This window comes from Dolichospermum sp. UHCC 0352 (assembly GCF_009711925.1).
GTDB classification, from domain to species: Bacteria; Cyanobacteriota; Cyanobacteriia; order Cyanobacteriales; family Nostocaceae; genus Dolichospermum; species Dolichospermum lemmermannii.
Genome location: NZ_VIKY01000153.1, coordinates 1 through 49,752, shown reverse-complemented (window position 1 = coordinate 49,752; position 49,752 = coordinate 1). Strand labels below are relative to the sequence as shown.

46 protein-coding genes, 1 tRNA gene, 1 pseudogene and 1 riboswitch are annotated in these 49,752 nt (G+C 38.5%); of the genes and pseudogenes, 27 read left to right on the top strand and 21 right to left on the bottom strand.

From position 1 onward, the window contains the following. Positions 1–277 precede the first annotated feature (277 nt). On the bottom strand, positions 278–1,858 hold the full coding sequence (locus FJR06_RS10730; RefSeq protein WP_168651406.1) for an iron uptake porin: 1,581 nt from the start codon (positions 1,856–1,858) through the stop codon (positions 278–280). Positions 1,859–2,138: 280 nt separating this feature from the next. Here FJR06_RS10730 and FJR06_RS10725 point away from each other — a divergent pair, with 280 nt between their 5' ends. Both FJR06_RS10725 and FJR06_RS10720 read left to right on the top strand, forming a co-directional pair. After that, positions 2,139–3,128 (top strand): metal ABC transporter solute-binding protein, Zn/Mn family, encoded by a 990-nt coding sequence (locus tag FJR06_RS10725; protein ID WP_041458219.1) that lies wholly within the window; start codon positions 2,139–2,141, stop codon positions 3,126–3,128. A 71-nt stretch (positions 3,129–3,199) separates the two neighbouring features. Then, a complete protein-coding gene (locus FJR06_RS10720; protein ID WP_041458220.1) occupies positions 3,200–3,982 on the top strand; it encodes a metal ABC transporter ATP-binding protein in 783 nt (260 codons plus the stop codon). On the opposite strand, the gene FJR06_RS10715 is transcribed toward FJR06_RS10720, so the two are convergent. After that, positions 3,935–4,270 carry a hypothetical protein gene (locus FJR06_RS10715; protein ID WP_168651405.1) on the bottom strand — a complete coding sequence of 112 codons (336 nt, stop codon included), beginning with the start codon at positions 4,268–4,270 and terminating at the stop codon, positions 3,935–3,937. The genes FJR06_RS10720 and FJR06_RS10715 overlap by 48 nt on opposite strands. Here FJR06_RS10715 and FJR06_RS10710 point away from each other — a divergent pair. The 3 genes from FJR06_RS10710 to FJR06_RS10700 all read left to right on the top strand — a co-directional run bounded on the left by FJR06_RS10710 (position 4,253) and on the right by FJR06_RS10700 (position 6,021). Next, complete coding sequence (locus tag FJR06_RS10710; protein WP_015078684.1) at positions 4,253–5,086, top strand: metal ABC transporter permease; 834 nt, start codon at positions 4,253–4,255, stop codon at positions 5,084–5,086. The two genes, FJR06_RS10715 and FJR06_RS10710, sit on opposite strands and share 18 nt — an antisense overlap. A 77-nt stretch (positions 5,087–5,163) precedes the next feature. Next, a tRNA-Phe gene (locus FJR06_RS10705) sits at positions 5,164–5,236 on the top strand. Between the two features lie 464 nt (positions 5,237–5,700). Beyond that, positions 5,701–6,021 (top strand): hypothetical protein, encoded by a 321-nt coding sequence (locus tag FJR06_RS10700; protein ID WP_015078685.1) that lies wholly within the window; start codon positions 5,701–5,703, stop codon positions 6,019–6,021. Between the two features lie 58 nt (positions 6,022–6,079). Here FJR06_RS10700 and FJR06_RS10695 read toward each other — a convergent pair whose 3' ends face one another. Next, the gene (locus tag FJR06_RS10695) at positions 6,080–6,397 is read right to left on the bottom strand and encodes a DUF2103 domain-containing protein (protein WP_015078686.1); all 318 of its coding nucleotides are present in this window, start codon (positions 6,395–6,397) and stop codon (positions 6,080–6,082) included. A 5-nt stretch (positions 6,398–6,402) separates the two neighbouring features. Continuing rightward, entirely contained in the window at positions 6,403–6,726 is a 324-nt protein-coding gene (clpS, locus tag FJR06_RS10690) for an ATP-dependent Clp protease adapter ClpS (RefSeq protein WP_148766963.1), read from the bottom strand. A gap of 218 nt (positions 6,727–6,944) precedes the next feature. Here clpS and FJR06_RS10685 point away from each other — a divergent pair, with 218 nt between their 5' ends. Continuing rightward, entirely contained in the window at positions 6,945–7,382 is a 438-nt protein-coding gene (locus FJR06_RS10685) for a DUF29 domain-containing protein (RefSeq protein WP_015078688.1), read from the top strand. A 47-nt stretch (positions 7,383–7,429) separates the two neighbouring features. Here the strand turns inward: FJR06_RS10685 and FJR06_RS10680 are convergent, their stop codons facing one another. Further along, positions 7,430–9,454 (bottom strand): FAD-dependent oxidoreductase, encoded by a 2,025-nt coding sequence (locus FJR06_RS10680; RefSeq protein WP_168651404.1) that lies wholly within the window; start codon positions 9,452–9,454, stop codon positions 7,430–7,432. A 102-nt stretch (positions 9,455–9,556) separates the two neighbouring features. Next, the gene (locus tag FJR06_RS10675; RefSeq protein WP_168633754.1) at positions 9,557–11,599 is read right to left on the bottom strand and encodes an NAD(P)/FAD-dependent oxidoreductase; all 2,043 of its coding nucleotides are present in this window, start codon (positions 11,597–11,599) and stop codon (positions 9,557–9,559) included. Between the two features lie 162 nt (positions 11,600–11,761). Between FJR06_RS10675 and FJR06_RS10670 the strand changes: the two genes are divergently transcribed. The 3 genes from FJR06_RS10670 to FJR06_RS10660 all read left to right on the top strand — a co-directional run bounded on the left by FJR06_RS10670 (position 11,762) and on the right by FJR06_RS10660 (position 18,889). Then, positions 11,762–11,995 (top strand): hypothetical protein, encoded by a 234-nt coding sequence (locus FJR06_RS10670; RefSeq protein WP_015078691.1) that lies wholly within the window; start codon positions 11,762–11,764, stop codon positions 11,993–11,995. Between the two features lie 349 nt (positions 11,996–12,344). Beyond that, a complete protein-coding gene (locus FJR06_RS10665) occupies positions 12,345–12,527 on the top strand; it encodes a hypothetical protein (RefSeq protein ID WP_015078692.1) in 183 nt (60 codons plus the stop codon). A gap of 413 nt (positions 12,528–12,940) precedes the next feature. After that, complete coding sequence (locus FJR06_RS10660) at positions 12,941–18,889, top strand: choice-of-anchor I family protein (RefSeq protein ID WP_168651403.1); 5,949 nt, start codon at positions 12,941–12,943, stop codon at positions 18,887–18,889. Positions 18,890–18,926: 37 nt separating this feature from the next. On the opposite strand, the gene rsmI is transcribed toward FJR06_RS10660, so the two are convergent. Beyond that, positions 18,927–19,781, bottom strand: coding sequence for a 16S rRNA (cytidine(1402)-2'-O)-methyltransferase (gene rsmI, locus FJR06_RS10655; protein ID WP_168651402.1), 855 nt, complete (start codon positions 19,779–19,781; stop codon positions 18,927–18,929). A 21-nt stretch (positions 19,782–19,802) separates the two neighbouring features. Here rsmI and FJR06_RS10650 point away from each other — a divergent pair, with 21 nt between their 5' ends. The 3 genes from FJR06_RS10650 to rpsU all read left to right on the top strand — a co-directional run bounded on the left by FJR06_RS10650 (position 19,803) and on the right by rpsU (position 22,020). Next, complete coding sequence (locus FJR06_RS10650) at positions 19,803–20,666, top strand: sugar kinase (protein WP_015078695.1); 864 nt, start codon at positions 19,803–19,805, stop codon at positions 20,664–20,666. Between the two features lie 37 nt (positions 20,667–20,703). Then, the gene (locus FJR06_RS10645) at positions 20,704–21,558 is read left to right on the top strand and encodes a 3'(2'),5'-bisphosphate nucleotidase CysQ (RefSeq protein ID WP_168651401.1); all 855 of its coding nucleotides are present in this window, start codon (positions 20,704–20,706) and stop codon (positions 21,556–21,558) included. A 264-nt stretch (positions 21,559–21,822) separates the two neighbouring features. Beyond that, entirely contained in the window at positions 21,823–22,020 is a 198-nt protein-coding gene (rpsU, locus tag FJR06_RS10640; RefSeq protein ID WP_015078697.1) for a 30S ribosomal protein S21, read from the top strand. A 155-nt stretch (positions 22,021–22,175) separates the two neighbouring features. Here the strand turns inward: rpsU and FJR06_RS10635 are convergent, their stop codons facing one another. From FJR06_RS10635 to FJR06_RS10625, 3 genes are all read right to left on the bottom strand, one after another. Then, positions 22,176–23,063, bottom strand: a complete 888-nt coding sequence (locus tag FJR06_RS10635) for a hypothetical protein (protein WP_168651400.1) — start codon at positions 23,061–23,063, stop codon at positions 22,176–22,178. A 60-nt stretch (positions 23,064–23,123) separates the two neighbouring features. Further along, positions 23,124–23,633: a hypothetical protein gene (locus tag FJR06_RS10630; protein ID WP_168651399.1), complete on the bottom strand. Its 510-nt coding sequence runs from the start codon at positions 23,631–23,633 to the stop codon at positions 23,124–23,126. An 87-nt stretch (positions 23,634–23,720) separates the two neighbouring features. Then, positions 23,721–24,368, bottom strand: a complete 648-nt coding sequence (locus FJR06_RS10625) for a class I SAM-dependent methyltransferase (protein ID WP_148763339.1) — start codon at positions 24,366–24,368, stop codon at positions 23,721–23,723. A 111-nt stretch (positions 24,369–24,479) separates the two neighbouring features. Between FJR06_RS10625 and FJR06_RS10620 the strand changes: the two genes are divergently transcribed. Both FJR06_RS10620 and FJR06_RS10615 read left to right on the top strand, forming a co-directional pair. After that, positions 24,480–26,135 carry a glycosyltransferase family 39 protein gene (locus FJR06_RS10620; protein WP_168651398.1) on the top strand — a complete coding sequence of 552 codons (1,656 nt, stop codon included), beginning with the start codon at positions 24,480–24,482 and terminating at the stop codon, positions 26,133–26,135. Positions 26,136–26,361: 226 nt separating this feature from the next. Beyond that, positions 26,362–27,234: a hypothetical protein gene (locus tag FJR06_RS10615; protein WP_015078702.1), complete on the top strand. Its 873-nt coding sequence runs from the start codon at positions 26,362–26,364 to the stop codon at positions 27,232–27,234. Between the two features lie 135 nt (positions 27,235–27,369). On the opposite strand, the gene FJR06_RS10610 is transcribed toward FJR06_RS10615, so the two are convergent. From FJR06_RS10610 to FJR06_RS10590, 5 genes are all read right to left on the bottom strand, one after another. Then, a complete protein-coding gene (locus FJR06_RS10610; RefSeq protein ID WP_015078703.1) occupies positions 27,370–28,203 on the bottom strand; it encodes an ABC transporter ATP-binding protein in 834 nt (277 codons plus the stop codon). Positions 28,204–28,234: 31 nt separating this feature from the next. Further along, positions 28,235–29,677 (bottom strand): ABC transporter substrate-binding protein, encoded by a 1,443-nt coding sequence (locus tag FJR06_RS10605; RefSeq protein ID WP_168651397.1) that lies wholly within the window; start codon positions 29,675–29,677, stop codon positions 28,235–28,237. Between the two features lie 82 nt (positions 29,678–29,759). Beyond that, positions 29,760–30,605 carry a nitrate ABC transporter permease gene (gene ntrB / locus FJR06_RS10600; protein WP_015078705.1) on the bottom strand — a complete coding sequence of 282 codons (846 nt, stop codon included), beginning with the start codon at positions 30,603–30,605 and terminating at the stop codon, positions 29,760–29,762. 99 nt (positions 30,606–30,704) lie between these two features. After that, positions 30,705–30,901: riboswitch (cyclic di-AMP (ydaO/yuaA leader) on the bottom strand. A 221-nt stretch (positions 30,902–31,122) separates the two neighbouring features. Then, entirely contained in the window at positions 31,123–31,803 is a 681-nt protein-coding gene (gene rnc / locus FJR06_RS10595) for a ribonuclease III (protein ID WP_168651396.1), read from the bottom strand. Positions 31,804–31,950: 147 nt separating this feature from the next. Further along, positions 31,951–32,697 (bottom strand): NYN domain-containing protein, encoded by a 747-nt coding sequence (locus tag FJR06_RS10590; RefSeq protein WP_168651395.1) that lies wholly within the window; start codon positions 32,695–32,697, stop codon positions 31,951–31,953. 607 nt (positions 32,698–33,304) lie between these two features. On the opposite strand from FJR06_RS10590, the gene FJR06_RS10585 reads away from it, so the two are divergent. Together FJR06_RS10585 and FJR06_RS10580 are read left to right on the top strand one after the other, a co-directional pair. Continuing rightward, on the top strand, positions 33,305–33,721 hold the full coding sequence (locus FJR06_RS10585; RefSeq protein WP_168651394.1) for a XisH family protein: 417 nt from the start codon (positions 33,305–33,307) through the stop codon (positions 33,719–33,721). Next, a complete protein-coding gene (locus tag FJR06_RS10580; RefSeq protein ID WP_168651393.1) occupies positions 33,709–34,044 on the top strand; it encodes a XisI protein in 336 nt (111 codons plus the stop codon). The genes FJR06_RS10585 and FJR06_RS10580 overlap by 13 nt, the downstream gene beginning before the upstream one ends. Positions 34,045–34,093: 49 nt before the next feature. Here FJR06_RS10580 and FJR06_RS10575 read toward each other — a convergent pair whose 3' ends face one another. Continuing rightward, positions 34,094–34,810: a GUN4 domain-containing protein gene (locus tag FJR06_RS10575; RefSeq protein ID WP_148763326.1), complete on the bottom strand. Its 717-nt coding sequence runs from the start codon at positions 34,808–34,810 to the stop codon at positions 34,094–34,096. Positions 34,811–35,088: 278 nt separating this feature from the next. Here FJR06_RS10575 and FJR06_RS10570 point away from each other — a divergent pair, with 278 nt between their 5' ends. Further along, positions 35,089–36,510: an NADP-dependent isocitrate dehydrogenase gene (locus tag FJR06_RS10570; RefSeq protein WP_168651392.1), complete on the top strand. Its 1,422-nt coding sequence runs from the start codon at positions 35,089–35,091 to the stop codon at positions 36,508–36,510. 357 nt (positions 36,511–36,867) lie between these two features. Here the strand turns inward: FJR06_RS10570 and FJR06_RS10565 are convergent, their stop codons facing one another. After that, entirely contained in the window at positions 36,868–37,596 is a 729-nt protein-coding gene (locus FJR06_RS10565) for a cytochrome b/b6 domain-containing protein (protein WP_015078712.1), read from the bottom strand. 90 nt (positions 37,597–37,686) lie between these two features. Here FJR06_RS10565 and FJR06_RS10560 point away from each other — a divergent pair, with 90 nt between their 5' ends. Both FJR06_RS10560 and trpD read left to right on the top strand, forming a co-directional pair. Beyond that, a complete protein-coding gene (locus tag FJR06_RS10560; protein WP_168651391.1) occupies positions 37,687–38,538 on the top strand; it encodes a DNA adenine methylase in 852 nt (283 codons plus the stop codon). A 116-nt stretch (positions 38,539–38,654) separates the two neighbouring features. After that, positions 38,655–39,701, top strand: coding sequence for an anthranilate phosphoribosyltransferase (gene trpD / locus FJR06_RS10555; RefSeq protein ID WP_015078714.1), 1,047 nt, complete (start codon positions 38,655–38,657; stop codon positions 39,699–39,701). Here trpD and FJR06_RS10550 read toward each other — a convergent pair. Further along, a complete protein-coding gene (locus tag FJR06_RS10550) occupies positions 39,631–40,683 on the bottom strand; it encodes a TIGR02281 family clan AA aspartic protease (protein WP_168651390.1) in 1,053 nt (350 codons plus the stop codon). The genes trpD and FJR06_RS10550 overlap by 71 nt on opposite strands. A gap of 336 nt (positions 40,684–41,019) precedes the next feature. Here FJR06_RS10550 and FJR06_RS10545 point away from each other — a divergent pair, with 336 nt between their 5' ends. The 7 genes and pseudogenes from FJR06_RS10545 (at position 41,020) to FJR06_RS10515 (ending at position 46,529) form a co-directional block, all read left to right on the top strand. Further along, positions 41,020–41,502: a hypothetical protein gene (locus FJR06_RS10545; protein ID WP_015078716.1), complete on the top strand. Its 483-nt coding sequence runs from the start codon at positions 41,020–41,022 to the stop codon at positions 41,500–41,502. Next, positions 41,489–41,887 carry a hypothetical protein gene (locus FJR06_RS10540; protein WP_174783315.1) on the top strand — a complete coding sequence of 133 codons (399 nt, stop codon included), beginning with the start codon at positions 41,489–41,491 and terminating at the stop codon, positions 41,885–41,887. Before FJR06_RS10545 ends, FJR06_RS10540 begins: the two co-directional genes overlap by 14 nt. 96 nt (positions 41,888–41,983) lie before the next feature. Continuing rightward, positions 41,984–43,141 carry a glutamine-hydrolyzing carbamoyl-phosphate synthase small subunit gene (carA, locus tag FJR06_RS10535; RefSeq protein ID WP_015078718.1) on the top strand — a complete coding sequence of 386 codons (1,158 nt, stop codon included), beginning with the start codon at positions 41,984–41,986 and terminating at the stop codon, positions 43,139–43,141. A gap of 158 nt (positions 43,142–43,299) precedes the next feature. Further along, a complete protein-coding gene (locus FJR06_RS10530; RefSeq protein WP_041457647.1) occupies positions 43,300–43,656 on the top strand; it encodes an STAS domain-containing protein in 357 nt (118 codons plus the stop codon). Positions 43,657–44,172: 516 nt separating this feature from the next. Further along, positions 44,173–44,652: a Mini-ribonuclease 3 gene (locus tag FJR06_RS10525; RefSeq protein WP_015078720.1), complete on the top strand. Its 480-nt coding sequence runs from the start codon at positions 44,173–44,175 to the stop codon at positions 44,650–44,652. A 662-nt stretch (positions 44,653–45,314) separates the two neighbouring features. Continuing rightward, positions 45,315–46,106 (top strand): annotated as a pseudogene (gene rlmB / locus FJR06_RS24335) (23S rRNA (guanosine(2251)-2'-O)-methyltransferase RlmB); the annotation flags it as partial. A gap of 120 nt (positions 46,107–46,226) precedes the next feature. Then, a complete protein-coding gene (locus FJR06_RS10515; protein WP_015078722.1) occupies positions 46,227–46,529 on the top strand; it encodes a DUF1816 domain-containing protein in 303 nt (100 codons plus the stop codon). Between the two features lie 66 nt (positions 46,530–46,595). On the opposite strand, the gene FJR06_RS10510 is transcribed toward FJR06_RS10515, so the two are convergent. From FJR06_RS10510 to FJR06_RS10500, 3 genes are all read right to left on the bottom strand, one after another. Continuing rightward, positions 46,596–47,420, bottom strand: coding sequence for an alpha/beta fold hydrolase (locus FJR06_RS10510; RefSeq protein ID WP_015078723.1), 825 nt, complete (start codon positions 47,418–47,420; stop codon positions 46,596–46,598). 18 nt (positions 47,421–47,438) lie between these two features. Then, positions 47,439–48,134, bottom strand: coding sequence for a CAP domain-containing protein (locus tag FJR06_RS10505; protein WP_015078724.1), 696 nt, complete (start codon positions 48,132–48,134; stop codon positions 47,439–47,441). Between the two features lie 295 nt (positions 48,135–48,429). Further along, positions 48,430–49,173 carry a DsbA family protein gene (locus FJR06_RS10500; RefSeq protein ID WP_015078725.1) on the bottom strand — a complete coding sequence of 248 codons (744 nt, stop codon included), beginning with the start codon at positions 49,171–49,173 and terminating at the stop codon, positions 48,430–48,432. A 187-nt stretch (positions 49,174–49,360) separates the two neighbouring features. Between FJR06_RS10500 and FJR06_RS10495 the strand changes: the two genes are divergently transcribed. Next, the gene (locus FJR06_RS10495) at positions 49,361–49,681 is read left to right on the top strand and encodes a multidrug efflux SMR transporter (RefSeq protein ID WP_015078726.1); all 321 of its coding nucleotides are present in this window, start codon (positions 49,361–49,363) and stop codon (positions 49,679–49,681) included. The last annotated feature ends 71 nt before the right edge of the window (positions 49,682–49,752 follow it).

The following is a 49,752-nucleotide window of genomic DNA, read 5'->3' as shown; positions in this document are numbered from 1 at the left end:
CCAACTTCCCCAACTTCCCCAACTTCCCCAACTTCCCCAACTTCCCCTGTTCCCTCATCTTTCCTCGAATAGAAAAGCTACTCACCGAAAGACAGATATTTTTTGAGATATTTTCATGAAAAAATTGTACTGCCTGTTACAATCTTGTTAAGAAAAGTTGCCCGTTGAATTTTGGGAACGCGCAATTTGGTTTTGACTCTACTGAGAAGACAACTCGAACAACGTTTTTTCGCTGACCAGCCTGTGGGAGGGCTGGTTTTTTTGTTACCTGAAAAACTTAGAAACTGAAAGTAGTTCTTAAAGCACCAATCACCACATTATCATTGTTATCATTGTGATCTGGGGCTGTTAGCCAAATCACAGCAGGAGTAAGGGTGATATTGTCGCTGAGTTTGTATTGATAAAATCCCTCAATGTGATAAGAGGTATTTGGATCTTTCGTAACTCCAACAACGTTAGAACTTGTGACTTTTGGTTCCATACCAACTATGACACCAGCCAAATTACCTTTTTTACCCAAATCAGGGAAACCAAGGGTAACAGCATAGTTAAAAGTATCAACTTCTCCCTTTGTCGTCAAAACCTTACTATTGGTATAACCAGCCCAACCACCAAGAACAAACTTCTTGCTAATACCTAGAGATGCTTGAACACCGTAGGAATTGCTAGAAAAATTTTCATCGGAAAGAACGATATCAGATGTGGCCGCATTACTACCAGTGAGTAATGGTTGATTGTAGGAATTGATATAAGTTAAACCAAGAGAAATGCGATCGCTTGGCTTGACAGTTAACTGCGCTAAAGCACCATAATTCCCATCAAACAAGCCATTTCCAGGGGTAGGGTCATTAGCCGTACTACTTAAATAGCCTAAACTGAGGGCTATTTTATCGCCAAACTGATGGTTAACTGCTATACCTTTATCACCCAGTTGTCCATAAATTGGGTTTCTTGTCCCAAAAGTAGACACAGCCCCAAAAGCACCATCACCATCAAATAGATTGACTGTACTGGTAACATCGTCCGCTGCACCAGCATTAGCAATTAGTTTGACTTGGGTATTTTTGCCCAGAGGGAAAGCATACCATAGCGCATCTATGGTAACATCATTAGTACCAGTAGTACCAGGAAGATTGGCAAAAAATAAGTTGCCTTCTTTGGTTTTAATATCAGGGTTGTTGATATTATTACTTTGGATTCTGGTAAAAAGTGTATCTTTTCCAGTGAAACTGCTTACCAATTCTAGCCGTGTTCTTGTGCCTAAAGTGGTATTTTTATCAGTTATTTCCTCACTATTAACTTTTTTATTTTTCAAAACATCACTAACAACTGCCACAACCTGCCCTTGTAGCTTAGTGGTGGTAGAAAATTGATTAGCTTCTAACTCAGCAGTTTTGGCTTCTACTGTATCTACACGTCCCCGGAGGGTGACTAATTCTGTGGAAAATTGCTCTTGCAATTTTTGGATTGTTGCTAAGTCTTGTTTTGTCGTCAAATCAGCGGTAGCAGTAGCAATTAGTTCATTGACTCGATCTAAACAAGCATTCAAACCGGCTGCAAACTCGTATCTTGACAACGCCCGATTACCACGAAAAGTCCCGTTGGGATAACCTGCAATACATCCATAGCGTTCTACCAATGATTGTAAAGCCTGAAATGCCCAATCATTAGGTTGAACATCGGATAACTGAGATACGGAAGTAACTTGAGATACTGTCTCTTCTTGGCTATTATTAACTTGTTGTTCTGAATTAGTTGCTGGTACTGGTAATGCTTCTGCCCTTGCAACAACATTCATACATAATATGCCACTCACAACTGTTGAACTAGCAATTAGATAAGTCCAGAATTTTTGCATTTTTCCTCACACCCGTGTTTAAAGTTGATAATGCTACACTTGAGTTAGTACAGCTATTAATAGTGATTTTTAATATACTACAGTCCTAAGTTAAGTTGATCACAATAAAAAGTTAAGAAATCTTTATGAACTGGAAATATTCTCAGTATACAGCAGTATTACCCGAAATTCCCAAATAGTTTGTAATTCTTGATACGGTAGTATTTTTTGATGACTTATATGAGAATGGATCTCATTATAAGATATAATGCCAATGAAGTTTTATTGTCAACCTCAAACCATGAGAAGTTCTAGAGAAGTTAAAATAGATAGAAAAACCAGAAATTTCTTACCTCTGATTACCTTAATAATTTTGTCAGCAGTTTATGGATGTAATAATCCTAACAGTAGGGAGGTTGTAAAAACAGAACCAGCCCCAGTCCAAAAATCACCAAAAACTAAGGTAGTTACCACATTTTTACCAGTTTATTTGTTTACTAAAGCGGTAACTGGAGATGTAGCAGATGTAGAGATTTTAGTTAAGCCTGGTACAGAGATACACGAATATCAAGGGACACCGACTAATGTAAAAGCGATCGCTACAGCGAAGATATTAGTCAAAAATGGTTTAGGCTTAGAGGAGTTTTTGGCAGATACAATTAAAAATGCCGGAAATTCCCAATTAGTGGAAATTGATGCTAGTAAAGGTATTCAAGCTATTAATAAAATTTCCCCCATAGATAAAACACCAACAGGAGAACATGATCATGATCACGAACACCAATTTGGAAATCCTCATGTTTGGCTAGATCCAGTTTTAGCAAAACAGCAAATCATCAATATTCGAGATGGTTTAATTATCGCAGATCCGGTCAATAAAGCCAACTATCAGACCAATGCAGCGGCTTATGTTCAGAAATTAGATAATTTAAATAATGAATTTCAGCAGACTATTAAACAAACACCAAACTGCACCTTTATCACCTTTCATGATGCTTTTCCCTATCTTGCCAAACGTTATAACATTAAACAATTAGCAGTAGTAGAAATTCCTGAAAAGCAACTTTCCCCAACAGACGTGCAAAAAGTGGTGAATACAGTCAAAAAATACCAAGTTAAAGCCCTATTTAGCGAACCAGGGTTAGATAACAAATTACTCACCAGCATTTCCCAGGATTTGGGGTTAACTGTGCGGACTTTGGATTCTTTAGAAACGGGTGATACCAATCCAGAGTATTATTTTAAGGCAATGAAAACCAATTTGGAGAGTTTAGCCGCTGGATGCAAGTAGCAGGAATATTAAAAATCTCATTATTTCCCATCTATCACGATAAATTATTGGCATCTCAAATCCTAAATTCCATGACTGACGAACAAGCAGAATTTACATTACCAATATTAAAAGTTTCTGGGTTAACAGTCTACCAAAGTAGTTATTTAGCTGTGCGAGATGTTTCCTTTGAATTATTAGCAGGAACAGATACAGCTATAGTTGGTCCAAATGGGGCTGGGAAAAGTACCTTAATCAAAGCTATTTTAGATTTAATTCCTCGAAGTACGGGAACAATTGAAGTTTTTGGTCGCCCCATTTCCAGACTAGGAAATTTGCAGAATCAGTTGGGATATATGCCACAAAACTTTATTTTTGATCGCAGTTTTCCAATTTCAGTTAGTGAATTGGTGGCTTTAGGAATAGGGAATAGAAAACATTCATTTTTCTCAAAATTTTGGCAACAAAACCGGGAAACATCAGCAGCAGTCACCGCAGCTTTACACCGTACTGATGCTTATCGCTTGCGAAATCAGGCTATTGGCACTCTGAGCGGTGGTCAACTCAAACGGGTATTATTAGCTTATTGTTTGGTAACACGGCGAAAATTGTTAGTATTGGATGAAGCTTTTGCCGGGGTAGATGTCCAAGGAACAACGGATTTTTATGCTTTGTTAAATGAATTAAAACGAGAAGAGAATTGGACAGTGTTGCAAGTATCCCACGATATTGATATGGTAAGCCGTCATTGCGATCGCGTCATCTGTCTAAATCAAACTCTTGTCTGTTCTGGTAAACCGGAAATAGCCCTTTCCCCACAAAATCTTTTAGCTACTTATGGACCAGGTTTTAGTCGCTATGAACATCATCATTAGGGAATTGGTAATTGGTAATTGGTAATTGGTAATTGGTAATAAACTATTCTTCTTCCTTCTTTCTTCTTTCTTCTTTGTTCTTTGTTCTTTCTTCTTTCTTCTTTCTTCTTTGTTCTTTGTTCTTTGTTCTTTGTTCTTTGTTCTTTCTTCTTTGTTCTTTGTTCTTTCTTCTTTCTTCTTCCTCCTGAACTCCTGACTCCTGACTCCTGAACTCCTGACTCCTGACTCCTGACTCCTGACTCCTGACTCCTGACTCCTGACTCCTCTTATATGACCATTAACTATCATGATTTGCTGAATTTATTACAATTTCCCTTTATGCAGCGTGCCATTATGGGTGCTGTGTTAATGGGCATTTTAGGCGGTTTATTGGGTAGTTTTGTTACTTTACGACAATTATCCTTTTTTAGTCATGCCGTTGGTCATGCAGCCCTGGTAGGTGTGGCATTAGGGGTGTTACTCAACACTAATCCTACTTGGATGTTACTCCCTTTTACTTTAATTTTTGGGGTTGTTGTTCTCTACCTAATTGATAAGACTGATTTGGCTAGTGATAGCGTTCTCAGTATAGTGCTATCTGGGGCGTTAGCAATTGGTGTAATTCTCACCAGTTTTATTAAAGGATATCGCGGTAACTTAATGGGGGTACTATTTGGCGATATTTTGGCTATAGATAACACAGATTTAATTTTGACGCTATTGGTACTTGTTGGTAGTAGCGTTTTTTTATTATCAACTCTGCCACAACAGATTTTATTAACTCTTAATCCCGATGTTGCTCAAGTCCAAGGCGTGCCTGTGCAATTATATCGTTATGGATTCGTTGTTTTGCTTTCCCTCGCTGTAGCTGTGGCGATTAAAGCCGTTGGTGTGTTATTAGTAAATGCGTTTTTGGTAATTCCGGCTGCTACAGCCAAACTTATGAGTCACCATTTCAGCCGCTTTCTGATTCTATCGGTGGTTGTCGGCTGTAGCAGTAGTATCGCAGGAATGATGGTTTCTGGGTTATTTAATCTAGCTTCTGGTCCGAGTATTGTTTTTGTGCAGTTTCTGGTATTTGTGACTGTGTTTACCTGGGTGAAGTTGACAATGAAGGTTAGCTAAAATTATTTTAAATAACCCCTTGACTTATCTTTTTTTCTATGCTAAATTCAATATCGGTGGTGAAGAAAAAGCCCCCTGCCGGGATAGCTCAGTTGGTAGAGCAGAGGACTGAAAATCCTCGTGTCACGAGTTCAAGTCTCGTTCCTGGCATTTTATTAAAATAGCTGAAAGCCGCTGTTAATGAGACTAGAAGTGAAGGTAAAGCTGCTGTTTTCTATGATGGTGCTACTATTCCTTTACCACCAGAATTACCTATGGAACTAGAACTAGCAAAAGATTGACTATCCTTGATTATCAGTCATTCCTGTCAAAATAGTTAGCATTGTATGAAAAATATCACTCAAAAATACACAAAGTCAATAGCCTATTTCCGAGGTGAGTATTGGGATACAGCACTTTCCGGTTTTGTGAGGTACATATATAGCGGGCAAGATGCCCGCACTACAAGAGTTTCATAATTCAAGTTTGTATCTCATTAGAGCGAAATCTGCTGTATGTGAAGAAAGTTGTTGAGGAATTGCGCTTTGTAACTATTTTGGATAACTCTGAGGCATATTCCTTTAGACTAGGTTTCCATAGGAATATCAAAACATTGAAAATGGAGACTAGGACAAATGCCTACGGTAAATTTATGTTGCCATGAGTTTGTAGTTGCTATTTCCTCCGTCGCTTGTATAGTTGGTCTATGGTTATTGAAGGATCATAATCAAGCAATAGATGATTTTCAAGAAACAGAACAAAGTCTTTTAACAATGAGCTTTGCTTACTGGTTAGTATATTGCATCGCCTTTGGGATGGAAAAAGTATTTTTATTCAATTGGGAAGCTGTAATTATAACTTTGAGAATTACTACAGCTTTGTCATATTTCTTAACATTTTCTTGTATCTTGAGTTTGCCGTTACATAAATTTGCAGTTCATAAAATTGAAGAATAATCAAAAGTCAAGGTTAGAACTATATTTAGCTCCAACCTTGCCATTGTAAATTCATAATTTAGGCAATTCTCATAGCAATAGCGATAGCGAAGCGCTCCGTAGGAATCGCACCTTCGAGTTGTTCCTGGAGTAAAGTTGTGAGGATAAATACCTCTTGCACAGTTTTGCCTTGACGAGCAATGATTTTATAACCACCGCGAATGGGTACAGACACACGCAACTGCATTTTTGGTGCATGACCTCTAGCTCTACCAATCACCGCAGGTGTCACCGTCCCAATACCATCCTCTCGACACAAACGTTCTAAAATAGGAATTAGACCGGGAATATGGGTAGAGTGATTCCAAACTAGCCTACCATCGGTGGGTTTAGACATAATGATTAGGCTGCTTCCAGGGGAGCCATTGTCAACCCAGCCCGACGGAGTTGTTGGTGGTATAATTCCGCTTGTTCTTGGGGACCTGTCCAGACAATTGCTTGTCCTTCATGGTGGACTTGATTAGTGAGATCCCAAGCGAGATCCCCCGACATTCCCGGAATATACTTCATTAAACACTCAGCTACGTGCTGGAAAGTATTGAAATCATCATTCAATACAATTACCTTGTAATTAGGATAGGTTTTCCGAGTCACTTGATTAACTCGGTCAGGTGTCACAGTCGGTGCTGAAGCCATACTGTACACATCTGCAAGTCTTGTCACCATAGAAAAATGAGCCAAAAACGACGTTGTACAAACTGACATTAGAAATAACTAGTTTAATCCATTGCTGACTGAGTTAGTAGTCAGACACAAGCCGATAATGTGTAAAAATATTAATTTATATCTATGAAATAATTAACATTTTACCTTTTAATAACTTCGTATATGAGATATAGAATACAATTGAACTAAGAATATATAAACCTATAATAGGTGCGAAAATGAACACTTTTCTCCTCTATACAAGCGACTTTCATGCTTGGACTCAAGAACAGGTTAATTTACTCAAAACTCAACAATGGGATACATTAGATACTGTCAACCTAATTGAAGAATTAGAAACCTTGGGAAGAAAAGAAAGACAAGAATTCAGAAATAGATTAGCTGTGTTGCTAGGACATCTATTAAAATGGCAATTCCAAGCAGAAAAACGCAGTAGTATTTGGTTGAGTACGATTCGAGAACAACGGATTCAAATCAAACTACTTTTACAAGATAGTCCTAGTTTAAAACCTTATTTAGAGGAAGTTTTTCTCACCGCTTACGAATTAGGTTTAGCATTAGCAATGAGAGAAACTCAATTAGGTCAACAGGTATTTCCCGAAATATGTCCATACACTTGCGAACAAACCCTTAATTCTGAATTTCTCCCAGATTAAGCTTTATTTAGATCCCCGACTTCTCCAAGAAGTTGGGGATCTTTTACCTACCGCCAATCGTCCCAATTTTCGTTAAAAATAGAAGTATCAGGAAAAGCCGTAGGATTCCCATTTGCTTCCAACAGCTTTCTTAAAATTTGTAATTGTGGTTCTTGTTTAGGTAAATTATCAACCAATTGATAGGGTGCAATTCCTTGTTTGAGTGCAAAACTAGCCACAGTTCCCGCAGCAGCACCAGAAGACCATTCAAAGGAATGAACTCGATAAGCAGCAGCCGCAATATGACTTGTAGCAATACTTTTTCCTCCTACCAATAAATTATCAATTTTTTGGGGAATCATTGCCCGTAGGGCAATTTGGAAAGGATAAGCTTGTCCTGCACCGCGTCTTTCTCCAGCACGTTCAGTATTACCAGGTGCTTCTACTGGACTTTTTGCCATACATGGATGAAAATCTATGGCATAATGACCAATACCCACAGCATCGGGGTAAATTGTGGAACGAGTTCTTCGCATAGCTTTTTCTGGGGAAATTTCCCCCCTAATTACAGATGTTGCTTCTAAACCTGATACAGTTGCTTTTAAACTGCGATACATATTTACTGGCAGAGTTTTTCGATAATATTGATCATTATAATTACGACGAGAAATATCAACTTCCCAAATGCCAAAACCATCCGGTTGTCCCCAACTAGGACGGCCAATAATCCGTCTTCCTTCCCTCATGTAGGGGTATTTAGATAACCCATGAACTGTCCCCATTGGCGAATCTAAACCTGTTAAGAAACGAATATTTGTTTGCGGTTGTTTAACACCATTACCTAGTTGAGAATCTGTAGTTCCTGCATATAACCAATAAAAAAAAGAAAATGCCTTTTCTTCAGCTTTACGCAGGGTTTCTGTGCGTAGTCCTCCTTGCCAACCTCCAGGTTTTAGCTGTCCAGAATTTTCTAATTGTTGACGAGTATAAATGAGATTATCTGCGGCTGTTCCCGGACGGTAATCATTTCCCCAAGTCCAGTTTTGCATGGAAATATCCCCTGGTGTGGGTGCAGTAAACTTCACCCCATTAAATGTAGTTGGTTGTCCTTTTTGGGGACTCCAAATTCGCCGATAGGTAAAGACTAAATCAAAGTTTGCTAATCGTTTTAATTCATAACTAAAATATGGTGAATATTGTAAATAAAATGGGGGCATTGTTTGTTGCTGCGCTGCTTTTGTTGCCTCCATTGCAAAGGTATAAGTGAAACCTTGGGTACAGTAAGGATCATTTGTAGTGCTAGAAGATGAAGGTTCAAGATAGGAACGGGCATCAATTCCTAGCCGATAGGGAACATCTGCTAAAGCGATAATTTCCCCGGTTTCACTTGCGTCTATAATGTACCATTTTCCTGGGTTATTTTGAGATTGTTTGGGGAGAAACTGAATAATAGTTTTACTCAAACGAGATGAGTTTTTATAACTATAAGCATCTTCAATGGTTTGAGATAAGGTATTAGTATTTAAAGGTGGTTGATTTTTTGCTGGTTGATGTTGAATTGCTATGGCGTTATTAATAATTTTGCCATCTTTGCTAATTTGTAGATCTTTAATTACCGTATTGGGAAACCATTGTAATTTTCCTTTACCTTTTTTTTCCGCATCTTCGAGCATTTGTGTCATGATATTGTGGGCATCACGAGGCAGAAAGCAGGAATCACTTACCCAACAATCTCCAGGATTAAGTTTGCCATATTTGCGCTCAATGCGGTTTCTTAATTCGGAATAACCGCGAGAATAGAATTGTTTATCTCGTTGAGTTGGTCTTTCGTCTAATGCAGATGTTCCTTGAGCAGAAATTTGTCCCCCTAACCAGTCGGTTATTTCTGTTAAACAAACTGTGCGTCCTGCAAGTAAACCTTCATAAGCTGTAGCGACTCCTGAGAGTCCACCACCCACAACGAGAAGCTCACAGTTAACGATTTTATCTGGGATACGTGGAGGGGTAGCGGTGACGGCATAAGGGATGAGAACGGTGGTAAATAGGCTGAAGCTGATGAACGTTTGCAAACGTTTTTTGTATCTACGGTTCATAGAAGAGGGATAGAGTGGAGTTGAAACCGAATAAGTTATGAAATTAAGGATTTTAGAAGTTTTAGGACTCCAAAATCCCCAATTCCTTGATAATATATGAAACTAACGCAATGCCGGCGGTAATCGTGGTCTACCTGTAGTAATTGCATAGTTAATTACTAACAATTGTAACCATAATCCTGGAAAGCGATTTTCTAACCAAGATTGATTCCATTTCAAAAATTGCGGCAACCATATCCCCAAAATAACACTGATGAAAGCATGACGAGCAAAGCTGACATAATTCCCAACCCAACGTAATAAATCTCGCCAACCAGCTAATTGCCAAATCCACAATAATAAAGCCGGATTTTTCATAGCTGCTTTCAAAGCTAGACGGTTAAAAGTGAACCAATCACAACGGTCTTTAATGAAATTATCAGTTACTTCTGGGGTTTCATCTGTTAATAAGCCAAAGAAAGTATTCAGCATCGAATTTATCATTTGGGGGGCGATAAATTTGCCCGTGGGAACCATCATTCCCTTAGAAAACAACCACATTACAGCCACATTGCTTTGGTAAGCTCGAATTTTATTTAAGTGCTGCTGACTCAATAAATCATGTTTAAGGGCAATATTTAACAGAGTAGTTAATCGGTCTAAATTGCGGACTAAAGAACCAAAACCAGTAAAAACTAGCGGAGATTGCAAAGAAGCAGCATCACCAATGGCAATTAATCTATCAACTGCAATTGTGCGATCGCTACTATCTGCGCTAAAATGTCCTGGGATATAGCCAAAAGTTGGTTTCCTCCAGACTAATTTATCTAGATCACAACGCCGATATTCTGGCAAAATTGTGAAAAAGTCCTCATACATTTCCAACAAAGAACCAGGATTTTCTTCATTTACTTCATGATAGTGAAATAGGTAAATTGTTAATTCTTCACCAACACCAGGAAACAACTCCCAAATTAACTGTCTACCTCTCGAAATATCCCCATGACTGTAAAGAACATCCCCATATTCAGAATCCCAAACCCCAGGCTCAAAGCCCTTTTCAATCACTGCTCCCACCGTTGGACACACACTATCAAAAGCCCTACCACCATTTAATTGCCAAGCAATTGGTGAAGCCGTTCCCATTGCGTCTATCAATAAACGTCCACTCACCTGCTGTTCATTACCAGTAGGCAAATGTTTAACGTTAATCGTAACTTGTGTAGGACTAATATTCACTTGGGAAAACTCCGTTTCATCCCAAATATCACCACCAGCAGCTTGAAGTTTTTGCCCACATAATGCCAGTAACCTTTCTGAATCTAAAGCTATATTTAGGACTGTGGGAGTATGGAGAACAGAGGATTTCAAATTAGAGGGATTATTACCATCAAAAAACTTATTAAAACCGTCTTTATATTCCCTAGAAATAATTTCTGCTAATTCAGCATTGGTGAGCAAACCCAAATTTATTAAACTTTGGATTTCATCACGGGAAATATTCCATTCTCGGTTCATTTTACCAAAAGGTAATCTTTCCACCAACAGCACCTTATAGCCCAATTTAGCCATGACTGCGGCATGAATTGACCCCAAAGCACCACCAATATAAATGAGGTCATACTGAGGACTAGCAGCAGGGGAGAGGATAGGTGATATTTCCTGACTATTCCCTTGATAAAATACTACTTGACGAGGCTTTTGAGGATTTCTTACCCCTTCTCGCCACCTTTGCTCCCACCAGTAAGCGCGCTTGAGGTCATATTCTCCATTAGGCATTTTCTGAAAATACTTGACAGTTAGAGGATAATAGGGTTCTAACTCTGCGAAAATTGATTTTTGGGGATCAATGACAGGTGGTTCTGGGTAGCAATTGGGAAAGCGACTTCTAATTTTCCGCGTTAGAGATTGGAGAATGCGTCTCTCCTGGGGAAAAGGTTTATCTCCCCAACGGAATACTTTTAGGTAAGTTGTCCGCTGCACCGACCACACAAATACAGATAGTTCTACGCTATTGGCAATGGTACTTTTAGCCGCACTTCCCAGCCGAAACCCATCTGGAGTGATGAATTTTTGACTATTTTCGACAACGAAATCTGTTTGTAGCCATTTGCTGACGGATACTGTATCGGGTGTAGGAATTTCTAAATAAAGAAGTTCTTGCATATTGTTCTGATATCTCATAACGAATCTACTCACTCAGACAGATTAAAAAAAGGCAGAAACTAGGTTAAACTCTGCGCTAATTAACTTCATAAAGATTCCATAAAGAATTTTAATCATTTATCAATTTTATTGTTCATGTTGTAAATTTCCTAAACCCATACCATGAATTATCCTATCCCAGACAGTCCCCAAGAAATATCTGCATTAAGAAAACAGCCAGTTGATGAAGAATTAGTGGCTGCGGTAATTGCTGGTGTAATTAGAGTAGTTCGCGCTCAGGGTCAGTCTTTAGATCAATTAACTACCCAGGTATTAGCGGATGATAAAATGTTAGATAGGCAACAAAGGCGCTGGTTAAGTCAGTTGGTTGCCCAAGCATGGGAAAATTTTCCTTAATGCGCTGATGATATACAAGTATGTAGACGAGAGAAGACTTCCACCCCCCTCATATCCAAATGCTACAGGGATGTGTGCTTTGAGTTTTGTTTAGTTGTTGTTTTGTCAAAACTAATATCTTTATAATACAACCACTTTCCGTCTTTCCTCCATCCTACTGTGTCGCATAAGGACTGCCAAACTTTATCGTCATTTTTATTCAGTACATATTATTAAACTCAGGTGCCGCATTGTTAAATGTCATACATTAGCATTTTCGGGAATATCATAAATAATTGCTTGCCTAATTCAGTATTAGGGACTTCCAAGAAATAAAATCCCCAAAAATTTCTTGTAGTGCGGGCATACTATGGCTAACGCCACGCTGCGCTATCGACAAGCTCAGTACAAGTCTTGCCCGCTAATCATCAAGGACGGGCAGGATGCCCATCCCACAAAATTGGGTAATTTATTTTTTGGTGTTCCCTTAAACCTCGTCCAAGTTGAAAACTGGAGTTTTTCAAAAGGGAACAGGGAACGGGGAAGAGTATAGGATTTGGGAATAAAACCCAATTAAGAAAAAACTATGGGTTTCAAAGTAAACGCGGTTTAACACTAAATTTCCTGAATTTTTAGCGATTCCTACAGAGTGCTGTTTCTTTGAGTCTCGTAAGCGTTACACATTCAGATATAATAGGTGGCGGGAATAGGATTAAATTAATAGGACAAAAATTACTGAAAGTTAGAAAACAAAGGCTATTTAGTTAAACATAGATAGGGTTAACACTAAGCTGTTATTCTAATTTTTTTAATTTCTCCTTAACCTTTAATTATTTATTCCTTAAATAAACTGAGATAAATTCTCTTTATAGTCAGGAATTTACCGATTTTTTTAAAGCTCAAAAAGACTAAAATACCCATTGCGGACTAAGTAACAACAAACCTCTAATTGCCAATATAAAAATTATGAATTCAATTCAACTTAACCATGTCGGTACTATCAAATTAAGCGGCGCAGAAATTTCTGATTTTGACCCCATATCTCAACGCATTTTTGTGACTGGAGAATCTGCAAATAAACCTGTTCTCCAAGTAGTAGATGTTTCTGATGCAAATAACCCCACTCAAGTTACTAACATTGATCTTTCTAGCTTAGGTGCAGGAATTCAAAGTGTAGCCGTCAGAAAAGACATAGGAACTGGAAATAGCATTGTGGCGATCGCTATTTCTGCAAATACAAGTACCGACCCCGGTAAAATTGCTTTTTATGATGCTGTAACTCTCACTAAAATTTCCGAAGTGACAGTAGGTGCTTTACCTGATATGATCACTTTCACTGCGGATGGTAGCAAATTACTTGTCGCCAACGAAGGAGAACCCAGTGAAAATTATGCTATTGATCCAGAAGGTTCAATTAGTATCATTGATGTTTCTGGAAATATTGCCAGTTTAGATAATAGTAAAGTTACAACTGCAAATTTCACGACATTTAATGGGCAAAAAGAAACTTTAAAATCAGCCGGAGTCAGACTTTTTGGACTTAATGCCACCGTTGCTCAAGATTTAGAACCAGAGTATATAGCAATTTCTTCCGATGGCAAAACTGCATTTGTTACCCTACAAGAAAATAACGCCTTTGCAGTTTTAGACATTGCTACTGCTAATATTACTAAAATTGTTCCATTAGGTTTTAAAAATCATAATTTACCAGAAAATGGTCTTGATGCTAGTGATAGAGATGTTAATGGTACTTCTGGTGGTGGAGGTAAAATTAATATTCAAAATTGGCCAATTTTCGGGATGTATCAACCCGATGCAATTAGCTCTTTTCAAATTGCTGATAAGACCTATTATATCACCGCAAATGAAGGAGATGCGCGGATTCGTCCTACAGCAAATGGTACTTTTGGTAATGAAGGATCACTATTTAACGAAGAAGCAAGAGTTTCTAGTTTAAATCTTGATCCTACAGCTTTTCCTAATGCTACTGAGTTGAAAAAACCGGAAAATTTAGGACGTTTAACCGTTACCAATAAACTAGGAGATACCGACGGAGACGGAGACTTTGATCAACTTTATGCTTACGGCGCTCGTTCTTTCTCAATCTGGGATGATCAGGGTAAATTAGTATATGACAGTGGCGACCAAATCGAACAAATTCTCAAACAACAAACGCCTACATTCTTTAATGCTAATAATGGTTCAGCCACTGAATTTGATACTCGTTCCGATAATAAAGGACCTGAACCGGAAAGTGTAATCGTTGGTGTGATTGATGATGTCCCTTATGGATTTGTGGGCTTAGAACGTGCGGGTGGTGGGGTAATGGTTTATAACCTCAGTAACCCCACTGCACCTCAATTTGTTCAGTATATTAGAACCGAAGGTGATGTCTCTCCTGAAGGTTTAAAATTCATCTCTGCGGAAAATAGTCCCAATTCTCGTCCCATGTTGGCAGTTTCTAATGAAGTTAGTAATACTGTTAGCTTTTATGAAATAGCTTCCCCACCAAAGTTAACTACTTATGAATTTCAAAATCTACCCAAATTAGGCACAACTTCCACCGGACAAGATATATTTTTGGGTGGGTTTTCTGGATTGTATTTCCAAGGTGTAGCGGATAATGGCAATCTCAAATTTGTTACTAATACAGATCGTGGTCCTAATGGTGAACCCACAGGTCAAAATAGACCGTTTTTCTTACCCAATTTTCAACCAGAAATAGTCAGTTTTGAACTTAATCAAACTACTAATCAAATCACCATTACCAAAAGAACTGGGTTATTTCGTGAAGATGGTAAAACTCCATTAACTGGACTTCCCAACGTCCAAGCTGGGGCTGCTGGAACAGCTTACACTGATGAAATTGGGGTTGATTTAAATGGTCAAATCTTACCTAATGATACTTTAGGGGCTGATGTTGAAGGTATCGTCATTGCGAAAAATGGCGACTATTGGCTGGTAGATGAATATCGTCCCGCAATTTACCATTTCGATGTCAATGGGAAATTACTTGATCGTTTTGTTCCCCAAGGAACAGCAATAGCAACAGAACCAGATCAACCCGCAGGAACTTTTGGAACTGAGGTATTACCAGCAGTTTATGCCCAAAGACGGGCAAATCGGGGCTTTGAAGCAATAGCATTAGAAGGTAACAAACTATATGCTTTTATTCAAAGTGCAATTGATAATCCCGATAATGGCACTGATACAACTTCCAGAAATTCCCGCAATTTGCGAATTCTGGAATTTGACATAGTTTCTAAACAGGTAACTGGTGAATATCTCTATCTCTTGGATGATATTACAGGCAGTGGTAATGCCAAAACTGATAAAATTGGTGATGCTGTTGCCTTGGGTAATGGTAAATTTGCCGTTGTAGAACGAGATGATAGAAGTGATAATACTTCCAATAAACTTATCTATCAAATAGATTTAGCAACAGCGACTAATATCAATAATCCTGCTAACTTTACTTTGCCAAGTGGTAAGACTATTGAACAATTAAGCGCGGCTGAATTAACTACCGCTGGAATTATTGCTGCTAACAAAACTTTAATAGTTAATGCAGCGCAAGTAGGTTACACCGGAGTTGAAAAATTAGAAGGTTTGGCATTAGTAGCACCCAATATTCTGGCTGTGATTAATGATAATGATTTTAATGTCGCAGGAACAACAATTCCTGAAAAATTAGGCATTATTGAACTACCTAATAATCTACCTGTTACTATTAGTGGTACTTCTGGAAACGATGTATTATTAGCATCTGCCAGCGGTTATACTCTCCTGGGTTTAGCAGGTAATGACTCCATTGATGGTGTCACAGGAACAGGTGACAATATCCTAGATGGTGGTGAAGGTGATGATGAAATCTTTGCTAAGGAAAATGATACGGCTTTAGGTGGTGAAGGCAATGATCAAATATTCTCCGATGGTCAAGGTAATAATATTTTATCAGGTGGTGAAGGCAATGATCAAATATTCCCTGATCAGAATGACAAAGTATTTAGTGATGCTGGTAATGATATAATTTACTCCGGTCTTGGTGGTAACACCTTAACAGGTGGTGATGGTCAAGATACCTTTTGGTTAGCTAATGCTGCATATCTGCAAAGTCCCAACATAATTACCGATTTTAATCCAGCACAAGATTTATTAAACGTTAATGTTGATGGGTTTAAGGACATAAATCAACTTACACTTTCACCCCAGGGAGATTACACCTTAATTAGTGCGAATAGTAATCCCTTAGCTATTCTGAAGAATTATGAATTACCACAGTTTGCTATCACCTCAGCTTCAGCAACAGAAGGAAATATCATAATTTTCACTGTCACTCGGACAGGAAATAATTCATCTTCACAAAGTGTAACTGTAACTACCTCTATTGCTACAGGTGATACAGCCAGTGATACTGACTTGACTGCAAAAACAGCAACTTTGACTTTTGCACCGGGAGAGACTACTACAACCTTTTCTGTCCAAACAACTCCAGATGTCCTGTTTGAAGGAAATGAGACATTTACTGTCAGTTTAAGTAATCCTACAAATGTATCAATCATTAGTTCTACAAACGCCACAGCCCAAGGAACTATTACTAATGATGATCCAGCCCCCATATTTAGCATTGCTACCGCTGAGGCATCAGAAGGAAATGCTATCAACTTTACTGTAACTCGAACAGGAGATGCCCAGGCTCAACAAAGTGTGACTGTAGTTACCTCTATTGCTACAGGTGATACAGCCAGTGATACCGACTTGACTGCAAAAACGGAAACTCTGACTTTTGCACAGGGAGAAACTACTAAAATCTTTGCTGTCCAAACAACTCCAGATGCCCTATTTGAAGACCAAGAAACTTTTACTGCTAGTTTAAGCAATGCTACCAATGGTGCAATCATTAGTTCCACCAACGCTACAGCGAAAGGAACAATTAATAATGATGATACTGCACCCGTATTTAGTATTGCTGCTGCTTCCGCAACGGAAGGAAGTGAGGTAAATTTCACTATCACTCGTACAGGTGATGCTCAAGCTAACCAAAGTGTGACTGTAGCCACTTCTATTGCGACAGATGATACAGCTAGTGCCAGTGATTTAACTACAAATACTCAAACTCTCACATTTGCCACAGGTGAAACTAGCAAAACCTTTACTGTCCAAACAACTCAAGATAGCCTATTTGAAGGCAATGAGACTTTCACTGTCAGTTTGAGTAATCCTAATAACGGTGCAGTTGTTAGTTCCACCAACGCTACAGCGAAAGGAACAATTAATAATGATGATACTGCACCCGTATTTAGTATTGCTGCTGCTTCCGCAACGGAAGGAAGTGAGGTAAATTTCACTATCACTCGTACAGGTGATGCTCAAGCTAACCAAAGTGTGACTGTAGCCACTTCTATTGCGACAGATGATACAGCTAGTACCAGTGACTTGACGGCAAAAACGGAGACTTTAACTTTTGCACCTGGAGAGACTACTACAACCTTTACTGTCCAAACAACTCAAGATACCCTATTTGAAGGCAATGAGACTTTTACTGTCAGTTTGAGTAATCCTAATAATGGTGCAGTTGTTAGTTCCACCAACGCTACAGCGAAAGGAACAATTAATAATGATGACGCTGCACCCAACAAAAAACCAAATCTGCAAAGCTTCACCCAAAATGGACAAGAAGATCAAATAATTAGTTTTGGTATTGGAGACTTCAAAGACAAGGGTAAATACCAAGACGAAGACAATAATGATTTAATGGCAATTAAGGTAATAAGTTTACCAACCGCTGGAAGCCTGACTTTTGTTGATGGTCAACAAGTGACTGTCAATCAAGAGATATCAGTTGATGACCTAGCTAATCTGCGATATAATCCCGTTCTTAATGCTAATGGTAATGTTGCCACATTGACAGTAGCAGCGATTGATAATGGTACTCCAAAAGCAGAATCTGATCCTGCTACCATCACAATCAATCTGACTCCGGTAAATGATCCTCCCGTTGCACAAAATGATCAATTATCTGTCAGTCAAGGAAGTGCGGGAACTATCAACCCTTTAAACAATGATAGTGACCCTGAAGGAGATAGTTTAAAGCTCACCGGCAAAACCGACGGTAAATATGGCAAAGTTGAGATCAATGGCAATAATTTGACCTATACGCTGTTAGATGGCAATTATTTGGGCAATGATGTCTTTAGTTACACTGTCTCTGATGGTAGTCTTTCCGCAAGTGCTGATGTTAGGGTAACGGTTACGGGTAAAGCTACAACTGCTACAGTAGCACCAACTCAGCTAATCTCAATTGCTCCTGTTGATAAACTGATTCCCAAGGAAGCAGGTACATTAACTGGTATTGTTGATAAATTGGGCTACGAATTTCCTAATAACTACAACCCATCCCTTGTCAAAAACTCCCTGCAAAATGCCCTAAATCAGACCACCGCAGCTTTTAATAATCTGTTCGGTCTCTATGAGGTGGATGATGTAACGGGGTCTGTAAATGGCATTAAACCCGGGGAAATCGGTTATGCGAAAGCCGCTTTGAGTAAGGTAGTAGATAACTTTATTGTGCGGGTAGGGGGTTCAAGTAGTGGTGCTGCGAGTGATGTCATTGTCAATGGTGGTAAAATCTATTCTCCCTTTGTAATTGCCAATGGTGGTAACTTCTCCGGTAATCTCCAAGCAGCGATTAATGCTTTCTTTGCTGCGAACCCTAATAATAGTCCGGCTACCGCGCAAAATTACACGACTTTACCTGTAGCCTATTTTAGCTTTGGGGTAGCTAACCCGGACGGTGCGGCTCATTTAAGAAGTTTTGGGAATAATACCTTTGGTTTTGAAGATTTACCTGCGGGTGTGGGGGTAAGTGACTACGATTTTAATGATGCGGTTTTCTCCTTTGGAGCGGTCGTCTAGTTTGTCCTATTCTAGATCATGATCATCGTCTCTGTACTTAGCCGCTAAGTTCAATTGTCAAAGCTAGTTGATAGAGATAGCGACGAGATAAACCCGTATCCTTTGCTATCTCACGACTAGCTTGAGAACGAGAAATACCCTGTTTAATCATTGATAATAGTTCGTTTTTTAATTCAGTTTCTGTGAGTTGAGGTTTACTAGGTGGATTTCCAGCTACTAAAAGAGTATATTCTCCTTGGGGTTCTTTGTCTTGGTAATGGGTAATCCCCTCGGCAATTGTTCCTCGCCAAAATTCCTCGTATAATTTAGTTAGCTCCCGTGCTATTACTAGAGAGCGATCGCTTCCTAAAACTGTCCCCAAATCTGCTAAAGTATCCCGCAATCGGTGAGGTGATTCATAGAAAACCAAAGTTCGAGATTCACCTTGCAAAGATTCCAAATATTTCTGGCGTTGTTGACTTTTAGCCGGTAAAAAACCATCAAAAATAAACCTATCTGTGGGTAATCCCGCCGCACTCAAAGCCGTAATTACAGCACTTGCACCGGGGATAGGCACAACAGTGATACCATTATCAATACAAGCCTTAATTAACTCATATCCTGGGTCAGAAATTCCCGGCATTCCCGCATCACTTACCAAAGCGATCGCTTTTCCATATTGTAAATGCTCTAATAATTCAGGAATGCGACTATGACTATTATGTTCATGGTAACTAATTTGGGGAGTTTTCACCTGAAAATGCTGTAGTAATCTGCCTGTGTGGCGTGTGTCTTCTGCCGCAATCATATCCACTGCTTGCAAAATTCTCACGGCTCTAAAAGTCATATCTTCTAGATTACCAATGGGTGTAGCGACAATATAAAGTGTTCCTGGTTTTGGTTCAGTTTGCATATTAATTTAACAAAGTTATCAATGATCAAATCTGGCTTATTTGTGGGTTTAATTACCTTAGATTTAATTTATCTCGCGGACTCTTCCCCCCAAAATAATCAAAAACTTGTTGCCACTGACTATACTGTAGCAGCAGGAGGACCAGCAACAAATGCCGCCGTCACCTTGAGTCATTTAGGCAACCAAGCTACAGTTTTAGGTGTATTGGGTTCCCACGATATTACACAGCTAATTCGTAGCGATTTAGAGAATTACCAAGTCGCAATTATTGACTTAGACTCCCATCGCCATACACCACCACCCGTTTCTTCAATTATTGTTACGCAAGCTACAGGAGAAAGAGCGGTAATTTCTATTAATGCCATCAAAACTCAGGCAAATATTACCTCTATCCCCGCAAATATTTTACAAAATATTGATATTGTCTTAATTGACGGACATCAAATAGAAGTTAGCAAAATCATTGCCCAAATGGCTAAAAAACAAAATATTCCCGTTGTCATTGATGGTGGTAGCTGGAAACCAGGATTTGCAGAAATATTACCTTTTGTAAACTATGCTATTTGTTCTGCTAATTTCTATCCCCCTAACTGCAAAAATCAGCAAGATGTTTTTGCCTATTTGCAAAATTTTAACATTCCTCACATTGCCATTACTCAAGGAGAAAATCCCATTCAATACTTAAATTGTAGTCAATTTGGTGTGGTAAATGTGCCAAAAATCCAGCCCGTTGATACACTAGGAGCAGGAGATATTTTTCACGGTGCTTTCTGTCACTATATCCTGGAAACAAATTTTATAGAAGCATTAGCACTAGCTGGTAATACTGCTACGGAAGCGTGTAAATATTTCGGTACGCGCCCTTGGCTAAATTCAAATATTTAATGTTCATTTTTCCTATTCCACCCAAATTTATCCTCAAATGAAAGACTTATCCGAAATATTAACAATTGCGCGGTCAGTTGGTTGGGGTGCAGCCAGTCTCCTCAGTTCTTATTATCATGGTACTATCGCTGCACCAAATTTAGATATTCAATATAAAGACAATGAACCCGTTACAGTTGCAGATTTGGCTGTTAGTGAATATATCTTGTCACAGCTACAAGCCGCTTTCGGGAATGAAGACTTTGGATATATCAGCGAAGAAACTCATAAATCAGAACAGGGAAAAAATCCTGCTGAGTGGGTATGGATAATTGATCCATTAGATGGGACAAGAGACTTTATCAACAAAACTGGAGAATATGCCATTCATATTGCCTTAGTGCAAGGAACACAGACAATGTTAGCCGTCGTGGCAGTTCCAGAGACACAAAAGTTGTATTATGCCACCAGAGGCAGTGGGACTTTTATCGAAACCACAACTGGTTCTGTGGCTGTGCGACTTAACTCCCATAAAAATATCCAAGATCTAATTTTGGTTGTTAGTCGCTCACACCGCAACGATAGGTTAGAATATCTCTTACAGCACTTGCCCTGTCAAAATCAAAAAGCGATTGGTAGCGTCGGTTGCAAAATTGCGGCAATAGTTGAACAGCAAGCAGATGTTTATATTTCCCTTGCCGGTAAATCCGCACCGAAAGACTGGGATATGGCTGCTCCCGAACTTATATTAACGGAAGCAGGTGGCAAGTTTACCCATTTTGACTGCACGCCATTAAAATACAACACCGGCGACATTCATCAATGGGGGGAATTACTGGCGAGTAATGCTCAAAATCATGAGGAACTATGTCAAGAAGCACAAAGCATTCTCACACGGTTTGCTTCCCACTAAAATAGTATTGATCGGGAAAAATTCCCTAACAATGCTCAAAGTTTTGTGGGGAAATTTTGCTCGTCATGGGTTAATATTCTCATATAGTGTTATAATGGGGGAGGTAAGGATTATTTTCGGTTGAGATCGCAATCGCTATTAAGTCCAGTAAAAAAAATTAAAATCTAGAGTATCCAGCAGATACAGTCCTAGACTAAACGCCGCTGGAATATTTTACTTTGACTTTAGTTCTCAAATATTAATTTAAACTACGGAGGAACAGGAATGACACAAGTGGTCTTAGGTGAAAATGAAGGAATTGAATCAGCACTGCGAAGATTTAAGCGGGAAGTTTCCAAAGCGGGAATTTTCCAAGATATGCGGAAAAAGCGTCACTTTGAGACACCTTTAGAAAAAGAAAAGCGCAAAGCTATAGCTAGACACAAACAACGTCGTCAACAACGTTCTCGCTTCAAACGATAAGTTTTTAGTCTTGTCTGCTGCAACTGGAAATCCCGACGGATTTCCTGTTAATTGAAACAAATTACAAGTAGTTACTAATGATATCAAGTACAATTTATGCAGTGGTTAGGGGCGAGTTTATCCTGCCCCTATTTGATTTTTTGTGCAATTAACTGCTAGATTTCAGCGATCGCTCGTTCAATTAAGCGGCGTGCTAATGTCTGCGTACCTGTGTGTTCATAGTAGTTTGTAGACACGTCTAGGAATGCGGCTACATAGTCCAATTTATCATCAGCAAAGTCGAGAAAACCTTTGCAATGTCCTAAGACTTTTTGGGCTGTTAAAGCATTAGCTGTAACAATACCATTCATCCAGCCTTTAACTCCGTCTAAACTGTTGCCAATAAAGTCGATTTTACCACCCACACCATTACCGGGAATTGTATCTTGGATGGTTCTAAAAGTCGGGTTTTGTTGTAACTCTTGAGGGTTCATTTGACTAATCATTGATAATGATTTATCAATGAAGTCGGGTCCGAGGGGAATTAAACCATCAACACAAATTAATGCCACCATGCGGATCAGTGATTCGCCACCATACTCACCTAAAGCAGCAACAAAATCACCAATGCTGTCCCCAGGAATGCCATTAATTTGACAAAAGGCGACTAATTCAGCAACTACTTTCAAGGTTAAGTCAATAGTTTGCGCTTTGTCAGGTTTGGGGGTCAAAGAGTTTAAAAAACCGAACAGGGGAATTGTTTGACCAACTTTGTTAGCTAAAGCGGCTGCACCTAAAACTTTATCTGTACCATCAACAGTTTGATACAGCCAGAGGGCGGTTTGATATCCTTGGGATTTATCATTAAATAGATAAATTGCTCTTTCACCAATTTGTTGAATTAAGTCTTCGTCAGTCTCCCCGGTAACAGTTTTAATGGTATTCACAAAACCAACTGTATTTTGCCATTCTCCAGGAGCAACAAAATCCAAAGCTTTCAACATGGAAACAGTCAAGTTACTGGTTGGTAATTCGTCAACTAACTCGAAAATTGATTTACTCACAAAAGTCTCCTTGTGTATGTTTTGTATTAACGTCGGTTGTTAGTTAGGGAAGCGATTAAACTATTTCAACGTTGCTAAACCATCGAGATTAAATTTTTCTATCCAGGCTGCGCGATCGCTCGCAGTAAATGATGGACTTTTAGAAATTACCTTGACTTGGTACTTATCCACCAAAACCGAAGTTTGAGTGTTACCAACTTTTACCGCAGGATAACCGCCTATTTTTTCAGTGCTGTTAGCAAATTTAGCTGCTGCTCCTGGTATGCTGCTAGTATCAGAAATAGCGAGTTGAGCAACTACTTTGCCACCTTTTTTCAAGTTTGCTTCAGAAAAGCCTTTTTTCTCTTGGGTATAGACACGATCATAGCCATCTTCGCTACTGGGGAAGAATTTATTTAATTTACTACCCTGAGTTGCATTTTTAACTACTGCCTGTCCACTTCTTTGCTTGGTACTTTCCTGTTGTACTTGATCAAAACGACTGGGTGCTTTTGTAGAGCAGGCTGTAGTTAGTAGTACGATTGATAGCAATACAGCAGCTAAAACTCTCCGCCCATGATTTTTCACCATTTTTGGCTTCTCCTTAATACTTGAGCTTGTGAGGCAATTATCAACTATTTTGCCATTTACAAACTAGAAATTTACTTTTAAATAATACTACGCAAGACGTTGAGCTATCACTGCATACAAAGGATCTCCGCCTGGTACCCCCAACCACTGTAAAAAACCTGGTGCTGCTGACTTTGAGCAAATCACTTCTGGGGTGGTGAATCCAGGAACTGAGGCAAAATAGCCCTTGACCAATTTTACTCTAAAAGCTTCCGAACCGTCTCGCCAGACTTGAATTGCCTTTTGAAAAAACATCCGGTTAGAAAAACTAATAATTGCTATCCCACCGGGTTTAAGAATGCGGTGTATTTCCGAAAATATAGCCTCTGGGTATTGGATATATTGCACAGAAACACAGTTAATAACAGCATCAAAGTCTTGATCTGGAAAAGGTAACTGGAGATTTGTGTTGATATTTTGGACAAAGTAATGATTTAACTGGGGATTCCGGGCTAATTCTTCAGCATTTAGTCCATGTCCTGCTACATGAGCAAAATCTATATCTGTGGGTAGATGCGATACCCAACTACTCATCAAATCAAGAATACGAGTATTTGATTGCAGTCGCTGACGATATAAATCAGTTAATTGTTGAATAAAACCCTCATCTACATGAGTGACAAAGCGAGGGTAACTATAGAATAACAGATCATCCGATTCATCTAATTTAATGCGTTGACTTGGTTGCAGGAGCATAAACGTCTTTTTTCCCCGATTGGAAAATTTTGAATAGTATTCTAATTGATAAGTTATTTTTGATAACTTAACTTATTCTACATGAGTAAATACTATATTTACTATTCATAAATGTTTTTTAAATCACCCCTAATTATTTTGATTATCCAATTAATTCGGCTATTTTGGCAATTACCATATCCCAAGTTGTTAATTTGGCTACTTCCTTTGTTGTTATTTACTTCTGGGGAAACCAGTCTCATGGCTCATGATGAAACCCTTTATGCGTTAAGAGCCAGACAAATGTTTGAAACTGGTGACTGGGTATCTCCTTGGGGTAATCCTCATCATAAAACCCCTGGTTTTTATTGGTTAATTGCTATTTTTTATCAGCTATTTGGTGTTAGTGATACAACTGCGCGAATACCGGCAATGATTGCGGGAATTTTGAGCATATTTGTTATTTATAAAGTTGGGAAAATTTTACTATCTCAAGAATTAGCATTTTTGGGAATTATGATTTTAAATGTAGCATTTTTGTGGTTACAATATTGTCGGTTAGCCACACCAGATGTCCCAACTATCTTATTAGTATTTATGGGAATTTTCTCCCTATTAAAATCTGACATAGATCCTCGAAAACGATATTTTTATGGTTTTATAACTGGGTTAAGTTTTGGCTTAGGCTTTTTAATGAGAAGCTTAATGATTTTTTTACCAATGATAGCATTATTACCTTATTTAATTATAGATCATCGCCGTCATCGTCATTTAACTAACCCCATGTTGTATTTAGGGTTTTTAGTGGGTTTAATTCCTAGCTTAATTTGGCTTTATTTTAGTTGGTTGCGTTATGGTAGCGATAGTATTGGGGCTTTATTGGGATTTGTCATAGAACTAGGTAGTCATGAACAACATAAAAATGGCATTTTCTTTTATGTGTGGAATCTAGCTTTAAAATCTTTTCCTTGGTTATTTTTTAGTTTATTAGGTTTAGCATTAGTCATACGGCGTTCAATTTCTAAATATCCATTAATATTAATCGGGTTTCCTGTTGTCTTATTTACTGAATTGAGTATATTTTCTACTCGTTTCTCTCATTATAGTCTTGGCATTTATCCATTTATTGCCTTTCTAGCTGCGGTGGGTTTAGATTGGTTAGGAAAAATTTACCAAAAAGGATTTGATGATCAATATTCATCTCACAAGATAGTTTATTTACCCAGAAATATTAGTTATGCTTGGGGAATATTAGGCGTTATTTTAGTTTTAGCTGGAACAGGTATTTTAATTTGGGGTGAAGTAGATATTCACAAATATGCAATTCTAGGAATATATTCTGGTTTTGGCAGCTTAATTGTACCATTAATCTGGATAGGTAATTTTCACTATCACCACAAGTTTTTGACTTCTCGTTATTGGCTAGGTGGATTATTAATTAGTTGTTGGTTATCTCTAGCTACAGCGGGTAATTTAGGTTTATTAGGTGATTTTAACCCGAATTTTAGAGTATTTTATCAACAAGAATCAATTAATAAAATTTTGCATAATCATCCTATTAACTTTGTCAAAGGAACAGGATTTAATGATAAAGAATCTCTGTTAATTTACTTTTATACACCCCAGCATGGTAAAAGTGTAGATTCAATTTCTCAGTTACCTATTTTTAGTTATGCTTGGATTTATCAACCAAGTTTTGTTAAGTTACCAATACCTTATCGGATTATTGGTAGTTTTAAAGATTATCAATTAATTCAGATTTTATCTGCAAATAATTCTGATAAGTGAAAATATAGAATACAGCACTTCCCGGTGTTATTAGGTACATATCTAGCGGGCAAGACTTGTACTGAGCTTGTTGATAGCGCAGCGTGGCGTTAGCCATAGTATGCCCGCACTACAAGAGTTTCATGATTCAACTTTGTACCTCATAAGAGCGGAAACCGCTGTAAATCTGATTAAATGAGGTCTATGTTAGAATATAGGAATATTCTCAACTATTGTAATTTGTACCATGAAAAAATTAATTCTCACAACTTCTTTATTTCTTAGCTGCATATCTCTGGTAAGTTGTGGTAACGCACCAAAGGATATGTTTAAAGAAGATTCGAGTAATACTGTCACACAAAGTCAAAGGGAAATTTCTTCAGTAGCACCAAGGGAACAAGAAGATAAACAAGAATCTTCTCCAGAATCAGAAACTCAAGAAGATGAAAATAATAAAGAAGAGGAGAAAACCCCTGTTCGTAAAAACCTGGATAAAAATACTAAAAGAGATGGAAGTAAAAAACCAAAATTAGGAATAGTAAAGGAGTTAGTTAATGGTGATTTAATGTGCTACGTTACCTTAGTAGATAAAAAAGGCATTGAACACAATGTTGGTGCGAGTTTTGATATTTGTGCAGACGAGAAGAAGTTTGTCAATAAAAAAGTCCGTGCTGTTTATGAAATACAATCAGTTAGTGATTGTGAAAGTGCAGAACCTTGCGGTAAAACTCGCAAAGAATCCATCATTACAAAAATGCAAGTTGTCAGTGAAGGTTCAGAGAGAAGATCCTCAAGCGATAATTCAAAAAGTGGTAATTCACAAACTTTAAGTAATGGTAAATGGACAATTACTTTGAGTAATACTGATTCTTGGAATGGGGTTAATGGTACAGGAAATGTGAATTATCAAGGATGTGATACTAATGGTAAATGTCTCAAGTTAACAGGTGGTAAAGTTTCCTGTCGAGATGGTAAATGTGTTACAGGTTGGAAAAATGGGGATTATGTCTACATTTTAGAACAACCGATAACTGAAGATGGTAATTCTACTTCTACTTTAAGAGTGAGAAAAGATAATACTGAAATTTTGAAGGCTACAGACTTGAAATTGCTGAATTGAGGGATAAAATTCAAAAATTCCATCTCTCAAACTCTGACTCTCTGAGCCTCTGCCTCTGGAGCGTGTTAGCGGAGCGGAGCCAAATAAAATCATACTTTCACTCAGCAAATCTGGGCAACCACGGGGGGTTTGCCCCTACTCTGGTGTGAAATTTTGATCCAGAAAATTAAGAGCATGATTGCGAAGTTCAAAATATTCTGTAGAGTTCCGCATGGCCACTCTATCTCTAGGATGTTCAAAAGGAACTGTTAAAATTTCTCCTATTTTTGCAGATGGTCCATTAGTCATCAAAATAATTCTGTCAGACATATAAATTGCTTCGTCAACATCATGGGTAATCATCATAACAGCTTGCCGATGATGTTCCCAAATATCTAATACTTGACGTTGCAATTTACCACGAGTTAAGGCATCTAAAGCCCCAAAAGGTTCATCCATTAATAACATTTTGGGACGAATTGCTAAAGCCCTGGCAATACCCACTCTTTGTTTCATTCCTCCAGAAATTTCATCAGGATATTTGTCTGCGGCTGCGGTTAAGTTTACCATTGCTAAATGTTCATTGACAATGCTAATTTTTTCAGCCCGATTGGCATTTTTCAAAACTTCATCTACTGCTAAACGGATATTTTCACGGACTGTTAACCAAGGTAATAATGAATAATTTTGAAATACCATCATTCTATCTGCTCCTGGTTTCCGAATCTCTTTACCATCTAAGCGAATTGAACCAGATGTAGCTTTTTCAAAACCACCAATTATTTTTAATAATGTGGATTTACCACAACCAGAATGACCAATTACAGAAATATATTCATCTTCACCAATGGTCAAATTAACATTATCTAAAACTGTGAATTCTCCTTTATCCTGGGTTGGATAAGATTTAACTAAATTCTCTACTTCCAAAAATCCGTTACGGGGTAAAATTTCTGGAGAAGTATGATCTTTTGAAATCGTATATTCCATGATTAATTCCTTTTGATATAATTAGCTATTTTTAAGACATGAAAAACTGAGAAGGAGCGTTAGCACGAATATCAAAACTATTGAGATATCCTACAGGATCACTAGGATCAAATCCTTTTTTATCTATAAATGCTTCAGGAGGTTCAACTTTATAATCATCCTGGGGACATTCAATTCCCATTTCTGCGGCTATGTCTCGATATAAATCGGTTCTCCAACCTTTTGCAGCTACTTCTTTGGCGTTTTTAGGAATTTCTTTGATTTGTCCCCACCGGGCTGCTTGAGTCATTAACCAAAGACTGCGAGAACGCCATAAAAATGTGGAATGTTCTCCTATTTCATGGGGAATACTATTAGGAAGATCATAAAAAATTGTGGTATCATCTGCTTTGATAGTTCTGTCTTTACCATCAAAACCACCATAATTATAATTGCCAATAATTCCCGGTCCAGTAAACTTAGTAATAGGAACACCCGGCTTTTTAGGTTTTGCCCCAGTGAAAGAACGTTGTGTGAGTAATTCGGCTATTTCTTGGCGATTTTCGGGTTTTCCACAATATTGACAAGCTTCGATCATTGCTTTCACCAAAGAACGGTAAGTTTTGGGATAATTGACAATAAAAGATTCCATTACTCCCAGGAGTCTATCTGGGTGTCCTTGCCAAATTTCCTTACCTTGGGCAAAGGTAAAACCGATACCTTCATTACCTGTAATTGCTCTAGTGTTCCAAGGTTCAGCAACCATGTAAGCTTCCATTGCCCCAATTCTCATGTTTGTCACCATTTGCGGTGGAGAAACAATGATTACCCGAAATTCCTTTAAAGGATCAACACCCGCAGCAGCAGAAAGATAGCGAGCAAAGTATTCATAAATGGCAGAACTGAGGACTACAGCCCAAACTTTCTTTTCCGGGGGTTGTTTGTCAAAATAGCCGCGAAAGTCCCGCCCAAAGGCTTCTAAAGCCCCATCACCGTATTTTTGCTGATATTCAAACCAAGGACGGATGCCATAGTCCCACATATCCTTACTCATGGTCATAGCGTTACCATGACGGTGAATGGTCATTGCTGCACACAAGGGAGCATGACGCGCCCCTTCAGCCCCTATTCTAGCGTTGGTAACTGCACCAGAAACGACGGGGGAAGCGTCGAGACGACCAAAAATTAAGCCGTCGCGGGAAGTAGCCCAACTGGCTTCGCGGTTGAGTGTGACATTTAAACCATATTTGCGGAAAAATCCTTTTTTCCAAGCGATCGCAAATGGCGCACAATCATTAACAGGAACATAACCCACAGTAATATCCGATTTTTCTAAATCTTGGGATTTAACTACAGGTGTCACCGCTAAAGCTTCCTCAGTTAATCCCTTAGCAGACCTATCTCCAGAAACATTACAGGATGATAATATCATTCCCGCAGTTGTCGCCCCTATTCCCGTAATAAAATCTCTGCGAGTTAAATGATTTTCAGTCATAATTTATCATTTGGGATTTTATGAAAATACAAATTCATCTGCGTTTATCCGCGTTCATCATCTTCTATCTGCGTTTAAATCATTAACTTCCTGAACGGTGAGTAACTAACTCTTGAAGTTTTCCCACACCGTAATCTAAAATCAACCCAGTTAAGCCAATTACAAACACGGCTAAAAATACAGAACTCAGATTTAAACGACTCCATTCGTCCCAAACAAAAAATCCTATTCCTACCCCACCAGTGAGCATTTCTACAGCCACAATTACCAGCCAAGCTATCCCCAAACTAATTCGCAAACCTGTAAAAATATAAGGCAAACTTGCAGGTAAAATAATTTTGGTAATCTGTCCCCAGCGGTTCATTCCCAAGACTTGTGCTACATCTAAATAATCTTTAGGAACATTAGAAACTCCCAACGCTGTATTAATAATAGTTGGCCACAGCGACGTAATGAAAATCACAAAAATAGCGGAAGGATCTGCTAAATTGAACAGAGATAAAGAAATGGGCAACCAAGCCAGTGGTGATACTGGTTTAAAAATCTGAATAATGGGATTAAAAGCCAGCATTGCCGGTCTGGACATTCCGATCAAAAATCCCAAGGGAATGGCGACTAATGCACCCAAACCAAATCCTAATATTACCCGCCGTAAACTTGCTAATAATAACCAACCAATGCCTAAATCACCGGGACCTCTTTCATAGAATGGATGTAAGATATAGTCCCAATTAGCAATTAAAGCTTCTGGTGGTGTGGGCATTAATTCATGATTAGCTAATGCTACTATCCACCACAATAAAATAATTCCTAAACAGCCTAATGCTGGGAATAAAAAAGTATCTTGAAAAATTACAAGTTTGGCTTTTCTCCAAACAGTTTGTCCCGCAACTGCAAAAATGGCAGCTATATTTAGTTGCAATATCATTTATTTCACCTCAGCAGAGTTAAGCTTGGATACGCAAATATTAACTAGTACCAACCTTGGACACTGATGAGATCAGAAAATAATTAAAATTCTGTCTCTTCAGTCTCCTCTCAATGCCTACGAAGTTAGCTGACGGGCTAGGGTTGAGAGATCCCCTTTTTTGCTCAATTTTAGATTTGATTTGATTTTTAAAGCTCAAATTCCTAAACTCATCAAGACAAAAATACGCCCCACAATTCGGTTCCTCCGTTCCAGCACTATTAACTGAAATATACTGGATTAAGCTGACTTACTCAATTATGAATAACGACAGAATATTAACATTTATATTCAGTAATAACATCAGTAGTTGTCATGAATATTAGTTTCCAGCGATTATAAATCACTACTACACAAACAAAGTCCACCTGCGTGGACTTATTAAAAATCAAGACCTTTGAACCCACGTAGCTGGGTCTTGTCTATGTAGCTGCGACTTCTAGTCGCCAAATCAAGCAGAAAATCAACAATTATCAATCTAATAAACCTGATTTTTCCATTTCGCTAACGCATCTTCAGCAGCAGCTTTTTCGGCTTCTTTTTTATTCTTTCCTTTACCTTCTCCCTTTTCTTTACCTTCTACTAATACTTTAGCTCTAAATTCTGGCGCGTGAGATGGTCCCCCTATTTGTTCCGTTACATACTTAGGGGGATTTGTGATACCTTTAGCTTGTACCAATTCTTGAAACCGATTTTTGGAATCTACATTAGAACGGATTTCTACAATGTGTTTTGAGGCATCATTAAATAATATTTTAACAATCTCACGGAGTGGTTCAACATTACGATTATTATCTAAATAGTAAGCGCCAATTACAGCCTCAAATGTACTACTTAGTAAGTTAGGATTTTGAAAACCGCCATCTCTAATTGTTCCTTTTCCTAATCTCATTCTAAAGTCTAAACCTACTTCTATAGCAAATTTTGCCAGTTGTTTTTCTTCTACTAATGCGGAACGAAGACGAGTTAATTCATCTTCTCCTTTTTCAGCAAACTTTTCATAGAGATATTCACCGCTTAAAAAATTGAGAATAGCATCACCGAGAAATTCTAAGCGCTCGTTATGTTCCCCTTCTCCGGGGTTTTCGTTAACATAGGAACGATGGGTAAGTGCTTGACGCAAAAGTTTTTCGTGATTGAATGTGAGAAGTTTGTGCATTTTGATATTTTAATTTTTGAGTAAGAGTTTTTAGTGAATATTAACCATATACAAAAATGAAAAAACCGCAAGGTGCGGTTATCATAAACCAGTTATATTAATAAACCGGGATTTTAAAGTTTTTAAAACCAATTTACAGAGTGTATTTTAGGCAGCTATTTGATTTAATTCAATTAAGAATAACTCCTGATTTTGTTTTTTAACTTTACCTTCCTTGACAACCATATCTACAAAGTGTGTAAAGGTTTTGATTTTTTTGCCATTAGGTGTAGAAATAGAGGAAATATTCTGATATTGTGGGTAAATATGACCCATCAATTTGTTAATGTACCCTAGTGTTGTACGCTTTTCATTGATTATTGATGTTTTGATAGCGTTAATCAAATATTCTACAGCTTCATGGTAACTAATCTGAGTCTGAATGTTAGTTATTTGAGATTGAGTTTTTTCCTCAACTAATTTATGTAAGTTATCTATGAAGTAAAATTCATCCGCAATATCTTTTAGACTTTTTTTAGCATTACCTTGTCTGGCAAAAATTATGACGTATTTACCTTTATCTCGTATTATTTTAACCAAATTAGCAAAATCACCATCTCCTGAAACTACGATAAATATGTCTGGTGAATTATTACTGTAAATATCATCAATTACATCAGATTTGAGTTGATTATCTACAGCATTTTTTAAGGGATAAGCAACATCTACTATTTTCACAATTTGTTGAAAATCAGATTCTAAACTCCATTTAGCAAAATTTCTTCCTGATGAATTAGTGTATATCCTTTGGCTGATTACATGATCTTTTTTTAATGTGACAAATTCTATCAATTTTGTTGATAAATCAGAAGTTGCATGAACGTTCTCAGAATCCCAATAGATACAAACTTTCATTTTGTTAATTCTTTAATTTGTTTAGTAAAAATTAACAGCTTCAACAAATCATACCTCTATAGCAATATAACTAGATGAAATAAAAAACTACAAAATTAGTTTTATCTCATTTAGTTTCTCTATCTTAATCAGTTTCAGTCTCAGTATTAGGATTCATTGTTGACAAATCTCGGTTGTGGGTGGCATGAACACTTGCAAATGTTTATACACATTATTTTTCAGATTACATCAATTGTTTAACAAATCGGACACTTTATTTGTGGCAGGTTTGATTACAATTGGGTGTAACAGCCTAAATAATGACGCAATAAAATATTCAAGCAAGTGTTCATGCTACCTATCAATCGGGACTTGTCAACAACGAATCCTACTGCTGAGACAAATACCGACGCTTATGCGTTAGAGTCTCGCTCAAGATTACATTTTTTAAGCAGTCCTATTTTCTAGAATAAACAACTTACTTTCAGATGTCAACCCCCATTTTTGTAAACAATTGTAAAATTTACAACTTGAGATACCCATTTGGGATAGTCCGGGGATTTGGGTGAGGTTTGTGCATAGGGAATATTATTATAATAATAGGTAAAGAAGACTAAATTTTAAACTAATGCCAGCTAAAGATATTTTTCATGATGCTGTTAGGAAAGGATTAGAAAAAGAAGGTTGGGTAATCACGGATGATCCTTTGAGGATTGAAGTTGGTGATGTAGAAATGTATATTGATCTTGGGGCTGAAGAAATTCTCGCTGCTGAAAGAACTGGAGAAAAAATAGCAGTTGAAATTAAGAGTTTCACTGGTACATCTAATATTTCTCAATTTCATACAGCAGTTGGCCAGTTTTTTAATTATCGTTTCGCATTAGAACAAAAAGAATCAGAAAGAGTTTTATATTTAGCTGTTCCTTTGGGTGTTTATCACGCTTTCTTTCAATTGCAATTTATCAAAACAGTTGTCGAACATTATCAACTTAAAATCATTGTTTATGATCCGATTCAGGAGGCAATTGTAGAATGGAAAAACTAAAGCAATATCAAAATTATGTTCAACAAGTTATCAGAGAGTATGCTCAAATAGGTTCAAAGAAAGATGAGATTGAGCAACAACTGATTTTTGATCCCGTTGGTAATCATTATCAGTTAATGTATGTTGGTTGGAAGAACAGACGCAGACAGCATGGTTGTGTTTTACATCTTGATATCAAAAACGGCAAAATTTGGATACAACATGATGGAACGGAGATTGGTATAGCAGATGAATTAGTTAAATTGGGTGTACCAAAAGAAGATATTGTCTTAGCTTTTCATGAGCCTTTGATGAGACAATATACAGGCTTTGCAGTTGGTTAATTTCAGATCCCCGACTTCTCAAAGAAGTCGGGGATCTAACGGGATCTAACTACTTATTCCAAGCAGGATGACACAACAGAGAAGACATCACCCGCACACCACGCAATTGATTAGAGAGGGGTAGATGACCTCTAGGAGCGCTTAAATCCCAGGTGAAGCCGTTAGGATATCTTGTCCAGTTATTACCATTCTTCCAGTCAATTTTTGGCCACAAGTTGACCCAATTTTTACTTAAACCTAACCAAATTTCGCGCTGCACGGAAAAGCCAAATTTACCTTCTGAGTGAACTACCCAGAGTTGATTAATGGTGCGTAAGTCTTGAATTGGTAAACTTTCTACTTCTGTAAAGTATAGCCATTTTCTTTTTACTGCTTGGGGACCTGCTGCTTCACACATCTTTTGAATTGTCAAGAGGTCCGCAGCTTGAAAATCTTGATCTGCAAGTAGCTTTTGCAAAGAATTGTAACTGATCCCACAGTCCGATTTTAGAGGTACAATTCCTTCAGGAAAGTTAGTTTGTAGAAATCCTTGACTTGTCGGTGCATCAGTATTGTAGATGACTTGGTAGACTTTGCCATCAATCCAAGTTGCTGGGGTATCACGACGTTTCAGCAAAAATTCCTTCAACACATCTAACCCATCATTACCCAAGTCAGCTAACTGCGGGATGATTTGTTGTTGGACTTTTTCGGACCCAGCGATTAACTTTTGGCGGAGGGAGTCGAGATCATTTGTAGTGCCTGATACAATCATTGGGTCTGTCATGCCGTTACTCGTGTTAGCGTGAGCGTGAATAAACTATCTACTGCTATCGGTTATTCTACAAAATGAAAGCCGAATAGCGAAAAGTAGTTTACTCCGAATCTTGGGTAAAGTTGGCAAGCCCTTGAGTATATATCTGAAAGAATCACTCACGGTGGCTTTAGCGAAATCCTAGCCCACAATACTTTATCAGGTAAGGAGTTACAGAATCCAGGAGTTACAGAAATTATGACTCCTGACTCCATACCCGGTGAATTTCTTCTATTTGGAATTTGTGAATTATGTACGAAAAGATTACTCCTCCCACCACCGGCGCGAAAATTACCTTCAAAAATGGTGAACCGGTTGTTCCTGAAAATCCCATTATTCCCTTTATTCGCGGTGACGGTACGGGTATAGATATTTGGCCGGCGACGGAAAAAGTGCTTGATGCTGCGATCGCTAAAGCATACAATGGTCAAAGAAAAATTAGCTGGTTTAGGGTTTATGCTGGTGATGAAGCCTGTGATTTGTACGGCACATATCAGTATTTGCCCCAGGATACATTGACGGCTATTAAAGAATATGGCATAGCAATTAAAGGACCTCTAACTACTCCCGTTGGTGGTGGAATTCGGTCTTTAAATGTGGCATTACGCCAAATCTTTGACCTTTATACTTGCGTGCGTCCTTGTCGTTATTACGCTGGGACACCTTCTCCCCACAAAACTCCTGAAAAACTGGATGTGATTGTTTATCGGGAAAATACGGAAGATATTTATTTGGGGATTGAGTGGAAGCAAGGTAGTGAAATCGGCGATCGCCTGATAAAATTCTTAAATGAAGAATTGATACCCGCTACCCCAGAACACGGTAAAAAGCAAATTCCCCTCGATGCTGGTATCGGTATCAAACCCATCAGCAAAACTGGTTCTCAGCGTTTAGTTAGACGTGCTATTAAACACGCCTTATTATTGCCCAAAAATAAGCAACAAGTCACCTTGGTGCATAAAGGCAATATCATGAAATACACAGAAGGCGCTTTCCGGGATTGGGGTTATGAATTAGCCACAACGGAATTCCGTCAAGAAACTGTAACAGAACGGGAATCTTGGATTTTGGGTAATAAGGAAAAAAATCCCCATATTTCCGCAGAAGAAAATGCCCATGAAATTGATCCCGGTTTTGATTCTTTGACTCCAGAGAAAAAAGCGCAAATTGTCAAAGAAGTAGAAACAGTTCTAAATACAATTTGGGAAAGCCACGGCAATGGCAAATGGAAAGAGAAAATCATGGTCAATGATCGCATTGCTGATAGTATCTTTCAACAAATTCAAACTCGTCCAGATGAGTATTCTATTCTGGCGACAATGAACCTCAACGGTGATTATTTATCTGATGCTGCTGCTGCTATCGTTGGCGGTTTAGGCATGGGTCCAGGGGCAAATATTGGCGACTCCTGCGCGATTTTTGAAGCTACCCATGGGACAGCCCCCAAACACGCTGGGTTAGACAGAATTAACCCCGGTTCTGTAATTCTTTCCGGTGTGATGATGCTGGAATTTATGGGTTGGCAAGAAGCCGCAGATTTGATTAAAAAAGGATTAGGTGATGCCATAGCAAATGGTCAAGTTACCTATGACTTAGCGCGGTTAATGGAACCACCTGTACAACCATTAAAATGTTCTGAATTTGCTGACGCAATCATCAAACATTTCGGTTAATTTCCGTTATCGTGAAATTAAGATTCCCGACTTCTTCAAGAAGTCGGGGATTTGAGTAGCGTTTGCTTAGACTGTCTGAATCAGGATAACCAGGATTTAAGGATTAACAGGATGTGATTTTTTATTTAAAGTGGGGTTTTCGGATCATAGAGAAGCTGCTATTACTTAAATAATAAATTATTATTTAAGTAATAGTTTACAAAATAACGTTTTCAATTTGAGAATATTCAATTTATCAATCTGTGCTAGTAATTTTTCCAAAGTTTCAGATTCTTCATTTGACAATTGATTATCAGAATTTTTTATTAATAAATCATCTTCGTAAGAAATTACTAAAACCTGGAATAATAACTCCTTTTATGATTCACCACTAGAAAAAAACAAAGGTAAAACAAATGCTGTGATAATTCCCGCCAATACAATCACCTCGATTATTTTCATTAATAAACCAACTGCCATAAATTGATTAATTTCTTCTCTAAGATTATTAGAAAAATCATTGAACCAAGCACGTAAACGATCATACCAGTTAGCAGGGCTATCTTCTGGACGAAATTTCCATGATAATATTGACAGTAATAATGGCACACCACCAACTTTAGCAGACATCAAAACATGAATTGCTAAACAACAAATCATGATTAACCAAGCTATTAAATGAGCATAATACCAAATATGATCAAGTTCTCCTGTGGGCAGCCATTCTTCTTTCATCATTCTTCCAGATACTACCGCCAAAACAGCAGCGAGTAACATTTTAGTATTTACTAAACGTTGGAGACTTACCCACCAAATTGGTTTACCAAATTGAGTTAAATTTTGGATAGAGTCTGGTTGTAATAGTCGTCTTTTTCCAGCATGAAAACTATAAACAGCAAAAAATGGCAGTAAAATCAAGAAAAATACTGCCAATGTCCCATGAATATCCTGTATAGGATTGATTTTGGGAATGGGAATATATCCAAATCTTTTGTCAAAAGTGTTGTACACTAAGAATCCACTAATAATTGCGCCAATGACTAAAATCCCGCTTATACCATGCAGGATTCTGAATATTAATGGTTGATAGGGGGCTGAACGGTTCATAGATTGATGTAGTAAGTTTGAAGAAGGGTAATTTTGTTGTAAATATTAAAATGTAAAATATATATTATCACTTCTTGAACATTGAACAAAATGAATATCAAAAGTCCTCTCCGTTATCCTGGTGGAAAATCAAGAGCAATTAAAAGCATCGCTGAATGTCTCCCAAAAAAGTTTTCTGAATTTAGAGAACCCTTTGTTGGTGGTGGTTCAGTTTTCATCTATCTTAAACAAAAATTTCCTCATCTCCAGATTGCTATTAACGATTTAAACCCAGAATTATATCTATTTTGGCATTTTGTAAAATCTGATTTATCAAAATTAGTTTCCGAAGTTTGGCAAATTAAAAAAACCTCCCAAGATGGAAAATTACTCTTTGCCAAATTAGCTCATGTAGATGTTAACACCTTATCTGATTTAGAAAGAGCAGTGCGCTTTTTTGTTCTTAACAGAATTACATTTTCGGGAACTATAGAATCAGGAGGTTTCTCCCTAGAATCTTTTCATAAAAGATTTACTAACTCATCAATAGATAGACTGGAAAAATTAGAAAATATACTAACACAAGATGTGAAAATCACCAACTTAGATTATAGTCATCTAATTAATGAACCAGGAAAAGACGTATTTATATTTTTAGATCCTCCTTATGTTAAAGCCGAAAAATCTAAATTGTATGGTAAAAAAGGAGATTTACATATAGGATTTGATCATCAAAGACTTGCACAAATATTAAAGCAATGTCCCCATAACTGGTTAATTACATACGACGATTGCCCAGAAATTAGAGAAAATTTTCAATGGGCAAATATCATTGAATGGGAATTACAATATGGCATGAATAACTATAAACAAAAAAAAGCCGAAAAAGGTAAAGAACTATTCATTAGTAATTATGAAATAAAACCAAAACCCGAAAAATCTCTTCCTTCTCTACCTCTGTGACCTCTGTGCCTCTGCGGTTCGTTCTCATTCCATAAAATATCCACTAACAGCGATAGCGCGAAACAAAAAGCCATTTTTCGGTAAAATCAAATTCAACATCATAAAAAACCCGAACAATGGATTTTAGTATTTGGTCTAACTTACTCAAACAATTATTAGAACGTCAATCATTATCCCGCACTCAAGCCGCAGAATTGATGCAAGGATGGATAAATGAAACAATTCCCCCAGAACTATCAGGGGCGATTTTAATGGCCTTAAACTTCAAAGGCGTTTGTGCAGAAGAATTAACAGGAATGGCCGAAGTCTTAAAATCCCTGTCTTCCGTACCCATAAACAAACGTGAGCATACCCCATTTGTCCCGTTAATTGATACTTGTGGTACAGGTGGTGATGGAGCATCAACCTTTAATATTTCCACCGCTGTCGCCTTTGTAGTGGCTGCTGCTGGTGTACCTGTCGCTAAACATGGTAGTCGTTCAGCCTCCAGTCTTACAGGCAGCGCCGATGTTTTAGAAGCACTGGGAGTAAACTTGACTGCTGCGAGTGAAAAAGTCCAAGCAGCAGTGCAAGAGGTAGGAATTACATTTTTATTTGCCCCTGGTTGGCATCCAGCCCTGAAAGCAGTGGCCCCATTACGGCGAAATCTCAAAGTGCGGACAGTGTTTAATTTACTTGGACCTTTGGTAAATCCCCTGAATCCCACCGGTCAGGTAATTGGTGTTTTTGATTCTCAACTGATAGAAACCGTTGCCGAAGCCTTAAATCTCTTGGGGACGCAAACAGCAATGGTTCTCCATGGACGAGAAAAATTAGATGAAGCTGGTTTAGGCGATATTACCGATTTGGCGATCTTAAAAGATGGTAAAGTATTGTTAACTACTGTTGATCCCCAAGAAGTCGGTGTCACACCTGCCCCCATTACCGCCGTCAAAGGTGGTAACGTTCAAGAAAATGCGGTGATTCTGAAAGAAGTTTTGCAAGGGAAAGGAACACAAGCGCAACAGGATATAGTGGCGTTAAATGCTTCCCTAGCATTACAAGTAGCAGGTGCAGTTCCCTGGCTAAATCATGCTCAAGGAGTGACTTTAGCTAAAGAAATTTTACAAAGCGGTAGCCCTTGGACAAAGTTGGCACATTTAGTGGAATTCCTGGGGGATTAGCTTCTGAGTAGGCTTGAGGACGAAATTCCACAACGTTACGTTTGATAGTTACATCGTAATTACCGAAAAAGTCATGTCCTAAAAGTCCTGTTTCTAATTCTGTCCCAGCGATCGCTACTGGGACTTTATTTACCGTCATCCCCCCAACTTCCATAGAATCAAGATAGCCAATGGGGAATTCCACAGCCTTAGCGCTGGCCGTATTCGCTTTAGCTTTTCCTACCGTTACCACTCCTAAAGCCGCTGCTATCTTTTGGGTGATTACAGTCCCACTAGCTCCCGTATCCACAATCATCTCAAATCGCTGTGTACCGTTGAAGGTAACTTCAATAATTGGTGTACCACCAATTCGCCGCTTAATTGGGGCAATAAATACCTCATTATTGCGGGGGAGGATAGTTGATGACGGGAAACTAGGCTTAGATAAGGATGGTTTTAGGGTTTTGACAGAGGAACGGGGGGGAACTATGCCATGACTCTGTGGCTGAGGAACATCAATGACAACCGATTGCGGTTGAGTTAAAGAAGATGCTAAATTTTTGGGGTAGGCTTTGCGGCGAGCAAAAGCAATTTGACGGCGATATTCACCGATTTGGCGTTGAGCAAAGGCAAAATTGCCACTATCACGGCGGACTTGCTTCATGAGAGCGATCGCATCTTGCAACTGACTCACTACCAAATTCCAATCATCCACAGACACAGCAGATTGGCTGATACTTTTAGCACCAGCAGCTTTATCTAGTGCCATTGCCAAAGGACTTAATTGGGTGAGAGAAGATTCTCGTGGCGTTGATTTCGGACTAGCTAACAATTGTTGACGTTGACGGGGAGAATGGATGGCTGCCAAACTCCCAGTTGACAAAGATTGCTTAGATTCATCAGTTGTCGTTGTCTGCTGATCTTGATCACAGGCAACAGTCAAAACCGCTAAACTAACGGAACAAAAAATGAGGGCTGTCCGGGACAAAAAAGACTGAAGCATAGTGAATGTTTTAACCGCCCTGGCTGCTCTTCCCAAGTGTACTCCTCCCATCCAATTAAAGATGCGTGACTATTGAATCATTTTAAAATTAAAGTTTTGATGAAGAATTTTTGGTGATTTTATATACATATATATGATTTATATGATTTTTTTTGTAAAGGATTGTATAGTAACTACGGGAAGGTTCTGAGTTTTCGATCAACAATATGAATATATTGTCTGTCTGGCATTACCAGATATTATAAGGGAAATGCCGAAAACATAGACTGAAACTCTCTATAGAATCTCCGCGTCTAAAGACGCGGAGAGTGTCAAATACAAGTAGAGGTATTAACCATGTCTAGCGCAGTTTTAATTGATTTTGGTCAAATTTATCAAGTTCGAGGCAACAAGGTTGCTTCTGCTGCAAAATTTGATGAAATTACTTCACGTTTAAAAAAAGCATCAAGAGAGATCAAGACTGAATGGAACAATTTTTCTTCTGAACAACGTGATTACTTAACAGATTTTGCCTACTCTTTCATTGAACCAACGCAGGAAGCTACAGGGTTTTTGGATATCCTCAAATCAAAAATTTATTTGCTTTTTTTGAATCTTACCTCCCAAAGAGAATCTTTTGATGCTTGTGTTGATGCTATTGATTTCTTGGTTGATACAATTCTTGATTGTATTGAGCAAGATGATCCCGGCTATCAGGCTGTTTTATCTGATACTTTAGAGGAATTGCGTTTAAATTACGAACGGATTCCAGAAGTAAAGCCGGAGGATAGTAGTGCCTGGTTGCGAAATATATTCGATAAGGCCATTGCCGAAGTTTGAGATTAGTCTTGTTAAACTTGTTAAAACTCACTACAAAAAAAATAAAAGAGCTAGAGATTCATTTGAGACTTTGATACAAAAGTATATAGAGACTCTTGCAAAAGATCCGCTTTTTGATGAATCAGATAGCGAGAATTTTCCTAAAGGTGCTTACAAACCAGATTTTGAATTTAGAAAAATTCGGTTTTTAATGCCGGAACTTCAAGGTGCTTCTCGTCAAGGCAGATTTATGTATGTTGTTCATCAAGCTTCTTGCTCTGTCTATCCTGTATGGATTTATACACACGAAGAATATCGGCAAAGACCTAGCGATCAGGAATTGAAAGAGCAATTTGCAATTATAGAAGAAATGAATATTGTAGATGTAGACTCTCCACCTTCATAAACCATGAGAAGATATACCTTTGCTGTCTTCTAAAAAAATAATTTATAGAAGATATAAAACCCTTTTTTCTCTCCAATTACTAATTACAAATAATCTATGCCCCTATCTGACGCAATACCTGCTCTACTTGTCCTAGCAGATGGCTCTATTTATCGCGGTTGGTCTTTCGGAGCGACAGGAACTGCCATTGGCGAAATCGTATTTAACACAGGCATGACCGGATATCAAGAAGTGTTAACCGATCCTAGTTACTGTGGTCAAATTGTCATTTTTACCTATCCCGAATTAGGTAACACTGGCATTAATTCCGAAGACGAAGAATCAAATCAACCCCATGTTAAGGGAGCGATCGCTCGGAATATTTGTCATAAACCCAGCAATTGGCGTTCCACCCAATCCCTCCCCAACTACCTCCAACAGCACCAAATTCCAGCTATTTACGGCATAGATACCCGCGCCCTCACTCGGAAAATTCGCACCTTTGGGGCGATGAATGGCGGCATTTCCACAGCAATTCTCGACGAAGCAGAATTGTTAGAAATGGTACAAGCTGCTCCCAACATGACAGGCTTAAACCTAGTCAAAGATGTCACCACACCAACCGTTTACGAATGGCTGGAAGCCACAACAGCCCCTTGGGAATTCAATTCCGCAGCAGTGGCTAAAATTGGCGAAACCTTCACCGTCGTCGCCCTAGACTTTGGTGTCAAGCGGAATATCTTGCGTCGTCTAGCCAGTTATGGATGTCGCGTCATAGTTGTTCCTGCCGATACACAACCAGAAGAAATTCTCAAATACAATCCAGATGGTATTTTCCTCTCCAACGGACCAGGAGACCCCGCCGCCGTCACAGAAGGTATCAACACCACAAGAGCCTTACTAGACAGCCAAAAACCCATATTTGGCATTTGTATGGGACACCAAATTTTAGGTCATGCTCTCGGTGCAGAAACATTTAAACTAAAATTTGGACATCGGGGTTTAAATCAACCTGCTGGTTTACAAACAAGAGTGGAAATTACCAGCCAAAATCACAGTTTTGCTCTTGATCCAGACTCCTTACCAACTGCTACAGTCGAGGTCAGCCACTTGAACCTCAATGATCTGACAGTAGCTGGAGTTCGTCACAAGACCCTACCTGTGTTTTCTGTTCAGTATCACCCAGAAGCCAGTCCTGGACCCCATGATGCTGATTACTTGTTTGAGCAGTTTGTACTAAAAATGCAAGCAGCACGTCAAGGCGCAATCGCCTAACTTGAGGATAAAAAATGTCATGATGGATATTGGTAATTAGTAAAAATTTTTGCCAGTCCCCAACATAGACAAATTGCTCAAAAACCATCTACACTAGAACGTTTACTTTTAGTAAAAAGAACGAGGAGAAAATCATAGCTGAACCACTGAATCTAACCGTGAGCCTGAGAGGTACACGCGAAGTCCGCGATAGCTGTCAGCTATTCCGCCTCACAGGTTTATTAGACGCTTTCTCTGAGCCAACATTCATTAAAGTAATCGGCAGTAAAATTGAGGACGGTCCAAAAAACATCATTTTGGATCTTTCACAGATCGACTTTGTGGACAGTTCTGGCTTAGGTGCGCTCGTAAGACTAGCCAAACTGGCTAAACCTGAACCAGATGGTGAAGGCAGTTTCCAAATTGTCAGTAATGCCCGTGTAACCCAAACGGTTAAGCTTGTTCGTTTAGAAAAATTTCTCTCCTTACAACTTACAGTTGAAGCAGCCCTAGAAAACATCCCCTCTGCGGCTTGATTGCTTAAATGGAAAATCTAAATTAGGCTGTCCGATGTCAAATCTGGATAGCCTAATTTTTGGATATAGTAGGGAATGGAGTTGAAAGTCTTTTAAGTGCATACTGTTATATCAGGGAATAACCCTTATAAGAAAAATGCTGAAAACCCTTGAGAAACAGCAACGCAGTTGCATTTTTCGGACTTCAGGCAAGGGATGAAAGCTGATTGCAGCATTTATACTGCGCTAAAAATGCTAGAATGCTCTTATCAGTACAAGATTTAAAAACCTACCCCCGGACTGGGGGAAAGTCTACGCCCAGAAAATCTTGAGGAGATATCAGCACGCCCAAAGGGCAAACGTGTTGAGCCTGGGAACCTTAGTGATAAGGATATTAAGAGCGTAATCTCTTAAGAATCCCCGTCTCTTTAGAGCGGGGAGTGTCAAGTTGAGAGTTAAATATAATTTAAGTTGTTTTAGATAATGCCGGCAAAAATTGTCTCCCGATGTAGTGCTTTTTTAAGGAATGATTAATCTGTGAAGTCCAAGGAGGAAACAGGCGAACACGAAGAAGATGAAACCGCTACACAGCATTCATCAGATATTTTCCCGTGGTTGGTAAATGCGACGCAACTGCCCCAGCAAATATCCCCAGCCCAAATAAAACAGATATCTCCTTCAGCTTTAGCCTACTTGGGGGATGCAATTTATGAATTATATGTTAGAATGTTTTATCTGTGGCCACAACAACGACTAGACAACTACCATCGTTCCGTCGTGGATCAGGTAAGAGCAGAAACACAAGCGCTACATTTGCGAATGTTAACTCCTTACTTGAGGAGTAACGAATTAGAAATTGTTCGCAGAGGTCGTAACTCTGCTACGAGTCGTCATAAACGACTGAATCCCGAAATTTATCAACAGGCAACTAGTTTAGAAACCTTAGTTGGCTACTTATATCTTACTGATTACCCCCGTTTAACCGAGCTATTACAAAAACTTCCCCTAGAGAAATAGTGAGAAGCTACATCTGGCGATTGTTACTGATTTGTAATTGTTCATTAAATTGATGTCATCGGGCTGTTCCCTCATTTAAATCAAACCTCAATACTGTTATGACAAGTCAACCAAAGAAAAGTAATTCTGGCGGACAACCAAAACGTGGTCAGCCAGTGAAAATCAAGGGCAAACGCGTTGTCCCTCAACCTAGCCGTAATCAAGGCAAAAGTGATGGTAAACCCATTACTGCAAAACCTCGCTCTCGCTACGGTTCTGAACAATCCCCAGAAGTGAAAGTAGACAGAGAAGGTAAATCCTATTCTGCAAAACCTCGGACATCTCGCTACGGTTCTGAACAATCACCAGAAGTGAGAGTAGATAGAGAAGGTAAATCCTATTCTGCTAAACCTCGCTCTCGCTACGGTTCTGAACAATCCCCAGAAGTGAGAGTAGACAGAGAAGGTAAATCCTATTCTGCTAAACCTCGCTCTCGCTACGGTTCTGAACAATCCCCAGAAGTGAGAGTAGACAGAGAAAGTAAGTCATTTTCCGTGAAACCCCGCACATCTCGCTACGGTTCAGAACAATCTTCAGAAATCGCATTACCAACGGGCGGTAAATCCTTCACTGCTAGATATCGTCCCTCTTCCCAATTTTCCGAGCAATCCTCAGAAATCACACCCACAGAAGAAACTGATCTAATCTATGGTCGTCATCCAGTTTTGACTGCCTTGGAAAATGAACACAGTATCAACCGTCTTTGGATTACTACTCGTCTCCGTTATGATCCCAGATTTCATCATTTGATTTTGCAAGCCAAAGATAATGGCGCAGTTATTGATGAAGTTGAACCAATGCGGTTAGACCAAATTACTGGTCGGGCAAATCACCAAGGAATAGCGGCTCAAATTGCTCCTTATTCTTATATTGAACTAGAGGATCTGATTAGCAACGCTAAAGCTGTGACTGATCCTGTAATTGTAGTTGCTGATGGTATTACTGATCCCCACAATTTAGGGGCAATTATTCGCACAGCAGAAGCGATTGGCGCTCACGGTTTGGTGATTCCTCAAAGAAGGGCAGCGGGAATTACTTCTACGGTAATGAAAGTCGCAGCAGGGGCATTAGAAACCTTTCCTGTATCTAGAGTTGTCAACCTTGGTCGCGCTTTAGAACAGTTAAAAGAAGAAGGCTTTTGGATTTATGGAACTGCGGTTACAGGTAGCGAACCATTACAAAGTGTTAAGTTTAGCGGACCTGTGGTTTTAGTCGTGGGTGGTGAAGGCGAAGGTCTGGGGATGTTGACACAACGTTCTTGTGATGTTTTGGTGTCCATTCCCTTACAGGGCAAGACTCCTAGCCTCAATGCTTCGGTGGCGACTGGTATGGCACTTTACGAAATTTATCGCCAAAAATCTCAAAATACACTGTATCTTGATAAACTACAGACAATTGCTTTGAAAAAACAATAGTACAGTTACTGATTTCGTAGACAAATATCCACGAAATCAGTGACTATAAACAATGTAAAAGACAATAAATCTCACCTATTTTCACACATCCAGTCACACGTTTATAAATCGGCGAAAACCATGAAAACGATTTGGCATAACTTCCAAGAGGGGTTGATTAATACATTCAATGGACTCGGCCTTGCTTGGTGGGTAGAAATTGTCACACAAAATCCCAGTTGTACATACTACTTTGGTCCATTTTTCAGTTCTGTGGAAGCTACTAAAGCCAGCAATGGCTATATAGAAGATTTGGAAATTGAAGGAGCGCAGGGAATTATAGTGAATATCAAACGCTGTAAACCTACTGTTTTAACAATTGCTGAAGATTTGGGGGAATGGATTGACCGTAAAGTAAAGCCTGTCTTTAGCGGTCAAATTTAGTCTAATCAACAATTCCAGAGGCTGTTATCGTTCCTGGGCTAATCCTGGGAACGAACTATGGCTAATTTAAACTTCGATTATTTGGGGGTTGGTTACTAACCAACTATCAATGTCTCCTAATAACTGTTGGGGTATTTCCCAAGGAAAGAGGTGGGCTGTGTTGGGGTAACATTGCCATTGAGAGTTTTTGATGTGTCTGGCTGTTTCTAAACTGGCATCAGCGGTAATGTGACGGTCTTGTTCACCAGCAAGCACTAGGCTAGGACATTGGATTTGCCAAAGGTCGGGGGTGCGATTATAACCTGCTCTAATGGCACTGTAGAGGGCGTTTGTAGCTGCTGATGAGGTTTGTAAGTAGGCTGGTAGGGCATCCCTAGCTATGTAATTGTATGCTGTGGATGTGTGTTGTTGAATTAAGTAGCGAAAGAGCGATCGCTTGCCGAAAGTATCAATATTCCATTGCCAACTGGGTTTTATATAGTTCAATATACCAGCAATGCCTGTATAAATATTGTCTTGCCAAGAAATCCGGGGATGATTGCCCCAAGGTCTAGCGGCAGTGGCTACTAAAATTAAGCCTGTCACCCGTTGCGGTAGGCGCATGGCCAGTTCCATGGCTAAAATGCCTCCTAGCGACCATCCCAATAATAAACATTTTTCTATTTTAAATTGGTCTAATAGGGCTTCTAGGTCGTCTAAATGGTCTTGCATCTCAAATTTGCCCTGAAACCGACTTTTGCCATATCCACGCAAATCTGGGGCAATGGTTTGGTAGCGTTTTGATAGATGATTGGTAAAGATAGAGAGGCTACGTCCCGAACCAGGATGACCATGTAAACCAAGGATGGGAAATCCTTGACCTTGGATGTAGAAGTTAAGTGGTACAGCCATAAATCCTGATTGTAAGTTCTATTTTTCGATATAACCACCAGCATAGGTAATGACGCAGATAGTTCTGTATTGTTTGTGAGAACCGTAAGCTACACCAGTTACCCGAAAAGATGGGTTAAAAATATTTGTCCGATGTCCACGGGAAGGTACACCATCATCAATTATTAGTTGCATGACAATGTCTTGGGCTGTATTTGGTCCATAACTGATATTTTCACCAGCGGTAGTTTGCCATTTCCCATAACGATTGATGCGAGTGTCAGGTCTGCTACCATCACTACCATCATGACCTGTTGTTCCCTTTGGTCCTTGGTCTTTAGCATGATCTCGCGCACCTAAAGACATTCCTTTGGAGGCACGTAATGCACTGACGGGACGGACGGATTTTAAAAAAGTTATCGCTTCATTAACCGGTTTTACGCCTTCTTGGGTGATTAAATAGGTATTATAGGAAATTTTGACGCGATTTCCCTGAAACCGCTGTTTATAATTTTCTAAAATGGGCAAATATGATTGAGGATTTGTTCTGACTTTGTTAGTTTCCGCAATTACTTGTTTTTCCAAGGTGGACAGATAACTTGTTTGTGCTAATGAAGTTTGATTATTTTTATTAGCAAGCAGTTGAATGGTAGATTCTGGAGGTTTTAGTAATTGATCAGAAAAAGTAGTTGCCAGCGTAATAGGTAATAATATCAAAAATCCCAGGTAACGCATTCATGACCCCGTTTTCTTGTTTACTGTAGTAGTAATCTTTTTGGATAACTACCTATTACCTGTTGTAATATTTTTGGTTATTAAATGTAAAGGGTTATTTGTAAATAAACTGATGATTTGTCAAAATAGGAATTGAGAAGCGAAAAGTTATCCTCATCACTTCTCATAAGACTACTCCTTACACTTATTGCAATTAGAACAGTTAACCAATACGTGCCACCTCTAGCTAAAGGTGCAGATTTATTGGCAACAACGATAAAATTGGTATAAAGTATTGCTTAACCATCAGATTTTATTATTTACCTTGCAATATTTCTTCCACTTCTGTGAGTTTTACCGGTCCAGCAAAATTTGGACTGGTCATAATAAAAGATGGTGTGCCACCCAATCCTAATTGTTGGGCTAATAATAGGTCTTTTTGGATGGATTTATTAGCTAATTTGCGATCATTGCCAAATTTTGTGAGGTTTAAATTGAGCTTTTTAGCAGTGTCTAAATATAAAGTCTCACCCAATTGTTTTTGGTTGGTAAACAAGGCATCATGATATTCCCAAAACTTACCTTGTTGATATGCGGACCAAGCTACTGTAGCTGCGGGTAATGCTTGATCATGAATTTGATAAAGGGGAAAATGCTTATAAACTAAGGTGAATTTATTTGGATATTTTGCCAATAAATCTTTGAGTGTTTGATGGGCTTCGGCACAATAAGGACATTCAAAATCTGAAAATTCTATCAATAAGGTTTTTGATTTGGTTGCACCAATTGTGGGAGAATCACCAATTACAGATTGAGGATTTGTTTGAAAATCATTGATAAATTTTTGTCGTGATTGTTGTAGTTTCTCTTGCTGTTGCTGCTGGTATATTTCTACAGATTTAATAATGATTTCGGGATTTTTGCGGATAATTTCTAAAACTTGTTGTTCTAGTTGGGGGTTGATTTTGGTATCAGCTTGGACAGGAAGTGACCAGGTTAATATCAAGCCGATCAAGCTAACAATTGCTAAATTTCGGAAATGAGTCAAAATTTTGAACATTTTTTTTCAAGGTATAGCACTAGCAATGTGATTTTATCAAGTAGCGGATAAAACAGCAATTATTTCAAGTTTCTGAAATAATGCCTTTAGTTAATATACATTTTTTAAATTAAAGTTTACATAGAATTTAATTCTGGACAAAATTTATCAGTAAATATCCCAATCAAACAGGAGTGAGATCACAGTTATGCTAATTAGTTGGCTTTATCTGATAGCAGCAATTATTTTTGAAGTTTCTGGTACAACTTGTATGAAACTGTCAGAAGAATTTACCAAAATTATCCCCTCAATTTTTATTTTTGTATTTTATGGACTTTGCTTAACGTTTTTAACTCTTTCTCTCAGGACAATTCCGGTGAGTATAGTTTATTCTATTTGGGCAGGTTTTGGTACTCTGATAATTGCTACGATTAGCGTGATTTGGTTTCATGAGTCTTTTACGCTGGTAAAAATTATCTCTATGTCTTTTATAATTATCGGTATTATTGGTTTAAATTTGGCTGAGTAAAGGGACGAGGCAGAGGCAGGGGGAAATAATTACTAACAACCACTGACAACTGTACGGGCGAAGCATTTGGA

Coding starts and splice junctions, on each gene's coding strand:
- FJR06_RS10680 (WP_168651404.1), bottom strand. CDS start 9,454: ATGAACCGTAGATACAAAAAACGTTTGCAAACGTTCATCAGCTTCAGC.
- FJR06_RS10580 (WP_168651393.1), top strand. CDS start 33,709: ATGGAAAAACTAAAGCAATATCAAAATTATGTTCAACAAGTTATCAGA.
- FJR06_RS10645 (WP_168651401.1), top strand. CDS start 20,704: ATGAAAGACTTATCCGAAATATTAACAATTGCGCGGTCAGTTGGTTGG.
- FJR06_RS10710 (WP_015078684.1), top strand. CDS start 4,253: ATGACCATTAACTATCATGATTTGCTGAATTTATTACAATTTCCCTTT.
- FJR06_RS10545 (WP_015078716.1), top strand. CDS start 41,020: ATGTCTAGCGCAGTTTTAATTGATTTTGGTCAAATTTATCAAGTTCGA.
- FJR06_RS10615 (WP_015078702.1), top strand. CDS start 26,362: ATGAAAAAATTAATTCTCACAACTTCTTTATTTCTTAGCTGCATATCT.
- FJR06_RS10515 (WP_015078722.1), top strand. CDS start 46,227: ATGAAAACGATTTGGCATAACTTCCAAGAGGGGTTGATTAATACATTC.
- FJR06_RS10675 (WP_168633754.1), bottom strand. CDS start 11,599: ATGCAAGAACTTCTTTATTTAGAAATTCCTACACCCGATACAGTATCC.
- trpD (WP_015078714.1), top strand. CDS start 38,655: ATGGATTTTAGTATTTGGTCTAACTTACTCAAACAATTATTAGAACGT.
- FJR06_RS10720 (WP_041458220.1), top strand. CDS start 3,200: ATGACTGACGAACAAGCAGAATTTACATTACCAATATTAAAAGTTTCT.
- FJR06_RS10610 (WP_015078703.1), bottom strand. CDS start 28,203: ATGGAATATACGATTTCAAAAGATCATACTTCTCCAGAAATTTTACCC.
- FJR06_RS10725 (WP_041458219.1), top strand. CDS start 2,139: ATGAGAAGTTCTAGAGAAGTTAAAATAGATAGAAAAACCAGAAATTTC.
- FJR06_RS10510 (WP_015078723.1), bottom strand. CDS start 47,420: ATGGCTGTACCACTTAACTTCTACATCCAAGGTCAAGGATTTCCCATC.
- FJR06_RS10660 (WP_168651403.1), top strand. CDS start 12,941: ATGAATTCAATTCAACTTAACCATGTCGGTACTATCAAATTAAGCGGC.
- rsmI (WP_168651402.1), bottom strand. CDS start 19,781: ATGCAAACTGAACCAAAACCAGGAACACTTTATATTGTCGCTACACCC.
- FJR06_RS10670 (WP_015078691.1), top strand. CDS start 11,762: ATGAATTATCCTATCCCAGACAGTCCCCAAGAAATATCTGCATTAAGA.
- FJR06_RS10620 (WP_168651398.1), top strand. CDS start 24,480: ATGTTTTTTAAATCACCCCTAATTATTTTGATTATCCAATTAATTCGG.
- FJR06_RS10500 (WP_015078725.1), bottom strand. CDS start 49,173: ATGTTCAAAATTTTGACTCATTTCCGAAATTTAGCAATTGTTAGCTTG.
- FJR06_RS10730 (WP_168651406.1), bottom strand. CDS start 1,858: ATGCAAAAATTCTGGACTTATCTAATTGCTAGTTCAACAGTTGTGAGT.
- FJR06_RS10575 (WP_148763326.1), bottom strand. CDS start 34,810: ATGACAGACCCAATGATTGTATCAGGCACTACAAATGATCTCGACTCC.
- rpsU (WP_015078697.1), top strand. CDS start 21,823: ATGACACAAGTGGTCTTAGGTGAAAATGAAGGAATTGAATCAGCACTG.
- FJR06_RS10495 (WP_015078726.1), top strand. CDS start 49,361: ATGCTAATTAGTTGGCTTTATCTGATAGCAGCAATTATTTTTGAAGTT.
- FJR06_RS10560 (WP_168651391.1), top strand. CDS start 37,687: ATGAATATCAAAAGTCCTCTCCGTTATCCTGGTGGAAAATCAAGAGCA.
- clpS (WP_148766963.1), bottom strand. CDS start 6,726: ATGGTGACAAGACTTGCAGATGTGTACAGTATGGCTTCAGCACCGACT.
- FJR06_RS10630 (WP_168651399.1), bottom strand. CDS start 23,633: ATGGTGAAAAATCATGGGCGGAGAGTTTTAGCTGCTGTATTGCTATCA.
- FJR06_RS10715 (WP_168651405.1), bottom strand. CDS start 4,270: ATGATAGTTAATGGTCATATAAGAGGAGTCAGGAGTCAGGAGTCAGGA.
- rnc (WP_168651396.1), bottom strand. CDS start 31,803: ATGCACAAACTTCTCACATTCAATCACGAAAAACTTTTGCGTCAAGCA.
- FJR06_RS10700 (WP_015078685.1), top strand. CDS start 5,701: ATGCCTACGGTAAATTTATGTTGCCATGAGTTTGTAGTTGCTATTTCC.
- carA (WP_015078718.1), top strand. CDS start 41,984: ATGCCCCTATCTGACGCAATACCTGCTCTACTTGTCCTAGCAGATGGC.
- FJR06_RS10695 (WP_015078686.1), bottom strand. CDS start 6,397: ATGTCTAAACCCACCGATGGTAGGCTAGTTTGGAATCACTCTACCCAT.
- ntrB (WP_015078705.1), bottom strand. CDS start 30,605: ATGATATTGCAACTAAATATAGCTGCCATTTTTGCAGTTGCGGGACAA.
- FJR06_RS10665 (WP_015078692.1), top strand. CDS start 12,345: ATGGCTAACGCCACGCTGCGCTATCGACAAGCTCAGTACAAGTCTTGC.
- FJR06_RS10625 (WP_148763339.1), bottom strand. CDS start 24,368: ATGCTCCTGCAACCAAGTCAACGCATTAAATTAGATGAATCGGATGAT.
- FJR06_RS10505 (WP_015078724.1), bottom strand. CDS start 48,134: ATGCGTTACCTGGGATTTTTGATATTATTACCTATTACGCTGGCAACT.
- FJR06_RS10585 (WP_168651394.1), top strand. CDS start 33,305: ATGCCAGCTAAAGATATTTTTCATGATGCTGTTAGGAAAGGATTAGAA.
- FJR06_RS10550 (WP_168651390.1), bottom strand. CDS start 40,683: ATGCTTCAGTCTTTTTTGTCCCGGACAGCCCTCATTTTTTGTTCCGTT.
- FJR06_RS10685 (WP_015078688.1), top strand. CDS start 6,945: ATGAACACTTTTCTCCTCTATACAAGCGACTTTCATGCTTGGACTCAA.
- FJR06_RS10565 (WP_015078712.1), bottom strand. CDS start 37,596: ATGAACCGTTCAGCCCCCTATCAACCATTAATATTCAGAATCCTGCAT.
- FJR06_RS10590 (WP_168651395.1), bottom strand. CDS start 32,697: ATGAAAGTTTGTATCTATTGGGATTCTGAGAACGTTCATGCAACTTCT.
- FJR06_RS10650 (WP_015078695.1), top strand. CDS start 19,803: ATGATCAAATCTGGCTTATTTGTGGGTTTAATTACCTTAGATTTAATT.
- FJR06_RS10605 (WP_168651397.1), bottom strand. CDS start 29,677: ATGACTGAAAATCATTTAACTCGCAGAGATTTTATTACGGGAATAGGG.
- FJR06_RS10570 (WP_168651392.1), top strand. CDS start 35,089: ATGTACGAAAAGATTACTCCTCCCACCACCGGCGCGAAAATTACCTTC.